This is a genomic window from Amycolatopsis sp. NPDC051903, assembly GCF_044452505.1.
In the GTDB taxonomy this organism is placed as follows: domain Bacteria; phylum Actinomycetota; class Actinomycetes; order Mycobacteriales; family Pseudonocardiaceae; genus Amycolatopsis.
In genome coordinates this window covers 1-55,139 of sequence record NZ_JBITBT010000034.1, presented here as the reverse complement: position 1 = coordinate 55,139, position 55,139 = coordinate 1, and the positions used below count along the sequence as shown (strand labels likewise).

Genomic DNA, 55,139 nt, shown 5'->3' with positions numbered 1-55,139 from the left:
CGGTGACCATCCCGATCACCGCGCCCACGAGCACCAGCGACAGCGCGACGACGATGATCCGCCGCTTGCCGTGCAGGTCGGCCAGCCGCGTCAGCACGGGGATGGCGACGGCCCCGCCCAGCAGCTCGGCCGTGAGCAGCCACGACACCTCGGCGGCGCCCAGGTGCAGCTGCTGCCCGAGGTGCGGCAGCAACGGCACGATGCCGACCTGGAGGAACAGCACGGTGAAGCTCAGGAACGTCAGCACCGCGACGGCGAGGCGGCCGTTGCCGGTGCGGGCGGGGGAAACCGGGGAGAGGGGAGTGGTCATCAGGCTCTCCCGGGGAGAGCGAGAGAGGAAGTGGCGACTGTAGACATTGTGCCTCCGCGGTTCTCACGAGGTGGCCTCGAGACGGACGGACAGCCGGGCGAGCGCTGCGGCTCGACGTGTGTTGCAGAGGTGTATACACCTCGTCGGCGCGTTCGCCAAGCCCGGTGGACAGCGGTAACCGACCGGCTTTCTTCCGTGACCCCAACGCTCGGCCGCGGATTTCGCGACAGTGCGACCCTCGACCCGGGCAAGCGGTCACCGCGTGAAAGGTGCTGCCGTCGCGCGCGCGGTGTTGCCGTACTTCGCCGGCATAGTGTAGACAGTTGCCAGTTAAGGAGGTTCCATGACGCGTGTCCTTACGCAGGACCGGGTTCGAGCCCGGTTGCGCGACACCGTGGATCCCGAGCGCGGCCGGATCCCGATGTTCGTCTACTCCGATCCCGATGTCTACGAGCTCGAACTGCAGACGGTGTTCCGCGACGCGTGGCTGTTCGTCGCGCACGTCTCCGAACTGCCCGAGGCGGGCTCGTTCGTGGTGCGGGACATGGGGGAGGAGTCGGTGATCGTCGCGCGCGGCGACGACGAGACCGTGCGGGTGTTCCTCAACTCGTGCCGGCACCGGGGCATGCGCCTGGCGTGCGAGGACTTCGGGACCACGAACAGGTGGCGCTGCCCGTACCACGGCTTCACCTACGGCAGCAAAGGCGAGTTCCTCGGCACCCTGATCGGCGCGCCCTACGAGCGCATCGCCTACCCGGGCGGGCTCGACCGCGACGCGCTGCACCTGATCGAAGCGAAGGTCGGCGTCCACCAGGGCCTGGTGTTCGCCACGTGGGCGAAGGAACCCGAAGACCTGCGCGGCTACCTGGGCGACCTCGCCTGGTACCTCGACCTCGTCGTCGGGCGGGCCGAGCTGGAGGTGGTCGGCGTCCCGCAGAAGTGGATGGTCCCGACCGGCTGGAAGCTCCCGTCGGAGAACTTCACCGCCGACGCCTACCACACCGCCACCGCGCACTCCTTCACCGCGCGGCTCGGCCTGACCAAGGGGGTGGACTTCGGCCGCGACGGCTACCACGTCGATCCCGGCGGCGGGCACGGCCTGGGCATCGGCGTCCACGACGAGGCCGAGGGCTCGTACTTCCCGCCGGAACTGGCCGACGAGTACGCGGCGCGTCTCGACCCGGACCAGCTCGCCTTGCTCAAGCGGATCAAGAACACCCACGGGAACGTCTTCCCGAACCTCTCCTTCCTGATCCCGAACTTCATCGAGATCGACGGCCGCCGCGTGACCGGCATGATGCTGCGGCTGTGGCAGCCCTGCGGTCCCGACAAGGTCCAGGTGTGGTCCTGGCACCTGGTCGAGAAGAACGCGCCGCGGTGGTGGAAGGACCTCGGCCGCAAGATGTACACGCAGACGTTCGGCGCCTCGGGCATGTTCGACCAGGACGACACCGAGAACTGGGAAGCCCAGACGCGCAACGCCAACGCCGCGCTCACCCGCAGCGAAGAGGTGTACCTGCACTACGAGATGGGCCTCGACATCGAACCGCTGAAGGACTTCCCCGGCCCGGGCGCGGTCTACGACGGCAAGTTCAGCGAGGCCGCCGGGCGCAGCTTCTACCGCACCTGGCTCGACCACCTGAGCGGAGCTGAGCGGGCATGACCGGACTCGCCCCGCGCGTGGCGCTGGAGGTGCGGCTGGCCGTCCACGACTTCCTCGTCGACGAAGCCGCGCTGCTGGATCACGGCCGCTTCGAGGAGTGGCTCGCGCTGTTCACCGACGACGTCGAGTACACGGCCCCGATCCGCGTCACCCGCAAGACCGGAAACCCCGGCGTCGTCGAGGACATCGGCTGGTTCGATGACAACCGCGCGTCGCTCGGGCTGCGCGTGCGGCGCCTGGCCACCGACGTGGCCTGGGCCGAGGACCCGCCGTCGATGACCCGCCGGTTCGTCACCAACATCCGCATCGTGCCCGCCGAAGACGGCTACGTGGTGACCAGCAACCTGATGCTGTTCCGCAGCCGCGGTGACGGTGGGACGTACGACCTCGTCGTGGGCGAGCGGACCGACGTGCTGCGTGAAGTGGACGGAGACCTCAAGATCAGCCGGCGCCGGATCCTGCTGGACCAGGCGTCGCTCGGCACGAAGAACCTGGGTGTGTTCCTATGAGCGAGATTTCGACCGACCAGACCCGCTGCCAGGGTTACGGCAACTGCGCCGCCGCGGCGCCCGAGGTGTTCGACCTCGGCGACACCGGCGTCGTCGAGGTGCTGAAGCAGAACCCGGACGGCCCGGAACTGGAGCGGGCGCGGGAAGCGGCCACGTTGTGCCCGGTGCAGGCGATCACCGTCGGCTGACGCCCGACGACGAAGGGCCCGGGACGCGCGTCCCGGGCCCCCTTCGCGTTCACAGGTCGACGGCGAGGTACTGCGGCTCCAGGAACTCGTGGATGCCGTGGAACCCGCCTTCGCGCCCCAGGCCCGACTGCTTCGTGCCGCCGAACGCCGCGGCCGGATCCGAAGCGACGCCGCGGTTCACGGCCACCATGCCGGAGTCCATTCGCCGTCCGACGCGCAGGGCTTCGGTGACCGTGCCGCCGACGACGTAGGAGATGAGGCCGTACTCGGTGTCGTTGGCCATCCGCACGGCGTCGGCTTCGTCCTCGAAGGTGATGATCGGCGCGATGGGACCGAAGATCTCCTCGCGGGTGATCGTGGTGCCGTGCTCCACCCCGGTGAGCACGGCCGGGGCGACGAACGCGCCGCCCACCGGCGCGGTGCCGGCGGCGTACACGCTGGCCCCGTCGCCCTCGGCGGCCGCGACGAGGCCGGTGATCTTGTCCCGTTCGGCCGTGCTGACCATCGCGCCGAGGTCGTTGCCGCGGTCGGTGCCGGGGCCGACGGCCAGCTTGCCCAGCGCCTGGCCGAGCGTGGCGGCGAACGCGTCGGCCAGCGAAGCGTGGACGTAGAAGCGGTTGGCCGCGGTGCAGGCGGCGCCGCCGTTGCGCATCTTGGCGATCATCGCGACCTCGACCGCGGTGTCCACATCGGAGCCTTCGAGGACCAGGAACGGCGCGTTGCCCCCGAGTTCCATCGACGGCGACACGATGCGGTCCGCGGCCTCGTGCAGCAGGATCCGGCCCACCGCCGTCGACCCGGTGAACGACAGCTTCCGCACGCGCTCGTCCGCCAGCATCGCCTTGACGACTTCGCCGGCGTTCGTCGTGGTGACCACGTTGACCACCCCGGCGGGCACTCCCGCGCGGCGCAGGACGTCGGCCACCAGCAGGGCGGTGAGCGGCGTTTCGGCGGCGGGCTTGAGCACGACGGTGCAGCCGGCCGCGAGCGCGGGCGCGATCTTGCGCGTGGCCATGGCGGCGGGGAAGTTCCACGGTGTGACCAGCACCGAGACCCCGATCGGCCGGTGGTCCAGCACGATGGTCTTGTCGGCCGCGGGGGAGCGGCGGAAGTCGCCGGGGACGCGGGCCGCCTCCTCGGAGAACCAGCGGAAGAACTCGGCCGCGTAGGCGGTTTCGCCGGCCGCGTCGGCCCACGCCTTGCCGTTCTCGAGCACGATGGCCCGCGTGATCGTCTCGGCTTCGGCGGTCATGATCTCCCACGCGCGACGCAGGATTTCCGCGCGCTGCCGCGGCGCCGTGGCCGACCACGACGGCAGGGCGTCGTGGGCCGCGGTGACGGCGGCGAGGCCGGCCGCGACGCCGGCGTCCGCGACCTTCGCGAGCACCTCGCCGGTCGCGGGGTCGACCACGGGGAAGCGGTCGGGCGCCGGCTCCCAGGCGCCGTTGACGAACAGGTCGGACGGATGCGGTGAGGTCACCGGGGGCTCCTTACGGGGTGGGTCAGCCGGCGACGAGCGAACGCCCGCCGTCGAGCCGGAGGATCTCGCCGGTCAGCGCGCCGGCGGCGGGATCGGCCAGCAGCCGCACGTAGTGCGCGACCTGGCCGGGGGTGAGCAGGACACCGAGCGGGTTGCCGCCGCGGATGCGGTCTTCGCGGGTGGCGGCGGAATCGTCGTCCCACAGCGCCTGGCCGTGCTCGACGCGCAGGCCCGTGCGCACGCCACCGGGTGCGACGCCGTTGACGCGGACGTCGGGCGCGAGGGCGCGGGCCGCCCACTTCAGCACGCCGAGGTCAGCGTGTTTCGAGGCGGTGTAAGCGATTCCGGCGCCGTTGCCGCCGGAGAGGAAGCTCGCGTCGGACAGCACGAAGACCACGCAGCCCGCGGCGGCGCGCAGGGCCGGGGCGGCGGCCGCGAGGGTGAGGACGTAGCCCTTGACGTTGATCGAGGTCACCGCGTCCAGGAGTTGCGCGAGGTCGGCGAGTTCCGTGTCCAGGCCCGCGCCGCCGTCGTGCACGCCGGCGGCGAGCACGAGCACGTCGAGCCGGCCCTGGGGTGCGGCGGTGGCGACCGCGCGCCGGACCGCGTCCGGCTCGCGCACGTCGCCGGTCACGGACGTGATCCGCTGGTCCGGTCCGCGTTCCCGGTCGAGACCGGTGACCGCGGCACCGGCCGTGGCGAAGGATTCCGCGATGGCGGCGCCGATCCCGCCGGCCGCGCCGGTGACCAGCACCCGGGTGCCGGCCTCACCCACGGCGGCCTGCTCGCACGCTCGGCCTGTTCGACGTTCGGGACATGCACCACTCCTCATGACCTTGACGGGTGATGCAGCCACCATAGTATAAAGGTGGCAACTGTCTACAGTTGCAACTTTGGAGGGCCGGTGCCGGTTCCGCCGACGAGCTCCGTTCCCCACCGAGCCGGGGCGCACCCCGCACACCGTGCTCGGTTCACCTGCCCCGACAACCGAGAGGTCTGCCATGCCTGACTACACCCGTGCCGACGTCAAGGCGCGAGCGCGCGAGCAGTGGAGGGGCGCCTGCAACGTCACGCTGCCCTCGTTCACCGCCGACTTCTCTTCGCTCAACGAAGAGGGGATCCGCCACGACGTCCGCCGCGCCGCGGAGCTCGGGTTCTGGGGCACGCTCGTCGCCAGTGAGTGCGGCACGACCGATGAGGAGTACCTGCGGTTCCTCGAAGTCGCGCTCGAGGCCGCGCCGGCCGGGTTTCGGATCGTGTCGCACCTGAGCTTCGACACCACCGAGCAGATCGTCCGCGTCGCGCGGCGCTCGTACGAAATGGGCGCGGAGGCCGCGCTGCTGTCGTACCCGCCGTCGTTCGTGCCGGCCACTCCGCAGGAGATCGCCGACTGGACCGCCGACGTGGCGCAGGCCTCCGACGTCGCGCTGATCATGTTCGCCGTGATGACGTGGGGGTTCAAGCGGCTGGACCCGAGCGGGTTCCCTAAGTCGGCGCTCGAGCGGATCGTCGGCCTCGACACGGCCGCGGCGCTGAAGTTCGAGATCGGCGGCCCGGCCACGATGACCGCGTTCTCCGACGCCCTGCACTCCTACGGCGACCGCATCCTGGTCGAGAACCCGATGGAGCAGTACCTCCCGGTGCAGTTCCGCGACTTCGGCGTCCGCTGGATCGGCACCAGCGCGTACGAGAGCTTCGGCGGCCGGGTGCCGGAGATCTTCCGGCTGCTCGAAGCGGGCGAGAACGACAAGGCGCTGGAGGTGTTCTGGAGCTACCAGGCCGGCCGGGAGGCCAAGGGCGCGTTCCACGCGAGCTTCGCGGGCGCCGGGCTGATCCACCGCGTGGGCTGGAAGTACCTGGGCTGGCTCAACGGGTTCAACGGCGGCCTGCTGCGCATGCCGCAGATGCGGCTCAACCCCGGCCAGATGAAGAGCCTGCGCGCGGGCCTCGCCGGCAGCGGGTTCGACCTGCCGGCCGACGACGCCGCGTTCTACGCCGGCCGGGTCGGCTGAGTCCATGACACTGCACTTCACGGCCGGCGACGTGCGCGCGCTCGTCACCGGCGACGTGGCGCTCGCCGCGGCCCGCGACGCCGTGCAGGCCGAGGCGGACGGCGAGACGTTGGCGGTCGCGCGCACCGACATGCCCACGCCCCGCGGGTTCCTGCGCGTGATGCCCGGCCGGTTCCGCGGGATCGGCGGGATGAAAACGATGTCGATGACCCGCGGCGTCGGCAACCGCTACCTGCTCACCGTTTACGACCTCACCGACGGCGACGTGCTGGCGATCCTCGACGCCGACGAGATCACACGCCTGCGCACCTCCGCCACCACCACGATCGCGGCCGAGCTGTTGCTCGACGGCGCCGAACCGGTGCGGCTCGGCCTGCTGGGCACGGGGTTCGAGGCGACCGGGCACCTGCAGAGCCTCGCGAAGCGCTTCCCGCTGGCCGAGGTGTCCGTCTACAGCCGCGACGCCGGCCGGCGCGCGAAGTTCGCGGCCACCACGAGCGAGTCCCTGGGCATCGAGGTGGTCCCGGCCGACAGCCCGGAAGCGGCGGTGGCCGGCGCGGAACTGGTGTGCCTGGCCACCAAGGACAGCCGGCCGGTCGTCGACGGGGCCGCGTTCGCGCCGGGCGCGGTCGTGCTGTCGATCGGCTCTACGCGACCGGATCTGCGCGAGCTGGACGAGCGCGCGTTCGCCCGCGCCTCGCGCGTGCTGGCCGACTCAGTGCCGGGGGTGCTCGCCGAATCCGGCGACGTGCGGGCGGCGCTCGACGCCGGGGTGCTGGCGGAAGAACAGATCGTGCCCATGGCGGCGGCGACCGGCGTCCTGGCCGACGCCACCGGGTTGCGGGTGTTCAAGTCCGTGGGCACCGCGCTGCAGGACCTCGCGCTCGCCGCCGCGGTGATCGACGCCGCCTCCGCCGGCGGCCGTGGCCGCGAGCTGGGCGAACTCGCCGCGCTCAAGCCCAGTGAAGCACCCCCTCGGCCCGCGCGCGCCGAGGCGTGAAGAACGGAGAAACCATGACCCGACACGTCATCCGGTTCGCGCACGCGCTCGTCGAGGTGCCCGATCCCGGCGCGTCCACCGAATTCCTCACCACCGGGCTGCGGTTCGCGCACGAGCGGCGCGACGACGTCGACTGGTTCGTGCCGCGCGGCGAGTACAACGCGCCGGGCCGCCCGGGGCTCGGGCTCGTCGAAGGCAGCGCGACGAAGCTGCGGCAGATCACCGCCGACGTCGAGCCCGGTTCGCTCGACGCCGTCGCGGCGAACCTCGACGGCCTCGAGCACCCGTGGACCCGCGACGACACCGGTCTGCGCACGGCCGACCCGGCGGGCACCCCGCTCCTGCTGCGCGTGCCCGAGCCGGAGAAGTGGCCGCAGCCCGCGGCGCAGAACACGCCGCGCCGCCTCGGGCACATCAACTTCAAGCTGCCCGGGGTCCTCACCGTCGACGAGTTCTGGCAACGGGCCTTCGGCGCCAAGAAGTCCGAGCAGATCGGCAAGGAGTTCGCGTTCCTGCGCTTCGGGTCCGAGCACCACAACCTGGGCCTGCGTGAAGGCGAGGGGCCGGCGATCCACCACCTGGGCTTCCAGTTGCCCGGCTGGGACGCCTACCGCGAGATCTGCGACCACCTCGCCGAGACCGGTTACTCGGTCGAGTACGGTCCCGGCCGGCACGGGCCCGGCAACAACATCTTCATCTACGTCGTGGACCCGACGTCCGGGCTGCGGTTCGAGCTGTTCACGGACATGGAGCACATCCACGACGAGAACCACTACGAACCGCCGCGGTGGCAGCTGAGCGACCGGCCCCGCACCATGAACAAGTGGGGCCCGGCGCCCCCGGACTCGTTCCTGTTCGGCTAGTCCACCGTGGACTGTGAGAAGGGAGAGCCATGACCGCACCGTGGTGGTCGCAGCTGTTCGACGGCGAGGAAGCCCGCGCCTACCACCGTCAGCACGGCGGTGACCGGCGCCCGCTCGGGCAGCGCCCCGTCGTCCTGGTCGTCGACGTGACCCGCGCGTTCACGGGCGAGGAAGGCGAAACGCTCGACGAGTCCACCGCGCGGTGGCCTACGAGCTGCGGCCCGAACGCCTGGACGGCCATGCCGTACCTGCGCCACGTCGTCGACCTGGCGACCACCCGGGGGTGGCCGCTGGTCTACACGACGGCCCAGGTCGGCGCGGCCGCGCGGTTCGGCGGCACGGTGAAGGGCGAGCTGTCGGCCATGGGCTCACCCATGGACCGGCCGGGCGCCCAGGAGATCCCGGACGAGATCGCGCCGCCCGACGGCGCGCTGGTGCTCGCCAAACCCAAGGCCAGCGCGTTCTTCGACACCTCGCTGGCGGCCCACCTCATCCGGCTCGGGGCCGATTCCCTCGTCGTCGCCGGCGCCACCACGTCCGGCTGCGTCCGCGCCACCGTCGTCGACGGCCACTCCCACGGCTGGCCGGTGTTCGTCGTCGAGGACGCCTGCTTCGACCGCGCGCGCCTGAGCCACGGCGTGAACCTGTTCGAGATGAACGCCAAGTACGCGGACGTGCTGACCACCGCGGAACTCACCACGCTCGCCGGCTGAACACGGCGCCCGTTCGGAACGGGGAAGGCCTCCGCCCGGCGGCAACCGGACGGGCGCCTTCCGATCAGCGTTCGCCCGGCCCGGAAGGGGGAGAAGGTGAGCGCCGGCAAGAAGAGGGTTCACTCGCCCTTACCCGGCAGGGGTTTCGCCGGAGAAGTCCACAAAGGACTCAGTGATCGGGCGCGGTTCGCAGCGTCGAGGCCCGCACCACCAGTTCCGGGAGGTAGGTGACCTGCTGGTGCACGTGCCCGGGATCCGACGTCTCCTGGATCAGCAGCTCCGCCGCCGTGCGGCCGAGGCGGTGGCGGGGCTGGCGGACCGACGTGAGGGGCACCGTGGCGGCCGCGGCGAACTCGATGTCGTCGTAGCCGACGATGGCGAGGTCGTCGGGCACGCGGATGTGCAGGGCCGCGCAGCTGCGCAGCAGGCCGAGCGCCACGAGGTCGTTGACGCAGAACGCGGCGGTCGGGCGCGTGGCCGACGGGAGGCCCGCCAGGCGCTGGCCCGCGTTGCTCCCGTCCTCCACGGTCAGCTGGGGCGTGGCGAGGTCCACCAGGTGGTCCGGGCCGAGCCCGGCGCCGGCCAGGGCGCGTAGCGCGCCCTCGCGGCGGTCGCGGACCTGGCCGAGCGTCACCCGGCCACCGACGAACGCGATGCGCTCGTGGCCTTGCTCGATGAGGTGGCGCACGGCGATCTCGCCGCCGCGGACGTCGTCGACGGCGACGGAGCAGTGGCTGTCGTCGTGGCGCCGGCGGTCGACGATGACCAGGGGCGTGCCGCGGCGGGTGAACTCCTCGAGTGCGGGGGAGTCGGGGTCGACGGGGGTGATCAACACCCCTTGCACGCGTTGCTGTTCGAGCCGGCTGAGGTAGGCGCTCTCGCGCTCGGCGAGGTTCGCGCTGTTGCACACGAACAGGGCCAGGTCGTCCTCGGCGGCGACGTCTTCCATGCCCGCGGCGACGTCGGTGAAGAACGGGTTGCGGCCGTCCAGCACCACGTACGCGAGCACGCGGCTGCTGCCGGCGCGCAACTGCCGCGCGGACTCGTTGCGCACGAAGTTGAGCTTGATCATCGCGGCTTCGACCTTCGCCCGCGTCTTCGGGCTCACGCGGTGCGGGCGGTTGAGCACGTTGGACACCGTGCCCAGCGATACGCCCGCGGCCGCGGCGACGTCCTTGATCCCCGCCGCCCGGGTCGCGGGCCCCGCCACCTGGTTCGCGTCTTCCACCCGGCACCCATCCTTGGTTGAAACGTGACAATCACGCAACGTCGCCTGAAAAACGGCCCCTTCATCGTTGCTCGCTGCGTCATTGACTTTTCGTTCTAGCGCATAGTAGCGTCGCCGCGCCAGGTTTGTGAAACCTTTCAATCCCGGAGGTCGCGATGACGCGGCAAGAGCGCGACCGAGTGCCACTGCTCGAGGTCCGCGGGGTCTCGAAGTCGTTCGGCGCGGTCGCGGCGGTCGCGGGCGTTTCGTTCCCGCTCTACGCCGGCGAGGCCCACGCTTTGGTCGGCGAGAACGGTGCGGGCAAGTCCACGATCGTCAAGATGCTGGCCGGTGTGCACCGCCCCGACACGGGGACGCTGCTGCTGGAGGGCCGGGAGGTCGAGTTCTCCTCGCCGGCCGACGCGAAGGCCGCGGGGATCGCCGTGATCTACCAGGAACCCACGCTCTTCCCCGACCTGACCGTCGCCGAGAACATCGTGATGGGCCGCCACCCGCGCGGCCGGCTGGGGATGATCGACCGGTCGGCGATCCGGGAGGAGGCCGAGCGCCTCTTCGCCCGGCTCGGCGTGCGCATCGATCCGAACCGCCCGGCGCGCGGGCTGTCGATCGCCGACCAGCAGATCGTCGAGATCGCCAAGGCGCTCAGCTCCGACGCGCGGGTGCTCGTGATGGACGAGCCGACCGCGGCGCTGAGCCTGGTGGAGGTCGAGCGGCTCTTCTCCGTGGCGCGGGCGCTGCGCGACGAGGGCGCGGCGATCATGTTCATCTCCCACCGCTTCGAGGAGATCACCGACCTGTGCCAGCGCGTGACGATCATGCGCGACGGCAAGCACGTCTCCACCGACGCGATCGAGGACGTCACGGTCGACGAGATGGTGCGCCGGATGGTCGGGCGCGACCTGGAGGCGCTGTTCCCCAAGCAGGACGTGGAACCGGGCGCAGTGGTGCTCGAAGTGGACGGTCTGGCGCGCGAAGGCGTCTTCCGGGACATCTCCTTCGAGGTGCGGGCCGGGGAGATCGTCGCGTTCGCCGGGCTCGTCGGCTCGGGCCGGTCCGAAGTGGTCCAGGCGGTGTTCGGAGTGGACGAACGCGACGCGGGTGTCGTGCGGGTCAACGGGAAGAAGCTCAAGCCGCACTCGCCGCGCGCGGCGATGTCGGCCGGGATGGCGCTCGTGCCGGAGGACCGGCGCCAGCAGGGCCTGGTGATGGAGCTGTCGATCGAGCGCAACGTGACGCTGCCGCGGGCGCGCGCGTTGTCGAAGCTCGGCCTGCTGCTCGGGCCGGGCGAACGCCGGGAGGCGCTGCGCTGGACGGAGCGGCTGCGCACGAAGTACGGGCGCCTCGGCGACGCGGTCGGCACGCTCTCGGGCGGCAACCAGCAGAAGGTCGTGCTCGCCAAGTGGCTCGCGATGGCGCCGAAGGTGCTGATCGTGGACGAGCCGACGCGCGGCATCGACGTCGGCACGAAAGCGGAGGTGCACCGGCTCATGTCGGCGCTCGCGGCCGAAGGGGTCGCGGTGGTGATGGTGTCCTCGGAGCTGCCGGAGGTGCTCGGCATGGCCGATCGCGTGCTGGTGATGCGTGAGGGCCGGATCGTGGCGGAGATCCCGCGGGCCGAGGCCGACGAGAACTCGGTGATGTTCGCGGCGATGGGACAGGGAGCGGCGGCATGAGGACTGCTTGCAGGTCCGAATCATCGAGCACCACGCTCGCCGACGCGATGCTGCTGCCGCGCCTCGGCGCGTCCGAAAAGGAGGCGGCGTGAACGCGACGAAGGTGGCGGCCCCGCCGCCCCGGCAGGTCAACGCGCGGGAGGGGCGGTCGGTGTTCGGGACCGTGTTCAAGGCGCGCGAGTCGGGCATCGTGCTCGCGCTCGTGGTGCTGGTGGTGTTCACCGCGACGCAGAACTCGCGGTTCCTGTCGGGCCAGAGCATCCGCGACATCCTGCTCGGCACGGCGATCCTCGCGGTGCTGGCCGTGGGGCAGGCGGTCGTGATGATCACGCGCAACATCGACCTGTCCGTGGGCTCGGTGCTGGGGCTGTGCGCGTTCGCGGTGGGGACGCTGTTGCGCGACAACCCCGGGCTGCCGGTGATCGTGGCGCTGCTCGCGGGACTGGCGCTCGGCGCGGTGTGCGGGCTGGTCAACGGCGCGGTGGTCCGGTTCGGCCGCGTGCCGGCGCTGGTCGTCACGCTGGGCACGCTCTACGCGTTCCGCGGCGCGACCTACTTCTGGGCCGGCGGACAGCAGATCAACGCGGACAAGCTGCCGCCCTCGTTCCTCGACTTCGGCGATTCGTCGGTGCTGGGCGTGCCGTGGCTGGTGCTCATCGCGGTGCTGGTGATCGTGGTCGCCGGGGTGGTGCTGCGCAACTACCGCGGCGGCCGGGAGCTGTACGCGATGGGCTCGAGCCCGCAGGCCGCGCAGCTCGCCGGCATCAAGGTCGGGCGCAACACCACCATCGCGTTCCTCGTGAGCGGTGCGCTGGCGGGCCTGGCGGGCGTGCTGTTCGCCGCGCGGTTCGGCACGGTCGACGCCGCGGCCGGCACGGGTTACGAGCTCAACGTGGTCGCCGCCGCGGTCGTGGGCGGGGTCGCGGTGTTCGGCGGCAGCGGCACGGTGTGGGGCGCGAGCCTCGGCGCGCTCCTGCTGACGGTGATCGGCAGCGCGCTGGCCGTGCTGGACATCAACCAGTTCTGGCAGCAGGCGATCGTCGGCGCCTTGATCCTGCTCGCCATCGGCGCCGATCGGCTGGTCGCGGTCCGCGTCGCGAAGGCACTGAAGAAGAGGGATTCCCATGTCTGACACCCCCGTGCCCCGGGCGCACCGCCGGCCGGCGTGGCTCGACCGGCTCGCGAGCTGGGACGTCGCCGTCATCGTGATCGCGGTGGTGGTCCTGCTCGTCTCCTCCGGCGCCGTCGAGAACTTCGGCACGAGCCGCAACTACACGTTCCTGCTCCTGGACCTGCTGCCGATCGCACTGATGGCGCTGCCGATGACGTTCATCATCGTCACCGGCGAGATCGACCTGTCGGTGGCGAGCACGCTCGGGCTGACCTCGGCGGTGATGGGCTCGCTGTGGAACTCGGGGCTCACCATCGAGTCGATCATCCCGCTGTGCATCGTGCTCGGCGCGGTGCTGGGCGCCGTCAACGGCTTCTTCGTCACGGTACTGAAGCTGCCGTCGCTGGCCGTCACGATCGGCACGATGGCGCTCTACCGCGGGCTCGCCTTCGTGGTCCTCGGCGACAGCGCGGTGGCCGACTTCCCGGGCTCCTACACCACGTGGGTCACCGGGACGCTCGGCGGCGGCCCGATCCCGAACGTCCTGCTCCCCCTGATCGTGCTGGCGATCGTGTTCGGGGTCGTGCTGCACGCGACGCCGATCGGGCGCGGGGTGTTCGCGGCCGGTGCCAGCGACCAGGCCGCGCGCTTCGCCGGCGTCCGCACGGGCCGGCTGAAGTTCTGGCTCTACGTCGTCAGCGGCGCGGTCGCGGGCCTCGCCGGGGTCCTGTGGACGCTGCGCTACTCCAGCGCCCGCGCGGACAACGGCTTCGGCCTCGAGCTCGCCGTGGTCGCCGCGGTGCTGCTCGGCGGCGTCTCGATCTTCGGCGGCAAGGGCACGCTGCCCGGTGTGCTCGGCGGCGTCGTCCTGCTCGCCACGCTGCAGAACGCGCTGCGGCTGCAGGACGTGTCCAACGAAGCGCTCAACATCGTGACCGGCGTGCTGCTGATCATCTCGGTCCTGCTGCCCAACGTCATCTCCTCCGCCCGCGCCGCGCTGCAGCGGCGAAGGCGCCGATCCCCGTCCCCCGAACCCGGAGCTCTCGCCGGTGCCGGGCAGTAACCCCAGAAAGGTGACGAAGATGTCCCGACGAACCCTCACCGGTCTCGTGTCGGTCGTGAGCGCGGCCGGGCTCGTCCTGAGCCTGACCGCGTGCGGCGGCACCACGAAGAACGACAGCGCGGGCTCCGGCCCGGCTGCGTCCACCGCGTCGGCGAACCCGGACGCCCCCAGCAAGACGGGCGTCAAGATGGCGTTCCTGCCCAAGCAGCTCAACAACCCCTACAGCGACATCGAGGTCGGCGGCGGCAAGACCGCGCTGGACGAGCTCAAGGGCGAGTACAAACTGGTCGGCCCGAACGACGCCAGCGCGTCCTCGCAGGTCAGCTACATCAACACGCTGATCCAGCAGCAGCAGGACGTGATCGGCATCGCCGCCAACGACCCGAACGCGGTGTGCCCGTCGCTCAACCAGGCGCGCAGCGCCGGCATCAAGGTCGTCGCGTTCGACTCGGACGCGGCCAAGAACTGCCGCGACGTGTTCATCAACCAGGCCACCACGCAGGGCATCGGCGAGCAGCTGGTCAAGATGGCCAGCGAGCTGGCCGGTGGCTCCGGTGAGATCGCGATCCTGTCCGCGACGCCCAACGCCACCAACCAGAACGCGTGGATCGCCGTGATGCAGGAGGAGCTCAAGAAGCCGGAGTACTCGAAGCTCAAGGTCGACAAGATCGCCTACGGCAACGACGACGACCAGAAGTCGTTCCAGGAGGCCCAGGGCCTGCTGCAGTCGTTCCCGAACCTCAAGGTGATCGTGTCGCCGACCACGGTCGGCATCGCGGCCGCGGCGCGCTACGTGAGCACCTCCAGCTACAAGGGCAAGGTCGCCATCACCGGCCTGGGTACGCCCAACCAGATGCGCGCGTTCGTCAAGGACGGCACGGTGAAGGAGTTCGCGCTCTGGAACCCGGCCGACATCGGTTACCTCGCCGCGTACGCGGGCGTGGCGCTGAGCTCCGGCCAGATCACCGGCGCGCAGGGCCAGAAGTTCAAGGCGGGCAAGCTCGGTGAGTACACGATCGGCGCCGACGGCGAGATCGTGCTCGGCCCGCCGACCGTGTTCAATGCCGGCAACATCGACAAGTACAACTTCTGAGCGGGGCGGCCGGCCGGGCCCCGTGCCCGGCCGGCTCCCGCCGAGTCCATCGAGTCCACTGAGGACGGAGATCGTGGCGCGTTACTGCTTCCAGCTCCAGGTCCGGCCCGAGAAGATCGCGGAGTACGCCGAACGCCACCGCGCGGTGTGGCCGGAGATGCGGGCGGCCCTGCGCGAGACCGGCTGGCGCAACTATTCGCTGTTCCTGCGCGGGGACGGCCTGCTGATCGGGTACGTCGAGGCCGACGACCTGGCCGCCGCGCAGGCGGCGATGGCCGAAACCGAGGTGAACGCGCGCTGGCAGGCGGAGATGGCGCCGTTCTTCACCGGTCTCGGCGGTGGCGCGCCCGATGAGGGGTTTGCCTTGCTCACCGAGGTTTTTCATCTGGACGACGAGCGCGCGAGCGCCTGAGGGGAAAGACGTGATCGAGTTGCCCGACCTCACTTCCGTGAAATCCGCGCTGCGGGCGCAGCGGATCGAGACGCCCTCGTGGGCCTTCGCGAACTCCGGCACCCGCTTCAAGGTCTTCCCGCAGAAGGGGGTGCCCCGCACCGCCGAGGAGAAGATCGCCGACGCGGCGACGGTGCACCACTTCACCGGTGTCGCGCCGAGCGTGGCCCTGCACATCCCGTGGGACCGCGTCGACGACTTCCGCGCCCTGCGTGCCTACGCCGAAGACCTCGGCGTGACGATCGGCGCCATCAACACCAACGTGTTCCAGGACGAGGACTACAAGCTCGGCTCGGTGACCAACCCGGATCCGGCGATCCGGCGCAAGGCGACCGATCACCTGCTCGAGGCGATCTCCATCATGGACGTCACGGGTTCGCGCGATCTGAAGCTGTGGTTCTCCGACGGGCTCAACTACCCGGGTCAGGACGACCTGCGCGATCGCCAGGACCGGCTGGCCGCGGCGTTGCGCGAGGCGTACGACCGGCTGGGCGAGGACCAGCGGATGCTGCTGGAGTACAAGTTCTTCGAGCCCGCGTTCTACGCCACGGATGTGCCGGACTGGGGCACCTCCTACGCGCACTGTGTGGAGCTGGGGGAGAAGGCCACGGTGTGCATCGACACCGGGCACCACGCGCCGGGCACGAACATCGAGTTCATCGTGGCGTTCCTGCTGCGGGCCGGCAAGCTGGGCGCGTTCGACTTCAACTCGCGCTTCTACGCCGACGATGATCTGATGGCCGGGGCGGCGGATCCGTTCCAGCTGTTCCGGATCATGAACGAGATCGTCCGCGGTGGCGCGCTCGACCCGGCGTACGGCATCAACTTCATGCTCGACCAGTGCCACAACATCGAGGCGAAGATCCCGGCGATCATCCGGTCGGTGATGAACGTGCAGGAGGCCACGGCGAAGGCGCTGCTCGTGGACCGGGACGCGTTGCGCGCCGCCCAGCAGGCCGGTGACGTGCTCGGCGCGAACGCCGCGCTGATGGACGCGTACAACACCGACGTGCGGCCGATCCTGGCCGAGGTCCGCGAAGACGCGGGCCTCGACCCCGACCCGGTCGCCGCCTACCACCGCAGCGGGTACCAGCAGAAGATCGAGGCCGAGCGCGCCGACGGGCAGCAGGCCGGATGGGGAGCATGAGCATGACCGTGCCCGAGGAGCTGATCGCCCGCAGCAACGCGCTGGGCGCCGATCCGCGGAACACGAACTACGCCGGCGGCAACACCTCCGCCAAGGGGGAGGTGACCGACCCCGTCACGGCCAAACCGGTGGAACTGCTGTGGGTCAAGGGCTCCGGCGGCGACCTCGGCACGCTGACCGAGGCCGGGCTGGCCGTGCTGCGGCTGGACCGGCTGCGCGCGCTCGTCGACGTCTACCCCGGTGTCGAGCGCGAAGACGAGATGGTCGCGGCGTTCGACTACTGCCTGCACGGCCGCGGGGGCGCGGCGCCGTCGATCGACACGGCCATGCACGGCTTGGTCGAAGCGGCGCACGTGGACCACCTGCACCCGGATTCGGGCATCGCGCTCGCGACCGCGGCCGACGGCGCGGCGCTGACGAAGGAGTGCTTCGGCGACCGCGTGGCGTGGGTCGACTGGCGGCGGCCGGGGTTCCAGCTGGGCCTGGACATCGCGGCGGTGAAGGCGGCCAACCCGCAGGCGATCGGCGTGATCCTCGGCGGCCACGGCATCACCGCATGGGGCGCCACCTCCGAGGAGTGCCGGACGAACTCGCTGGACATCATCCGCACCGCGGAGAAGTTCCTGGCCGAGCGCGGCAAGGCCGAGCCGTTCGGTGCCGCCGTCCGGGGCTTCGAGCCGTTGCCCGAGCCCGAGCGGCACGTGCGCGCCGCCGCGCTGGCACCGGTGATCCGCGGGCTCGCGTCCACGGACCAGCGGCAGGTCGGGCACTTCACCGACTCCGACGTGGTGCTGGAGTTCCTGTCCCGCGAGAAGCTCGCGCCGCTGGCCGCGCTGGGCACGTCGTGCCCCGACCACTTCCTGCGGACCAAGGTGCGCCCGCTCGTCGTGGACCTGCCCGCGACGGCGCCGCTGGCGGACGTCGTCGGGCGGCTGCGGGAACTGCACGCGGAGTACCGCGAGTCCTACCGCGCCTACTACGAGCGCTACGCCACGCCGGACTCGCCGGCGATGCGCGGGGCCGACCCGGCGATCGTGCTGGTCCCGGGCGTCGGGATGTTCTCCTTCGGCAAGGACAAGCAGACCGCGCGGGTGGCGGGCGAGTTCTACGTCAACGCGATCAACGTGATGCGCGGCGCGGAGGCCGTCTCCACCTACGCCCCGATCCCCGAGAGCGAGAAGTTCCGGATCGAGTACTGGGCGCTGGAGGAGGCCAAGCTCAAGCGGATGCCCAAGCCGAAGCCGCTGGCCGGGCGCATCGCGCTGGTCACCGGAGCCGCCTCCGGCATCGGCCGTGCCATCGCCGAACGACTGGCGGCTGAGGGCGCCTGCGTCGCGATCGCGGACCTCGACGCCGAAGCGGCCGAGGAGGTCGCGAAGGGCATCGGCGGCCCGGACAAGGCCGTCGCGGTCACCGCGAACGTCACCGACCCCGCGGCCGTCGCGGCGGCTGTCGACGCCACCGCGCTGGCGTTCGGCGGTATCGACCTGGTGGTGAACAACGCCGGGCTGTCGATCTCGAAGCCGTTGCTGGAGACCAGTGAACGCGACTGGGACCTGCAGCACGACGTGATGGCCAAGGGTTCGTTCCTGGTGTCGCAGGCCGCGGCGAAGGCGATGATCGCCCAGGGCCTCGGCGGCGACGTCGTCTACATCTCGTCGAAGAACTCGGTGTTCGCCGGCCCGAACAACGTCGCCTACGGTGCGGCCAAGGCCGACCAGGCCCACCAGGTCCGGCTGCTCGCGGCCGAACTCGGCGAGCACGGCATCCGCGTCAACGGCATCAACCCCGACGGCGTCGTCCGCGGCTCCGGCATCTTCGCCGGCGGCTGGGGCGCGCAGCGGGCCGCGGTCTACGGCGTGCCCGAGGAGAAGCTCGGCGAGTTCTACGCCCAGCGCACCATCCTCAAGCGCGAGGTGCTGCCCGAGCACGTCGCCGCTGCGGTGTTCGCCCTCACCGGCGGCGACCTCACCCACACCACGGGCCTGCACGTCCCCGTCGACGCCGGGGTCGCGGCGGCGTTCCTCCGCTGAGTGCATTCCGCAAGGCAGAAGAGGAGATCATGACCGACACGCTCGCGCGGCCCGCCTCCCCGGGCCTGGACCGCATCACCCCGCGCCGCACCCGCGTCGGCCTCGTCGCCGGCGGGCTCGGCGCGTACTGGCCGCAGTTCCCCGAGCTGCTGCCGCAGCTGCAGGCCTCGGCCCGGCGGGTCGCCGAGCGGCTGTCGGGCATGGACTGCGAGGTCGTCGACGTCGGCTTCATCTCCGACGCGCAGGAAGGCGCGGTCGCGGCGGAGACGCTGCGGCAAGCCGACTGCGACCTCATCATCGGGTTCCTCACGACCTACCTGACCTCCAGCATGCTGGCGCCGATCGCGCAGCGCAGCGGCTCGCCGGTGCTGCTGATCAACCTGCAGCCCACCGAGGCGATGGACCACGCCACGTTCGACACCGGCGCGTGGCTGGCCTACTGCGGTGCCTGCCCGCTGCCGGAGATGGCCAACGCGTTCCGCCGCGTCGGCGTCGAGTTCCGCTCGGTGTCCGGTTACTTGGAGGACGAGCGGGCCTGGACGAAGATCTCGCGCTGGATCAAGGCGGCCGGGGTGCGCGCGGCGTTCCGGCACGGGCGCCACGGCCTGCTCGGCCACCTGTACCCGGGCATGATGGACGTCTCCACCGACCCGACGCTGGTGTCGGCGCAGCTCGGCGGGCACGTCGAGATCCTGGAGATCGACGACCTGCGCGTGCGCGTCGAACAGGTCACCGACGCCCAGACGAGCGCCCGGATGGCGCTGGCCCGGGAAGTGTTCACTGTGGACAGTTCGGTCGTCGAGGAGGACTTCGCCTGGGGCGCGAAGGTTTCGGTCGCCCTCGACCGGCTCGTCGAGGACTTCGAGCTCGACTCCCTGGCGTACTACCACCGCGGGCTCGACGGGGAAACGCACGAACGGGTCGGCGCCGGGTTCATCCTCGGCGCTTCGCTGCTGACGGCTCGAGGGGTGCCGGCAGTCGGCGAGTACGAGCTGCGGGCGTCGCTGGCGATGCTGCTGCTGGACCGCCTCGGCGCCGGCGGCTCGTTCACCGAACTGCAAGCGCTGAACTTCCGCGACAACGTCGTGGAGATGGGCCACGACGGCCCGGCGCACCTCGCGATCAGCGCGCGCAAACCGCTGCTGCGCGGGCTCGGTGTCTACCACGGCAAGCGCGGCTGGGGCGTGTCCGTCGAATTCGACGTGCAGCACGGCCCGGTGACGCTGTGCGGGCTCGGCCAGCAGCGCGACGGCACGTTCGTGCTCGTCGCGTCGGAGGGTGAGGTCGTGCCCGGGCCGTTGCTGCGGATCGGGAACACGACGTCGCGGGTGGACTTCGGCTGCGACCCGGGCGAGTGGACCGACGCGTGGTCGGCCACGGGCGTGAACCACCACTGGGCGCTGGGCACCGGGCACCGCGTCGCCGAGCTGCGGGCGGTCGCCGACCTGCTCGGGCTCGGGCTGACCGTGGTGGACGTGTGATGCGGCTGGCCGCCGTCGACCTCGGGGCCACCAGCGGCCGTGTGATGGCCGGGACCGTCGGGACCACGGGGCGCCGGCGGCTCGACCTCGAAGAGGTGCGCCGCTTCCCCAACGGCGGCGTGCGCGTCGCCGCCGGTGCCGGCTCGACCTTGCACTGGGACGTGCTCGGGCTCTACCGCGAGGTGCTCCGCGGGATCCAGGAAGCCGGGGACCTCGCGGGGATCGGCATCGACTCGTGGGCCGTCGACTACGGGCTGCTCGACGCGCGCGGCGCGCTGCTCGGCAACCCCGTGCACTACCGCGACGCCCGCACCGACGGGGTGGCCGAACGCGTGCACCGGACGATCCCGGCGCGGGAGCTGTTCTCCGTCACCGGTTTGCAGGAGCTGCCGTTCAACACGCTCTACCAGCTCGTGTCCGAAGGGGACCGGCTCGCGGCGGCCGAGACGATGCTGCTGATCCCGGACCTGCTGAGCTACTGGCTCACCGGGTCCGTCGGGGCCGAGCGCACCAACGCGTCGACCACGCAGCTCTACGACGTGCGCTCGCGGACCTGGGCGGCCGGTCTCGCCGAGCGAGCGGGCATTCCCGCGCGGCTGCTGCCGCCGCTGCGCGAGCCGGGGGACCGCGTCGGGGTGCTGCGGCCGGAGCTGGCCGACGAGCTCGGTGCGGGGGCGGTACCGGTCGTCGCCGTCGGGTCGCACGACACCGCGTCGGCCGTCGTGGCGGTGCCCGCCGCAAGCGGCGAGAACTTCGCGTACATCTCGTCGGGCACGTGGTCGCTCGTCGGGCTGGAGCTGCCCGAGCCGGAGCTGGGAGACGCGGCGCTGGCCGCGAACTTCACCAACGAGTCCGGAGTGGACGGCACGATCCGGTTCCTGCGCAACGTGATGGGCCTGTGGGTGCTCACGGAGACGGTGCGCACGTGGGCCGCGCACGGTCAGCACGTGGACCTCGCCGAGGTGCTCGCCGAGGCGGCCGCGGCACCCGCGCTGTCGGCGGTGGTGGACATCGACGCGCCCGAGTTCCTGCCGCCGGGGGACATGCCGGCGCGGCTCGCGGCGGCGTGCCGGCGCACGGGCCAGCGGCCGCCGGAGACCCGCGGCGGACTGGTCCGGTGCATTGTGGACAGTCTCGCCCTCGCGTACCGCCGGGCCGTGCGGCAGGCCGCCGAGCTGACCGGGCGGACGGTCGACGTCGTGCACGTCGTCGGCGGCGGGACGCGCAACGAGCTGCTGTGCCAGCTGACCGCGGACGCGTGCGGCGTCCCCGTGCTGGCCGGGCCCGTCGAGGCGGCCGCGCTGGGCAACGTCCTCGTGCAGGCGCGGGCGCTGGGCGCCGACCTGCCCGATCTCGCGGCCATGCGTAGGCTGGTCCGCGAGACGCAGCCGCTGAAGCGCTACGAACCGTCGGGCGGCGACTGGGCGGCGGCCGAGGCGCGGCTGACCCGGTTTCGAGACGAGCCAGCGGAGGTGCGCGCGTGAAGGTCGCGGTGCTGGTGACCTGCATCAACGACTCGATGTTCCCCGACACCGGCAAAGCTGTGTTCCGCCTGCTGCGGCGCTTGGGCGTCGACGCGGACTTCCCCGAGGCGCAGACGTGCTGCGGGCAGCCGATGGTCAACACCGGCTACCTCGACGAGGCGGTGCCGGTGGTGCGGGCGTTCGCGGACGCGTTCGCCGGGTACGACGCGGTGGTCACGCCGTCGGGATCGTGCGCGGGGTCGGCGCGCCACCAGCACGGGCTCGTCGCGCGGCGCGCGGGGGAGCCGCGGCTGGCGCAGGGGCCGAAGGTGTACGAGCTGAGCGAGTTCCTCGTGGACGTGCTCGGGGTGACCGACGTGAACGCCTACTTCCCGCACCGCGTCACCTACCACCCGACGTGCCACTCGCTGCGCATGCTCGGCGTCGGCGACAAGCCGTTGCAGCTGCTGCGTGCCGTACGGGGCATCGACCTGGTGGAGCTGCCCGCGGCCGACGAGTGCTGCGGGTTCGGCGGGACGTTCGCGGTGAAGAACGCCGAGACGTCCACCGCCATGGGGGCGGACAAGGCCCGCCACGTGCGCGACACCGGCGCGGAAGTGCTGGTGGCGGGGGACAATTCGTGTCTGCTGCACATCGGCGGCGTGCTGTCGCGGCAGCGGTCGGGTGTGCGCGTGCTGCACCTGGCCGACGTGCTGGCTTCGACCGAGGAGGACGCGTGAGCGCCACGTTCGTCGGCATGCCGGCGTTTCCCGCCGCGGCCCGGGAGGCGCTCGCGGACACCCAGCTGCGGCGCAACCTCGCCCACGCCACCGGCACGATCCGCGCCAAGCGCGCGACCGTCGTCGGCGAGGTCGAGGAGTGGGAAGAGCTGCGCCTGGCCGGTGCGGCGATCAAGGACAACACCCTGCGCCGCCTCGACGAGCACCTGCTCACGCTGGAAGCGGCGCTGCAGGCGCACGGCGCGACCGTGCACTGGGCGCGCGACGCGGCCGAGGCGTGCGACATCGTCGCCGGCATCGCGCAGGGCCACGGCGTCGACGAGGTCGTGAAGGTCAAATCGATGGCCACGCAGGAGATCGAGCTCAACGAGGCGCTCGCCGAGCGGGGCATCACCGCGTGGGAGACCGACCTCGCGGAGCTGATCGTGCAGCTCGGCGACGACCTGCCCAGCCACATCCTCGTGCCCGCGATCCACCGCAACCGCGCGGAGATCCGGGAGATCTTCCGCCGTGAGATGGCCGCGGCCGGCCGTCCCGCGCCCGAGGGACTCACCGACGATCCGGCCGAACTCGCCGGCGCCGCGCGGCTGCACCTGCGGGAGAAGTTCCTGCGGGCCAAGATGGCCGTTTCGGGCGCGAACTTCGCGGTGGCCGAGAGCGGCACCCTGGTGGTCGTCGAGTCCGAGGGCAACGGGCGGATGTGCCTGACGCTGCCCGAGGTGCTGGTGTCGGTGGTGGGCATCGAGAAGATCGTGCCCACGTGGGCCGATCTCGACGTGTTCCTGCAGCTGCTCCCGCGCTCCAGCACGGGCGAGCGCATGAACCCCTACACCTCGACGTGGTCCGGCCTCACCCCCGGCGACGGGCCGCAGGAGATGCACGTGGTGCTGCTGGACAACGGGCGCACCCGGGCGCTGGCCGACGAGATCGGGCGCCAGGCCTTGCGCTGCATCCGCTGTTCGGCCTGCCTCAACGTCTGCCCCGTCTACGAACGCACCGGCGGCCACGCCTACGGCTCGGTGTACCCGGGGCCCATCGGCGCCATCCTGAACCCCTTGCTGAAGGGCGTGGGCGTCGACGAACAGACCGACTCCCTGCCGTACGCCTCGAGCCTGTGCGGCGCGTGTTTCGAAGCCTGCCCCGTGCGCATCGACATCCCCGAAGTCCTGGTCCACCTGCGTTCGAAGGTCGTCGACGCCCACCGCACCGGCACCCCGAAAGCCGAGGCGCTGGCCATGAAATCCGCTTCGTGGGTCCTCGCCGACGCGCGCCGCCTGGGCCTCGCGGAACGCGGTCTCGGCTGGGTCGGGCGCGTCACCACCCGCCTCGGCCGCAGCGTGCTGCCGGGTGGCCGCCGATCGCTGGGCCGGCTGCCGTGGCCGGCGTCGCTGTGGACCAGTGCCCGGGACCTGCCCGCACCACCGCCGGAGTCGTTCCGCACGTGGTGGCGCCGGGAGGGCCGCCGATGACCACCACCCCGGGAGCCGATCTCCGATGACCGCCCGTGACGACATCCTCGGAGCCGTCCGCTCCGCCCTCGCCTCCGCCGACCGCGCCGACACCGCGGTCCCGCGCGGCTACCGCGCGGTACCCGCCCCGGCCGGCGTCGTCGACCTCTTCGCCGCCCGCGTCGTGGACTACCGCGCCACCCTCACGCGTTGCGCGCCGGCCGACGTCCCGGCCGTCGTCCGGACGACCCTCGGCCCCGCCCGCTCCGTTCTCGTCCCGGACGGCTTCCCGTACCCCGTCGACGGCGTGCCCGACGCCGACGACCTGGACACGGTCGACGCCGTCGTCACCACCGCGGCCGTCGGCATCGCGCGCACGGGCACCCTCGTCCTGGACCACGGCCCCGGCCAGGGCCGCCGCGCCCTGACGCTCGTGCCCGACACCCACGTCTGCGTCCTGCCCACCACGCGCATCGTCCCCGGCGTCCCCGACGCGATCGAGCTCCTGGACCCGGCCCGCCCCCAGACGTGGATCAGCGGACCCAGCGCCACGAGCGACATCGAACTCAACCGGGTCGAGGGCGTGCACGGGCCCCGCAACCTCCACGTGGTCCTCGTCGAACCCTGAGCACCGGACCCGGCGCGGGGGGGGGGGGGGGCGCGCCCCCGCGGCCCCCCCCCCCCCCCCCCCGCCCGCCGCCCCCCGGCCGCACGCACCAACCCCGCGCCCCCCCCCCGCCCCCCCCCCCGGCCGAGAACCGTCAGGCCCGGGCGGCGCCGTTCACTTCCACCGGTGCCGCCCCGCCGTTGCGCACCTCCGGCAGCAGTTCCTGCGGATGCGTCGCAAGAGCCTCGACTTCGACCGTGAGGTAGGGGAACAACGGCAGCGACGTCAGCACCTCGTGCAGGTGCGTGGCGTCGCGCGTGTCGTAGAGGCCGAGCGTGCCGGGTTTGCCCGGCAGGCGCCAGAGCTTCTTCAGCACGCCCTCGGCGCGCAGGCGCATCGCCAGGGCGCGCTCCTGCGCCCGCAGGTCGGCCAGGTGCTCCGCCGTCAGGTGTGGTGGGAAGCCGGTGGTCGTTCGGACCAGGAATTCCATGGGGTTCTCCCTGTTCTGTCGGGTTCGGTATCTGAAGTGGACGGACGGGGAACCTCAGACGCGCCGCAACGCGTCCGCGAGGTCGGCCGGCGCCGTGACCATCGCCTCGTGGCCGGTGGCGAGCTCGTGGACGGGGTAGCCGCGGTCGCGGGCCCGCTGGGCGTAGGGCGCGAACACGGCCATCCAGTCCGTGCAGTCGAGGTAGGTCGCGGGCAGGTCGCCGGGCAGCGCGGCGCTGACCGGGTCCAGGTAGGTCTTCCACGGGTGCGGTGACAGGCGCGGCGTGAGCCAGTCCAGGTCGGCCTGCTCGGTCACGCCCAGTACCTGCAGGGAACGCGGCGGGATGAGCCAGCCGAAGCCGGGGCCGTCGACCGATTCGCGGTAGTGCCCGGCGACGTGCTCGGGCAGCAGGTCGATCGCGCGCTCGCCGGCGTCGGCCACGAACGCGTCGAGGTACACCGCGTGCCCGACCCGGGCGCGGCTGCGCGCCGCGACCTCGGTGACGACCTGCCCCGCGTAGCTGTGCCCCACCAGCACCACGTCGGTCAGGTCCCACGCCTCGAGCAGCCCGGCGACGTCCTCGGCGTGGGTGTCGAGCCCGACGTCCGGGGAGATCAGGTGCCGCCGGTCGCTGATCCCCGTGAGGGTCGGTGCGAAGACCCGGTGCCCGTGGCGCTCGAGTTCCGCGGTCACGCGCTGCCAGCACCAGCCGCCGTGCCAGGCCCCGTGAATCAGTACGTAGGTGCTCATCCCGCCCCTTCGTTATCCGAACTACATCTCAGCGCTGATTGCGCGACAGGATTGTTAACAATAAAGTACAACCAGATCAGCGATGAGGGAAGGACACCTTCAGTGCCGAAAGAGCGTCTGACCCGGGCCGCGGTGACGACCGGCCGCCGCCGCGTGGAGTTTCGCGAGCTGCCGGTCCCGGACCTGTCCGACGGCGACGGCCTGCTCGCCGTCGAGGCGGTGGGGATCTGCGGGTCCGACGCGGTCTCCTTCGACCGCGCCGACGAGCCGGCCCGCGTGATGGGGCACGAGACCGTGGGGGTGATCGCGGAGGCGACGGCGTCCGCGGTGGCCAGGTGGGGTGTGGCGCCGGGGGACCGCGTGCTGCTGGAGGAGTACCTCCCTTGTGGACACTGCCGGTTCTGCCGGTCCTCGGAGTACCGGTGGTGCCTGGAATCCGACCCGGACGCGACGCCCGGCGCGCTGCGGTACGGCACCACGCCGCTGACCGTGGCCCCGGGTCTGTGGGGTGGTTTCAGCGAACTGCAGTACCTGCACCCGCGCACGGTCCTGCACCGCGTGCCGGACGGGCTGCCCCCGGACGTCGCGACGATGGCGCTGCCGGTGGCCAACGGGTACGAGTGGGCCTACCGCCACGGCGGCGTCGGTCCGGGGTCGGCGATCGTCGTGATCGGCCCCGGCCAGCAGGGTCTCGGCTGCGTGCTGGCTTCGCGCGTGGCCGGCGCGTCGGTGATCGTCGCGGTCGGCCTCGAACGCGACGGCGCGCGTCTCGACGCGGCCCGGTCGCTCGGCGCTACGCACACCCTCGTCAGCGGTCCCGACCTGGTGTCGCAAGTGCTCGCGGCCACCGGAGGAGAAGGGGCCGACATCGTCGTGAACACCGCGGCCGGCACCGCCGCGGTCTTCAACGACGCCGTGGCGATGCTGCGGAAGTCGGGCCGCCTGGTGCTGCCCGTGCGCGAGCGGAAGCCGCAGGACGGGGTCGACCTCGGTGTGCTCTCCCGCAAGTGCGTGACGGCGGTCGGCATGCGCGGCCACAGTTTCGACGCGGTCGAGTCCGCCCTCGGCATCCTGCAGGACGAACTCGCTCTCGTCCGTCCACTCGCGACGATGACCGTGCCCTACGACCGGGTCGCCGACGCCATCCTCTCCACCGGTGGTGCGGGGCCCGTCGCCGACGTCATCCACGCGACCGTCACGGTCGCGCCCCAGCATTGAAACGCGCAGCACACAAGCCCGCAGTCTGACCAGTTCGGAGGCAAGATGCGCATCACGCGTGAACAGAACGAACGGCTCACCCGCGTGGAGGGTGACGCACCCATGGGGCAGGTCTTCCGCCGGTACTGGATCCCGGCGGTGCTGTCCGAAGAGGTCCCGCAACCCGACTGCCCACCCGTGCGCGTGCGGCTGCTCGGCGAGGACCTGGTGGCGTTCCGCGACTCCAACGGTGAAGTCGGCCTGCTCGACGCGTACTGCTCGCACCGGCGCGCGCCGTTGTTCTTCGGCCGCAACGAAGAGTGCGGCCTGCGCTGCGTGTACCACGGCTGGAAGTTCGACGTGAACGGCAACTGCCTCGACACGCCGTCGGAGGAACCCGGTGCGCGGCTGCGGTTCCGCGCGGGCATCAAGGCCTACCCGGTGTACGAAGCGGGCGGGATCGTCTGGACGTATCTGGGTCCCGTCGACACGATGCCGGAGCCGCCGGACTACGAATGGCTGCGCGCGCCCGAAACGCACCGCGGGGTCTCCAAGACCAACGAGGCGTGCAACTTCCTGCAGGCCATCGAGGGCGGCATCGACACCGCGCACTCGTCGTTCGCGCACAACAACGACCTGTCCAACACCAAGTCGCTGCGAGCGCTGGACCGGCACCCGAAGCTCGAAGTGGACCTGCAGCCGCACGGCTTCACCTACGCGAGCCTGCGCCGGATCGGCGGGGGCCGCCGCTACCTGCGCGTCTACCAGTTCGCCATGCCGTTCATGCAGATCCGCAGCGTGCTGCTCAGCTGGCACGGGCGCGGTGAAGACGCGGAGTACCCGGCGCTGCACGGCCACATCTGGGTGCCGATCGACGACCACACCACCGCGATCTACAACTTCGCGTACTCCGCGCGTCCCGAGCAGCCGATGCCGGACAACTGGTTCGCCGACCACGAGGAGGAGATGGGCCGCGGTCCCGCGGACTTCAAGCCGGGCACGTACTGGCTGATCCGGGAGCCGGAGAACGACTTCATGATCGACCGCGAGGTGCAGCGCACGCGGACCTTCACCGGCATCGAGGGCGTCAACACCCAGGACTTCGCGATCCAGACCGGCATGGGCCCGATCGTCGACCGCAGCAAGGAAGCGCTCGGCAGCACCGACCTGGCGATCTCCACGGCGCGCAAGCTGCTGCTCGACGCGACCCACCGCGCCGAGCGCGGGGAACCGATGGTGGGCGCCGACCCCGAAGACCACCGCGGCACCCGCGCGGCCGACCTGCTCGTGACCGAAGGAGACCCCTGGCGCGAGGTCGCCAAGGACCTGCAGACCGCCTGGTACTGATCCGCCGCCGACCCAGGAAAGCGACCGATGACCTACAAGATCGTGACCATCCGCGCCACCGGCCTCACGCCCGAAGCCGTGTCCGAGGAACTCGAGCGCGAGCTCAACGCAGCCGTGGCGGACGGGTGGACCTTCGACCGGATCCAGCCGATCATCTACAACTCCTCGACCACGGGCTACCTGCTGCTCATCCTCAACCGGCAGGGGGAGAGCGCATGACGCGCCGGCTCACCGTCGCCCTCACCGGCAACACCTTCACGCGCCCGGTGCTCGACGGGCGCGTGGGCATCGCCGGCGTCGAGCCGACGCTGCTGTCCTACCACCCGTCGGAGTTGTTCTGGCGCCAGCTGCACTTCGCCGAGTTCGACGTGTTCGAGGCGTCGCTGTCGACGTGCTTCCGGCTCGCCTCGCTGGGCGACCGGCGGTTCGTGGCGCTGCCCGTGTTCACCACCCGCACGCTGTGCCACCTGGGGATCGTGGTCGGCGAGCGCTCGGGCGTCGAAACCCCGGCGGATCTGCGGGGCCGCAAGATCGGCGTGCCGGAGTACCAGCAGACGTCCGCGGTGTGGAGCCGCGGCGTGCTGCAGCACGACTTCGGTGTCGACCCCGCCGAGGTCCACTGGTACATGGAGCGCGGCGCGGCCCACAGCCACGGCGCGGCGACGGATTTCCGGCCGCCCGAGGGTGTGCGGGTGGATGTGCTGGCGCCGGAGGAGAACATCGGGCTGCTGCTGGCCGAGGACTTCCTGGCCGGTTCGCTCCTCTACCTCTCGGAGAAGAACCTCGTCGACCGTTCGCCGGACCGCAGCGAGGCCGAGCTGCGGGTGCGCCGGCTGTTCGACCCCGAAGCCGAACGCGCGCGGTACCTCGCCGGTGGCACCGGGCTGCACGCCACGCACTGCGTCGCGGTGCGCCGGGAGCTCGCCGAGGAGCTGCCGTGGCTCGTGCTCAACCTGTACTCGGCCTTCGCCGAAGCCAAGGCGGCCGTGCTCGCCGACGTCCGCACCGCGCTCGAACCCTGGCGGTTGCTCGATCCCGCCACCACCGCGGCGGGCGAAGCGCTCGCCGCGACCGACCCGGCGCCGTACGGCATCGAGGCCAACCGCCCGATGCTCGAGCGGCTCGCCCAGTACGTCGCGGAGCAGGGCATCGCCGTGCGCAAGGTGTCCCTCGACGAGGTCTTCGCGCCCCAGACCCTGGACCTGTAGGTCTCCCACCACCCACCGACCCCGAAGGAGGAGCCCATGGCTGAGATCGTCGCCGCGGCTGCTGCCGTCCACGCGCCGCAGCTGCTGAGCCGGCCCGCGCACGAGGAACTCGACAAGCTCGACAAGAGCACCGACGCGCTGGTGGCGTTCGGCGCCGCCATCGAAGCGGCCCAGCCGGACGCCGTGCTGGTCATCGGTCTCGACCACCTGGAGACCTTCTGGCTGGAAGCCGTGCCGACGTTCACGATGGTGGTCTCGCAGGAGTGCGAGGCGCACTACATGGAACAGCGGATGCGCAAGCAGGTGCACACCGAGGTCGCCGTCGACCTGCTGAAGAAGGTGATCGCCGACGGCTTCGACGTCACCTACTCCCAGGAAGCCGTGCTGGGCCACGCGTTCCTCACGCCGTTCAAGTACATCCTCGGCCAGACCGACGCACCGGTGGTGCCGCTGCTCGTGAACACCTACCTGCCGCCGATCCCCAGCCCGCGCCGCTGCTACGAGCTGGGCCGGGCCATCGGCCGCGCCCTGGACACCCGCGACGAGCGGATCGCGATCATCGCGAGCGGCGGGATGTCGCACTTCCCGGGCACGTCGAGGTACCTGGCGCCGAACTACGAGTTCGACCGGTGGGTCGTGCAGGAGGCCGCGGCCGGGCGCTACCAGGAGCTGCTCGACCTCACGCCGGTGAACCTCGACGAGGTCGGCGAGAGCGAGCTGCTCACGTGGTTCGTGCTGCTCGGCATCATCGGCGAGCTGCCCGGGCACCTGCTCTCCTACCAGGAGCTGGCCCACCACGGCCAGGGCGTCGTGCAGTTCCTGCCCGAGCCCGCCGAGGGCACCGTCCACGAGGCGAGCCGGGAGACGTCCGTGCCGAAGTACGGTGGGTACGAGTTCACCAGCGAGGACTACATCTACTACAAGTTCCCCGAGCCGGAATCGTTGCCGCTCAACCGGTTCCTGCACCGCTTGATCGTCGAAGAGGACCTGCGTGATGACTACGCGCGCGACGCCGAAGCGGTGATCACGGCCAGCGGGCTGGCCGCGCGCTTCCAGGAAGCGTTGCGGCAGCCGGGTTTCGACGCGCTCGTCGAGGCCGGCGCGCACCCGCTGCTGGCCCTCTCGTCGCGCCAGGTCGTGCGGCTGGCCACCGACAGCCTGGCCGCCGGGACGGCCTCGTGACCGCGCCCGAAGGCACGGTCGAGGTCGAGGTCGCCGCGCGGCGGGTCGTCGCGAACGGGGTGCTGGAGATCGAGCTGCGACCGGTCGACGGCACGCCGTGGCCCGGCCACGGGCCCGGTGCGCACGTCGACGTGCACCTGCCCAACGGCCTGATCCGGCAGTACTCGCTGCTGTCCGCTTCGGACGGAGCTCAGCCGGCGAAAATCGCCGTGCTCAAGACCGACGACTCGCGCGGCGGGTCCCGGTTCGTGCACGAGCGGCTGCGGCCCGGGCACCGGATCCTCGTCAGCGAACCGAAGAACACCTTCGAGCTGGGGGAGAAGGACGCGCACGCGGTGCTGATCGCCGGCGGGATCGGCGTGACGCCGCTGCTGGCGATGGCGCGCCGGCTCGCCGCGCGGGGCGCGTCCTTCGAGTTCCACTACCGCGTGCGCACGCCCGACCGGGCGGCGTACGCCACCGAGCTGGCGGCGCTCGTCCCGGCCGGAGCTCTGCACGTGGCCGCGGACTCCGACGGGAGCACCTTCACTCCCGAGGACGTGCTGCGCGCCGCGGGTCCGAACGCGACGGTCTACGTGTGCGGGCCGGAGGCGTTCATGGAGTACGTGCGCAAGGGCGCGCTCGCCGCGGGGATCGCGGCGGACGCGTTCCGCGTCGAGCACTTCAAGCACGAGGCCGACACCGAAGGCCGCCCGTTCACCCTCACCGCCGCTCGCAGCAAGGTGACCGTGCGGGTCGGCGCCACCGAAACGCCGGCCCAGGTCCTCGACCGCGCGGGCGTGTTCGTGCCGACGGCGTGCGAACAGGGCGTCTGCGGGACCTGCGTCGCGCGTGTCGTTTCGGGGACCCCGGACCACCGCGACGTCGTCCTCACAGCGGCGGAGAAGGCTTCGGGCTCCGTGGTGACGCTGTGCTGCAGCCGTGCTGCTACTCCGGAGCTCGTCGTCGACCTCTGATTGTCGAACAATCTCGTCAACGAAATCTCTGGCTATCTTGTCCGACGTCACGTAACCTCCTGTACGCGGGTGGCGCGGCCCCGACGCCCGGCACCCCCTCCGGCGCACCGCGAATCGCGGTCGCCACCGGAAAGAGGAGCAACGATGCTCAAGAGATCCGGGCAGCGCCTCGCCTGCCTGCTCTTCGCCGCCGGCCTCGGTGCACTGACGGCGGCGTGCGGGTTTCCCCCGGTGAACACCGAAGCCGCCGCGGTCTACTCGAAGTTCGCGGCGCTGCACGGGAAATCTCGCCACGACCAGCTGGTCGCCGCCGCGAAAGCCGAAGGCCAGCTGGTCATCTACGTCACCAACACCGCGATCGAGAAGAAGATCGTCCCCGCGTTCGAAAAGGAGTACGGGATCGACGTCGCCGTCTACCGGGCGACGACCGAACAGGTCCGCGGCCGCATCCTGCAGGAGGCCGGCGCGCACCGGGTGCTCAACGACGTGGTCGAGACCAAGGACTCCGAGATGGCCATCCTCGGCGGGCAGGGGCTCATCGCGCCGTACACGAGCGACATCGCGAAGACGATCCCCAGCGAGGCGAAGACCGACGACATGGTCGGCGCGTACTACATCGCCACGCTGCCGATCCACAACGTCCGGCTCGCGCAGCCGAACGAGCTCCCGCGCGACCTGGCCGGGTACGCCGACCCGAAGTGGCAGGGCAAGGTCGCCGTCGACCAGGGCGACTTCAACTGGTACGAGGACCTCTACACCTATTACACCAAGCAGAAAGGCATGTCCGACGACGACTTCGTCGCTCTGATGAAGAGCGTCGCGAAGAACTTCCGCGTCGTCGACGGGCACGTCTCCAACACCACGCTGCTGCAGGCGGGCGACTTCCCGGTGTTCCTGTCGGACTTCCTGCAATACGTGCCCAGCCGCGCGAAGGACCTGTCGTTCCAGCCGGCGCTGCAGCCCGTGACGCTGCAGATCCTCGGCGCCGACCCGATGAAGGGCGCCGCCCACCCCGCGGCCGCGCTGCTGTTCTGCGACTTCTACCTCACCGAAGCGCAGAAGTACCTGCACGACGCCGGTTACATCCCCACCAACCCCGCGGCGATCCGGGGCTACCGGCCGCGCCTGCCGGAAGGAACCCACTTCGTGTACGACGACTGGCGGACCCTGGCTTCCGACCGGGGCAACGCGTGGCAAGAGGCCTGGAGCAACCTGCTCAAGGGCAAGGACCCGGTGCTTCCGCGATGACCCAGACCCTGCTCGACCGGCCCCCGGCCGGTCCCGGACCCGGACCGGATTCCGGTGTGGTGCGGCGGGTGCTGGGCCGCCTCGAGGCCAAGCACGTCGTGGTGGGCGTGGTCGTGCTGCTGCTCGGCTACCTCGTGCTGGTGCCGCTGGGTTTCCTGCTCTGGCGCACGTTCGTCGCCGACGACGGAACGGCCGGCTTCGACGGCTTCGCCCGCGCGTTCCCCAACGACGCCGACACGTGGTCGATGATCGGGAACACGCTGGCGTTCGCGTTCGGCTCGATGGTCGTGTCGATGGTGATCGGCGGCGGGTTCGCCTACCTGGCCGAGCGCACCGACGTTCCGTTCCGGCGGCTGCTGTCCCTGTCGGCGCTGGTGCCCCTGATCATCCCGGCGATCCTCTACGCCCCGGCGTGGATCTTCCTCGGCAGCTCGAACATCGGCCTGCTCAACAACGTCACGCAGTTCCTGTTCCACTTCAGGCCGTTCGACGTCTACTCCGTGCCGGGCATGATCTGGGTGCAGAGCCTGCACTCCGCGCCGATCGTCTTCCTGCTGCTGTCGGCGGCGTTCCGCGCCGCGGACCCGTCGATGGAGGAAGCCGCTCGCGTCGCCGGGCTCGGCCGCTGGCGCGTCCTGACGCGGATCACCTTGCCGATGGTCAAACCGGCGCTGGCCGGCGCGGCGCTGATCGTCTTCGTGCAGTCGCTGGAGGTCTTCGAGATCCCGACGTTCCTGGGCCTGTCGGGCGGGCACTACGTGCTCACCAGCAAGCTGTACTACCTCTACCAGGAATACCCGACGGACTACCAGGCGATCGGCGCGATCGGGATCGGGCTGCTGGTGATCGCCTGCGTCGGCGTCTGGCTTGCGGGCCGCGTCGGCGGGTCGCTGCGGGAGACCGGGACGATCAGCGGCAAGGCGTTCCGGCCCCGGCGGGAGAAGCTGGGCAAAGGGCGGTGGGTCGCCGGGGTGCTGGTGCTCGGCTACTTCGCGCTCGCCGTCGCGCTGCCGTTGCTGGTCCTGCTCTACTCGTCGCTGCTGCACACCTACGAGCAACCGAGCCTGCAGGCCCTGGGCGACCTGACGTTCGAGAACTACCGCACCCTGTTCAGCGACAACGGGCTCATCCACTCCTTCGAGCACACGGTGATCGTGGCCGTGTGCGCCGCGACCGCGGCGATGGTCATCTCGGCCGTGGCGTCGTGGGTCGTGGTCCGCACCAAGGCGTCCGGCCGTCGCCTGCTCGACGCGCTGGCGTTCTCGCCGCTGGTGATCCCCGGCCTGGTCTTCGGCGTGGCGCTGGCCGTGGTCTACCTGCGCACGTCGCTGCCGATCTACGGGACGCTGATCATCCTTTTCATCGCGTACACGACCCGGTTCATCCCCTACGGCATGCGCTACGCCGGCGCCGCGCTGTCCACTGTGTCCGGTGAGCTCGAGGAATCGGCGCACGTCTCCGGCGCCCGGTGGTTCGCGACGATGCGGCGCGTGCTGCTCCCGCTGGCCGCGCCCGGCCTGATCGGCGGGTGGGTCTACATCCTCATCGTCAGCTTCCGGGAGCTGCAGAGCAGCATCCTGCTCTACACGCCGGGCAAGGAAGTCCTCTCCGTCTCGATCTTCCAGGAGTACCAGGACGGCAACACCACGCTCGTGTCGGCGATCGGCGTCGTCCTCGTCGTCGTGCTGACGGTCCTGGTCGTCATCTCGCAGCTGATCGCGGCGCGCCGCGGCGTGCGCACCGAATAGCCCGAACCCAAGGCGGTCGAAGTGATGCTCAAGATCAACGACGTGGTCAAGAAGTACGATCCCGCCGCCGCCGGCCGGCTGCGGCGGCGCGGGGTGGACCCCGGCCGGCACCGCCCGGCGCTCGGCGGCGTGAGCCTGAGAGTGGAGGAGGGCCAGTTCCACACCCTGCTGGGTCCTTCCGGGTGCGGCAAGACGACCCTGCTGCGCTCGGTGGCGGGGCTGGAGCACCCCGACTCGGGCGAGATCGAGCTGGGCGGCGACACGCTCTTCTCGGCGACGCGGTCGATCGACCTGTCGCCGGATCGGCGCAAGCTCGGCATGGTCTTCCAGTCCTACGCGATCTGGCCGCACATGTCCGTGCGGCAGAATGTCGCGTTCCCGATGCGGGTCGGGAAAGCGAAGCGGCCCAAGGCGGAGGTCGACAAGCTCGTGGCCGAAGCGCTGGAGTCCGTCGGGCTCGCCGAGGCCATCGACCGCTCGGCCACCAAGCTCTCCGGCGGCCAGCAGCAACGGCTCGCGTTCGCCCGCGCGATGGTCGGGCGGCCGCGCCTGCTGCTGCTCGACGAACCGCTGTCCAACCTCGACGCGCAGCTGCGCGCGTCGATGCGCCTGGAGCTCAAGCGGCTGCAGAGCGAACTCGGGCTGACTACGCTCTACGTCACCCACGACCAGGCCGAGGCGCTGGCGATCTCCGACGTGATCACGATCATGAACGGCGGCCGCATCATGCAGCAGGGCACGCCGCGCGAGATCTACGACGACCCGGAAAACCTGTTCGTGGCGCGGTTCATCGGGTCGCCGAACCTGTTGTCCGCGAAGGTCGACGAGGGTTCCGGCCGGCGGACCGTGCTCACCGGGGTCGGGCCGCTCGTGCTCGACGAACCGGTGCGCGCCGGGCTCAGCGACGTCGTGCTCGTCATGCGCCCGGAGGACCTCGTGCCACGCCGCCGTGGCGATGAGGAGCCGGGCGCCGGAGAGCTGTCGGGGACCGTCGTGGCCCAGTCGTTCGAGGGCGAGTGCCTCCGCCACGTCGTCGCGGTGGGGGACGAGCGGATCGAATGCCGGTCCGCGCGGCACTCGGAGGTGCGGCCGGGTGACGAGGTCGTCGTACCGGTGCCGGGGCGGGCGTTGTCGGTGGTCGACGCGCGGGACGAACGGGCGTGAACCGGTGGTGAAACACCCGATCGTCCGGTCGGATTGCCAACGATCCTGTTAGGGTAAAATGGCAACGATCCGGCTGAAGGGCCGGCCTGGGGAGGGAGGGGCGGGCGCGCATGGAGCACCGCGAAACGCTCGTCGACCGGCTGCGGACCGCCATCGTCCACGGCGAGCTCTTCCCCGGGCAGCGGCTCGTCGAGCTCGAGCTCGCCGCGGCGTTCGGTTCGTCCCGCGGCAGCGTGCGCGAAGCACTGGTGATGCTCGAGAACGAGGGGCTCGTCGTCCGCGAGCGCAACCGCGGCGCGTCCGTGCGGCCGATTTCGCTGCGCGAGGCGATCGAGATCACCGAGGTCCGCGCCGTGGTCGAGGGGCTGTGCGCGCGCAAGGCCGCCGAGGTGGTGGGCGCCGAAGACCGGCGGCACCTGCAGAAGCTCGCCAAGGCGATGCGCGCGGCGGTGAAAGCCGGTGACATCGCGGCCTACAACGACATCAGCCAGGAATCGCACCACGTGATCCGGGAGCTGGGCGCTCAGCAGACGGCCAACGACGTGCTGGAGCGCCTGCGCTACCCGAGCGTGCGGTACCAGTTCCAGGTGTCGTTGCTGCCCGGGCGGATCGAGGAGGGGCTCGCCGAGCACGTCGCCGTCATCGAGGCGGTCGCCTCGGGCGACGGCGACGCGGCCGAGGCCGCGATGCGCGGGCACCTCCTGAGCCTGGTCGTTTCGCTGCGCAAACTCAGCGAGCTCGGTGGCCTGCCGAAGACGACGCTCGGGCGCACTTCCGCTTCCTGACGGCGTTTCCCGGGGCGGCGGCTTCCTGTTCCGCTGCCGGGCGACCGTGGTGTCGCCCCTTCGTTCGACGGGGTGATCGCTTGGACTTCGACGCGCCATCGCCGCTCGGCCCCGCCGCGGCTCACGAGATCTCCGCGGCCATCCGCGACACCATCATCCGCGGCGACTTCGTCCCGAACCAGCGCCTGGTCGAAACCGACCTCGCCGACCGCTTCGGCGCCAGCCGCGGCGCGATCCGGCTCGCACTGCTGGACCTCGTCAACGAGGGTCTGGTCGAGCGCGTGCCCAACCGGGGCGCCCGCGTTCGCGCCGTGTCGCTTTCGGAAGCCCTCGAAATCTGTGACGTGCGCCTGGCGCTCGAACCGCTGTGCGCCTCCCTCGCCGCCACCCGCGCCGGCTCCGCCGACCGCCGTGACCTGGAAGCGCTGGGGGAGTCCATGACGGCTGCCGTCGCCGCCGCGGACGTGGTCGGGCAGTCCGAACTGAACCACCTCCTGCACCACCGCATCCGCACCCTCAGCGCCCACCACACGGCGACGCAGATCCTCGAACGCCTGCGCGCTCAGGCCGCCCTGCACCGCTTCCGCCTGACCCGCCGCCCGGGCCGCGCCCGCGAATCCCTCGCCGAACACCTGGCCCTCATCACGGCCCTCTGCGCCGGCGACCCGGACCGCGCGGCGGAAGCGACGCGCCGCCACCTGCACGGCGTGCTCGCCGCACTGCGCGAATCAGGGTGACACCTCGCCCGGCGTGCGGGCGGTGCGTCCAGGCTCGTCGTCACCGTCACCGTTGCGGGAGATCTTGGTGAGGACTCGTTCGGCGCGCAGCTGTCCATTCGGGTCGTGGATCGCGATCGCCGCACGGGTTCCCCAGTGCGGCAGCGTCATCACATCGAACCTGCAGGCTCCTCGACCGATGCCGTTGTGCCGCAGGACCTACAGCTCCGCGTCGGTTGTGCGGGTGGGGTTTCGCGGAGTCGTCCACGGGGCCCGTTCGGCCGCCCCCGGTTCGGTGAACGCCAATACGGAGTCGTCGAGCGGGTGCAGCAGCAGGCCGCCCTCGGGAGTCTCGTCGAACTCGCCCGCGATCAGGAGCAGGGGCTGTCCCTCGATCTGCAGCCTGATCTCCGCGAGGACGCCTTCGTCGCGGAAGGTCGCGACGTCGTCGACCCGCCCGGTCGGCAGTTCGGTCAGCGCTCGCCACCGGTAGCTCCCCCGGTGCGATCCGTCGTCCGAGACGTCGTAGTCCGGGTTCGGCCGCAGGCCGAACAGCAGGTCGTCCGGCGAATCGTACTGGTAGGTGGTGATGGTGAGGACCCTGCCGCTGTCCATTTGGGCCCGGAGGCCGAGCAGTTGAAGGCAGTGCACGCCGGGGTCGGTGAACCGAGGAGGGTCCTCCCGGAACGCCATCTCCACGCCGGTCCACGACTCGACGCGCCGGCCGCGCAGGGAAGTGAAGGCGCGGGCCGTGTCGAGGAGCCAGGTGGGGGTCACGCGGGTCCGCGGGCGGCGAAGACGCGGGTGAACGTGTCGAGCAGCTTGCGGCGGCCGGAGACCTTGACGAGGCCGCACTTGATGGCCTGCACGAGTTCCAAGTAGGACGGCACCGTGTCGGGCTCGAAGGTGAGCGCGAGGTCCGGCCGGCCGGGGGCCGGGCCGGTGCCGGCGTCGAGTTTGCCGTCGGTGACCGTCGCGTGGACGGTGAAGCCCGGGGTGTGGATCTCCCACGAGGCGTCGACGCCGGTGGCCGCGGCGGGGTCGAAGGCGGCGCGCAGCGACATGGTGAGGGCTTCCGGCGTGACGATCTCGCCGGGGCGCGGTTCGCCGAGTTGCGTGGCGCCCCAGCGGCCGAGCGCGTGGATCGCGGGTTCGAGTTCCCGGCCCAGCGGTGTCAGGGCGTAGACGACGCCGCGGCTCGGCGCCGGTGCGATGCGGCGCTCGGCGAGGCCGGCCTGTTCGAGCTCTTTCAGGCGGGTGGACAGCACGTTCGACGGGATCCCGGGCAGGCCGTCGACCAGATCGGTGTAGCGGCGCGGGTGGATCGCCAGATCCCGGACGATCAGCAGAGCCCACCGTTCGCCCACGAGCTCCAAGGCTCGTGCGAGCCCGCAGTACTGGCCGAAGGCACGCCGCTTCATCTTCTCACGATAGCACTGCCTCGGATGCGAATCGTAATTTCTAAAGAGAAGTCTACTTGCAAAGATGAAGTATCAGGGTTAGCGTCGTTCCCGTGACCACGGTTCCGGTCACTCCCCAGTGGACGCCGACCCCGGAAGGGTGCGGCACAACCAGTGAAAGCGAGCGATGATGACTTCGGTGAAGGATGCGACCGTGCTGGTCACGGGCGCGAACGGCGGGCTCGGCAGCGCGTTCGTCGACGCGCTGCTGGAGCGCGGGGCGCGCCGGGTGTACGCGGGCGCGCGCACCACCAGGAAGTGGAGCGACGAGCGGGTCGTGCCGCTGCGGCTCGACCTGACCGACCGCGACTCGATCGCGCGGGCCGCGGAGACGGCGGGCGACACCACGATCCTGGTCAACAACGCCGCGATCTTCCCGCGCGGCGACCTGCTCACCGCGCCGATCGAGGACGTCGAGGCGACCATCAAGACGAACCTGACCGGGCCGCTCGTGCTGACCCGCGCGCTGGCGCCGGCTCTGCGTTCCGCGAAGGGGGCGCTGCTCAACGTGGGCTCCGTGCTGAGCTGGCTCGCGATCGGCAAGGCGCACAGCGTCTCCAAGGCCGGGCTGTGGATGGCCACCAACGCGTTCCGGCTCGAGTTCGCGCCCGACGGAGTGCAGGTCCTCGGCGCCTACCTCGGTCCGACCGACACGCCGATGCAGGCCGGCAACGACACCGCGGGCATGAACAAGCCCGCCGACGTCGTCGCGGCCGTTCTCGACGCTCTGGAAGCGGGCGAGCACGAGGTGCTGGTGGACGAGCTGACCCGGCAGGTCCACGCCGGACTCGCCCAGCCGGTGACCGCCCTCTACCCGGCTCTCGCGGGAAAGTAACCCGGCTCGGTTCACTGTGGACGGTACGGTCCACAGTGAACCGCCCGGGATCCGGTTCGTCGGCAAGCCCCCGAGCTCGCTGCGGATCGCGCTCGAGGTGACGGCAGCCGGACGCCGGGACGTCGTCCCGGACCAGGTTCCGCGCGGCGCCGCGACGGGAACGGCCCCAGCCGGCCCGGCCCAGTGGCGTGCCACGCCCGGCCGATCAGTCACGAACGTTTATCATCTACCTCCACGCGGCCGGTACCTCCCGGCCGCGCGGAGCGAAGGAGTCGGTGAGTGGTTACCCGGGCCGAGCGGAACGCGACGAACCCCGATCTCGGCGTGCTGTCCGCCCGGTTGCTGTTCGCCGCGCAGCGGGAGTTGTTCCTGAAGCTCGCGGAGCAGGGGTTCGACGACCTGCACCCCCGCCACGGGGTGGTACTGGCCTACCTCGACCCGGGCGGCCTGCGCGCCACCGAGATCGCCCGGTTGTCCGGGCAGGCCAAGCAGGCGATCGGGGTCCTGGTGGACGAGCTGGAGGCCCTCGGCTACGTCGAGCGGCAGCCCGACCCGGGCGACCGCCGGGCGAAGCTCGTGTGCCCGACGGAGCGCGGGCTCGCCCAGATGCGCACGGCCGACCGCATCATGGCGGGCATGCAGGACCGCCACGCCCGCAGGGTCGGGCGTGAGGCCTACGCCGAGTTCAAGCGCATCTTCATGGACGTCACCGAACACCAGCGGCGCAGCGTCAGCGGCGCACGAGCGTCCGGTTGAGGTCCTCGCGCAGGTACACCTCGTTGAACACCCGCAGGTACGGATCGCGACCCAGGTCCTCGAAGTACGCGCGCATCGCCGGATCCGGCTGCTCGGTGAGGTGCGCGATCCGCCACAGGTTCAGCGGCTCCTCCTCCGGCCCGGCCACCGAGTGCTCGACGTGGAAGACCGGCTGGCCCGTGCCGGCCTCGAACACCCGGCCGTCCTGGGCCCGGTAGCGCTCGGCGCCGACGAAGTACGCGCGCTTGTCGCAGTGGTCGAGCCGCACGTGCTCGATCACGACCCCGAACCTGTCCTGGTTCAGCCAGCGGCCCTGCTCGGACACGCGCGTGAAATCCTCGAACCGGCCGCGCCGCTCGCCGGGGAACACCTCGAGGCTGCCGGGCTTGACGAGCGCCCGCAGGTACTTGTCCGGCGCCTTCGCCTTGCGCACCTCCATGTCCCACAGCGACGTGGCCGTGAAGGCGGCCGGCGGCGTGACGTCGTAGCGTTCGCGCAGTACCCGGTTCACGTCCACCGGCGGCAGCACGATCCCGGTCGTGCCCGCGGCCGCGAACGCCCGGTCGATCAGCTCCTCGTGGTCGGTGCTCTCCGACATCGTCCTTCTCCTTCGACGCTCCCTCAGGGCAACACCGTCAATGTAGTAAATTAATTTTACTACTTCAACTCGGTGCGAGCCGGAATCCGCGGCACCGGAGGTACGTTGGTCAAGGAACCGGACGGTCATCGTTCCGGACCACCGAAGAGGAGAGCCGATGCGCGCCGCCTACTACGAACAGCAGGGTCCCTCCCACGAGGTCATCCGGATCGGCGAGGTGCCCGACCCGGAGCCGGGGCCGGGGGAGGTGCGGGTGCGCGTCGCGGTGTCCGGGGTGCACGTCGGCGACGTCGGCAAACGCCGCGGTTACTGGGGCTCGACCATGACCTACCCGCGGGTGATCCCGCACGGCGACGGCGCGGGCACGATCGACGCGGCCGGCCCGGGTGCCGACGCGGGGCGCGTCGGCGAACGGGTCTGGGTGTACCTCGCGCAGTCGTACCGGCCGTTCGGCACCGCGGCGGAGTACGTGGTCGTGCCCGCCGAGCACGCCGTGCCGCTGCCGCCGCGGGTCGGGTTCGACCAGGGCGCCGTCGTCGGCATTCCCGGGATCACCGGGCACCGGGCGGTGTTCGCCTCCGGTCCGGTCGACGGCAAGACCGTGCTCGTCACCGGACCGCTCGGCGGGGTCGGCCGGGCCGCACTCGCGGTTGCCGGCCGGGGTGGGGCGGAAGTCATCGCCACCGTGCGGCACGGGGCCCAGGCCGACGAGGTGCTCGCCGCGGGCGCGCACCACGTCGTGGTGCTGGGCGATGGTGCGGCAGAGCGGATCAAGGCGGTGGCACCCGGAGGTGTCGACCGCGTCGCCGAGATCGACCTCGCGGGCAACGTCGGCCTCGACCTCGAAGTCCTCAAGATCGGCGGCACGATCGCCACCTACGCGACGGGCGACCCGGACGCGTCGCTGCCGTACTGGCAGCTCGCGTTCCAGAACATCACCGTCCAGTACCTCAGCAACGACGACTTCCCGCGTCAAGCCAACGAAAACGCCGCTCGCGACCTCACCGCCGCCCTCGCGGCAGGCGACCTGCGGTACCCGATCGCCGCGCGCTTCCCCCTCGACGAGACCGCCGCCGCGCAGGACGCGGCCGAGCGGACCGGCGCGGCCGGGCGGGTCGTGGTGGAACTCTGAGGCTCAGCGCCCCGCAGCGGTCACCCCGACCAGGAGCGACGTGAGGATCCGCTTCAGCGTCGGCTCGACGTCGACCACCGCGTGGGAGAGCTCGGGGTGCGACTGGTAGAGCGTCCGCAGCTGGGTGCCGGGCGCGGCCATCTGCCACAGCGCGCCGGCGAGGCTGCTGGCGGTGGTGGTGATCTGGGAGGCGGCCGGCCGGTCGATGCCGAGGAGTGCGATCAGGGTGTCCTGAACCGCCGCGACCTCGGCGAGCACGATCGTCTTGAAGTCGTAGACGGCGTCGAGCGAAACGTTGCGCTCCAGGTTCAGCGGTGCCTGCGCGAGCAGGTCGCAGAACAGCGACCGTGCGACGAGCGAGTGCGCCAGGACTGCCGCGACCTCTTCCGGCTCGGCGGTCGCCAGCGCGCCGAGTTCGGCGCGCACCGCCGCCGACCACTCCTGCCAGGCTTCGGCCGTGATCCGCAGGAAGATCTGCTCCCGCGTTTCGAAGTAGCGCAGCATCGCGGACTTGTGCATCCCGACCTCGGCCGCGATGTCCGTGAGGGTCACTTCGCGCACGCTGCGCGTGGCGCCGAGCGAGCGCGCGGCGTCGAGGATCGCGCGCTCGCGTTCCTTCTTCGCTTCGGCGCTGCGGGCGCGCTGGGGAGGGGCAGCGCTCATGACCTGAATCATAACACAACTTGGTTGCACTATTAACGCAACCGTGTTTTGCTAAGAGCATGACAACGCAGACGTGGTTCATCACCGGTTCCTCCCGCGGCTTCGGCCGCGCCCTCACCGTCGCCGCCCTGGAGGCCGGCGACCGGGTCGTCGCGACGGCCCGCAAGCCCGAACAGCTCGACGACCTCGTGCGCCACTACGGCGACCGCGTGCTGGCCCTGCCGCTCGATGTCACCGACCGCGCCGCGGCCGTGGCCGCCGTCGAGGTGGCGGTGGCCCGGTTCGGCCGCCTCGACGTGGTGGTCAACAACGCCGGCTACGCCAACGCCGCGCCCATCGAGACGACGCCCGAGGACGACTTCCGCCGCCAGTTCGACACGAACTTCTGGGGCGTCTACACGGTTTCGCTCGCGGCCCTGCCGGTGCTCAAGGCGCAGGGCTCCGGCACCGTCGTCCAGTTCTCCTCGATCGGCGGGCGCGTCGGCGGTACCCCGGGGCTGGGCTCCTACCAGGCGGCCAAGTTCGCGGTCGACGGCTTCACCCGCGTCCTCGCGGCCGAGACCGCGCCGTTCGGGATCCGCTACGTGGTGGTCGAGCCGAGCGGGTTCGCCACGGACTGGGCCGGTTCGTCGATGCAGGTCCAGGAGCTCGCGCCGGAGTACGCCGGCACGGTCGGCGCGATGCAGTGGGGCGTCGTGCGCCCCGAACTCGCCGCCGGCGACCCGAAGCGCGCCGGGGAGCTCCTGGTGCGCGTGGTCAAGCGGGAGACCGTGCCGTCGCACCTGCTGCTCGGTGTCAACGCCGTCGACATGGCGCAGGCCTACTCGCGCGAGCAGCAGGCCGAGGCGGCGGAGTGGGACGCGGTCAGCCGCTCCGTGGACACCGGGCTGCCCTACCCGGCCGAGCTGCCGGCGGCGGCTGAGTGATGACGGCGGACTTCACGGACAAGGTCGCGCTGGTGACCGGCGCCGGCAGCCGCATGGGCCGCACTACGGCACTGCTGCTCGCCGAACGCGGCGCGGCCGTGACCGTCGTCGGCCGGCGCGCGGGCAAGCTCGACGAGGTCGTGGCCGAGATCCGGCAGCCCGGCGGCGAGGCGCACGGTATCCGCATCAACGAACTGCAGCCCGGCGTCATCGACTCCGAGCTGACGCAGGCCAACCGCTCCGTGGCCGAACGCGGGATCCCGCTGGGCCGCATCGGCGCGAGCCGGGAGATCGCCACCGCCATCGCGTTCCTGCTCGCCGAGGACGCGTCCTACGTCACCGGCGCGCACCTGGCCGTGGACGGCGGTTTCCTGGCCTGACGGGGCACCGCTCCTCCGACGACCCCGGCCGTCGCGGACCATTCTGTCCACAAAGGACTTACCGAGCTTGCCGCGACGGTGCCGGGGCGGCGGATCTCGGACAGCGGCGCGGCGGTGAGGAGGCGACGCACCAGAAGGGATTCAGCAGCCATCGATCGGGGACAGCGCGTGAACCCAGCGTGGGTCAGGGCGGTCCGGTCCGACGTGCGAAGCAGCGCCGACGGGCCGCGCGCCGCTTCGTGGAAGATCGTCCGGGGGTCGTCGCAGGGTTCGTCGAGCGGCAGCCAGGATTGGTAGAAGCTCAGCCCGTCGCCGACCGCGGCCCAGCCGAAGCGGTTCGGCGGGACGAATTCCCCGACGATCCCGTCCAGCGTGTGCGGCGGGGCCACGACGACGAACCGGCCGCCGACGGCGATCTCGTCGACGACCTCGATGCGGTCCACGCCCCGCTGCCACCGCGGGCACGCGGCGCGCGGCGGGGGAGACGACGGGCGGGGTGGTTCGGGGAGAGGCGGTTCACGAAGAACCTTCCGTACGCGGAGTGGGCTTCATCGCGACTGCGATTGATTGCAGGAAGGTAGGCCGTGAACCGCCCAGGTCACCGGCGATCGTTGCGGAAGGTCACAGAAGAGTCGGGTAAACGCGCGGCGCCGCAGTCGTTCATCGCAGTAAACGATCGCAGTACCGCGTGCGGTCCCCGCCGGCCGCCGCAGGTTTTCACCGGAGCCGGGTCAGGCCTTCCGGAAGTGGTGAGGCGTCGACGAGCCCGCCGGCGAGCGCTTCCTCCGCGGTGATGGGTGCACCGGCGCGGGCGTGCCGGTTCCGCACGAACACCACGGTGTCGAGCTCGGCGCGGATGAACCGGGCGTTGGGCGTCAGGCCCTGGGCCGGATCGGTCAGGATCGCCGGGTGCCGTTCGGTGCCGGTGCCCCTGCGGCCGAGGCGTTCGCCGATCGCCGCGACGGCCACCTCGGGGTGCCGCCCGGTCGCCAGCTCTCACACCACGGTGTACCGCCGGCAGGGCGGCGAGCGCGTCCCGGTGTGCCGCCAGTCCGTCGGCGGTGGCCGTGAGAACCGTGCCCGCGTACGGGTCGATCGCCGTGACTGACGCGACCCGCCGTTCTTCAGTCAGCAGGTCGTTGTCCGCGTTGAGCGCCGTGGTGTCCACCGCACGTGCCGAGCCTGTTCGAGTGCACGGGTGGTCCGCCTCTCGTAGCCGGTCTGCTGCGAGCGTTCGCATAGTGCACATTTTGCCCCTGGGCTTGACGAAAGGGTACCCGAACTTGCACTATGACTGCAAACGATTGCAGCACGGAGGTGCATGAAATGGTGTCCCCGACGCCCGGAACGACCACGATCGGCTGGATCGGCGCCGGCCGCATGGGCGCGGCCCTCGTCCGCCGGTTGCTCGCCGCCGGGTACGACGTCGCCGTCTACAACCGCACCCGCGCCAAGGCCGAGGAGCTGGCCGAGGCCGGCGCGACCGTGGCCGACCGGCCCGTCGACCTCGCCGGGCGCGACGTGGTGTTCACGATGGTCTCGGCCTCGGCGGACCTCGCGCAGGTGACGTCCGGCGAAGACGGCCTGTTCACCGATCCGGCGCGGGCGCCGAAGGTGCTCGTGGACTCGTCCACCGTCTCGGCCGAGGCTTCGGCCGCGGTGCGCGTGGCCGCGGCCAAGCGCGGCACCGAACTGCTCGCCGCGCCCGTCAGCGGCAACCCGAAGGTCGTCACCAGCGGCAAGCTGACGCTCGCGGTGTCCGGCCCGCGCTCGGTGTTCGACGAGGTCGAGCCGATGCTGACGGTGCTCGGCCGCGGCGTGACCTACGTCGGTGAGGACGAGGTGGCGCGCCTGGTGAAGATCTGCCACAACGTCTTCCTCGGCGTCGTGACGCAATCGCTGGCCGAGATCACCGTGCTCGCGGAGAAGGGCGGGGTGACCCGCGAGGCGTTCCTGGCCTTCCTCAACGATTCGGTCATGGGTTCGGTGTTCAGCCGCTACAAGACGCCGGCCATGGTGAACCTGGACTTCACCCCGACGTTCACGATGCCGTTGCTGCGCAAGGACTTCGACCTCGGGCTGGCCGCCGCGCGTGAGCTGGAGGCGCCGATGCCGGTCGCGGCCGCGGCCGCGCAGCTCGTGGCGGCGGCGTGCGGCGCCGGGCTCGTGGACCAGGACTTCGCCGTGCTCATCGAGGAGCAGGCGCGCCGCTCCGGCCTGACCCTGCAGCCGGAGAACGCCGCCGTGTCCGACGGACTGGAGCCCGTCGATGCCTGACGGACGCCCGATCCCGGCCCCCGGCCACGGCGCGGTCGACTTCGAGGAGCGCGTGAACTTCGCCCGGCTGCGCGACTACCGCCTCGCGCGGGCCCGCGCGGCGCTGGAGTCCAGCGAGTGCGGCGCGTTCCTGCTGTTCGACTTCTACAACATCCGCTACACCACGCAGACGTGGATCGGCGGCGCGCTCGGCGACAAGATGACCCGCTACGCGCTGCTCACCCGCGACGGCGAGCCGATGCTGTGGGACTTCGGCTCGGCGGCCAAGCACCACCAGCTCTACTCACCGTGGCTGGAACCGGAGAACTGCCGCGCCGGCATGCTCGGCCTGCGCGGTGCGATCTCACCCGAGGCCGGGCTCATGCGCGAAGCGGTCACGCAGCTCAAGGACCTGCTCACCCAGGCCGGCGTGGTGGATTCGCCGGTGGGCGTGGACATCGTGGAGCCGCCGTTCCTGTTCGAGATGCAGCGGCAGGGGCTGCGGGTCGTCGACGCGCAGCAGCTGATGCTCGACGCGCGCGAGATCAAATCGGCCGACGAGATCACGCTGCTCTCGCAGGCCGCGGCGATGGTCGACGGGGTCTACCAGGACATCGTCGAGGCGCTCAAACCCGGCGTGCGGGAGAACGAAATCGTCGCGCTGGCCACCAAGCGGCTCTACGAAATGGGGTCCGACCAGGTCGAGGCGATCAACGCCGTGTCGGGGGAGCGGTGCAACCCGCACCCGCACAACTTCTCCGACCGCCTCATCCGTCCCGGCGACCAGGCGTTCTTCGACATCATCCAGTCCTACAACGGGTATCGCACCTGCTACTACCGCACGTTCAGCGTCGGCAGCGCGACCGACGTGCAGCGCGGTGCATACCGGCAGGCGCGCGAGTGGATGGACGCCGCGATCGAAGCGGTGAAACCCGGGATCGGCACGGACGACGTGGCGCGCGTGTGGCCCGCCGCGACCGACTTCGGCTTCGCCAACGAGATGGCGGCGTTCGGCCTGCAGTTCGGGCACGGCCTCGGGCTGGGGCTGCACGAGCGGCCGATCATCAGCCGGCTCAACAGCCTCGAACACCCGGTGGAGATCAAGCCCGGCATGGTGTTCGCGCTCGAGACCTACTGCCCGGCGTCGGACGGGTTCTCCGCGGCGCGCATCGAGGAGGAGGTCGTCGTGACGGAGTCCGGGGTCGAGGTGCTCACGAAGTTCCCCGCGCAAGACCTGTTCGTCGCCAACCCCTACTGAGGAGCCCGACTGTGAAGATCCCGGAAGAGCTGTTCATCGGCGGCGCGTGGCGGCCCTCGGCGGATGGGTCCCGCATCACCGTGACCGATCCGGCCACGGCCGAGCCCATCACCACCGTCGCGAACGGCACGCTGCAGGACGGGCTGTCGGCCGTCGACGCCGCCGCCGAAGCGCTGCCGGCGTGGGCGGCGACGGCTCCGCGCGAGCGGGCCGACGTGCTCCAGCGCGCCTTCACCCTCATGCACGAGCGGTCCGGCGAGCTCGCCGAGCTGATCGTGCGCGAGAACGGCAAGGCGCTGGCCGACGCCCGCGGTGAGGTGACCTACGCGGCCGAGTTCTTCCGCTGGTACGCGGAGGAAACCGTGCGCCTGGCGGGTACGGTCCAGACCGCGCCGGGCGGGGCCAACCGCATCCTGGTGCTGCGGCAGCCGATCGGCGTGAGCGTGCTGGTGACGCCGTGGAACTTCCCGGCGGCGATGGCCACGCGCAAGATCGGTCCCGCGCTGGGCGCCGGCTGCACCGTGATCCTCAAGCCCGCCTCGGAGACGCCGCTGACCGCACTCGCGATCGCCGCGATCCTCGAGGAGGCCGGCGCGCCCGCGGGCACCGTGAACGTCGTGCCGTCCACCCGGTCCGGCCGGGTCGTGGCGGCGATGCTCGGCGACCCGCGCGTGCGGAAGCTGTCGTTCACCGGGTCCACGGAGGTCGGCCGCAAGCTGCTGGGCGCGGCGGCCGAGAGCGTGGTGAGCACGTCGATGGAGCTCGGCGGCAACGCCCCGTTCCTCGTGTTCGACGACGCCGACCTCGACGCCGCGGTCGACGGCGCCCTGATCGCCAAGATGCGCAACGGCGGTCAGGCCTGCACGGCGGCCAACCGGTTCTTCGCGCAGCGCGGCGTGGCCGCGGAGTTCGCGCGCCGGCTCGCCGACCGCATGGGCGCCTTGCGGGTCGGCCCGGGCACCGAGGCGGGCGTCGAACTGGGCCCGCTGGTCAACGCGGCCGCGGTGGCCAAGGTCAGCGAACTGGTCGACACCACCGTCGGCGCCGGCGCGAAGGTGCTCACCGGCGGGGAACGCCCGGACCGCACGGGGTTCTACTACCCGGCCACGGTACTGGCGGACGTTCCGCCGGAGGCCCCGGTGCTCGCGGAGGAGATCTTCGGCCCCGTGGCGCCGATCGTCACCTTCGACACCGAGGAGGAGGTCGTGCGCCTGGCCAACGACACCGAGCACGGGCTGGTTTCCTACGTCTACACGGGAGACCTCGCGCGCGGCCTGCGCCTCGCCGAGGCACTGGAGTCCGGGATGGTCGGCCTCAACCGGGGGCTCGTGTCCGAACCCGCGGCGCCGTTCGGCGGCGTCAAGCAGAGCGGGCTCGGCCGGGAAGGCGGGCACGAAGGGCTGCTGGAGTACACCGAGTCCAAGTACGTCGCGCTCACCTGGTGACGCGCGCCCTCTCTCTGTGCTGGTCCGATGGACAGGGCTCCGACGATCAAGGACGTCGCCGAGCGCGCGGGGGTGCACGCCGCCACGGCGAGCCGGGCGCTGAACCCGGCCACCCGGGGGATGGTCAACGTGCGCACGGCCAACCGGGTGGCCGAAGCCGCGCGGGCGCTGGGCTACGCGCCCAACTCCGCCGCGCGGAGCCTGCGCACCCGCACCTCGTCCGTGGCCGGGATCATCGTCCCGGACCTGCGCAATCCGGTGTTCCCGCCGATCGTCCGCGGCATCGAGGACGGTCTGCGGGAAGCCGGGTACCTGGCGCTGGTCGGCAACACCGACGGCGACCCCGAGCGCGAACGTGAGCTGCTCACCGCGATGCGCGGCCGCCAGACCGCCGGGTTCATCCTCGCGACCAGCCGCCGCGGCGACTCCTTCGCCGGCGGCCCGGCAGTGCCGACCGTGCTCGTCAACCGGCGCACCGACGACGGTGACACGCCGTCGGTCACCGCGGACAACGCCGCGGGCGTCCACCTGCTCGTGCGCCACCTCGTGGACCTCGGGCACACCCGCATCGGCCACGTCGCCGGGCCTCGGGACCTCTCGACCGGGTGGGAGCGCTACCGCGCGTTCCTCGACGCCACCACCTCGCTCGGCCTCGAACCCGCGGCGGCGCCGGTGGAGTTCGCGGACGCGTTCACCGAACCGGCGGGCCACGCGGCGACCCTGCGGCTGTTCGCCGAACACCCCGGCCTGACGGCCGTGCTCGCGGGCAACGACCTGATCGCGCTCGCCTGCTACTCCGCGCTGGCCGAACTCGGCCGGTCGGTGCCGGGTGACGTGTCGGTGACGGGGTTCAACGACATGCCGTTCGTCGACCGGCAGCGGCCCGCGCTGACCACCGTCCGCCTCCCGCACTACGAGATCGGCCGGGAAGCCGCGCGGCTGCTGCTGGAACGCATCGCCTCACCGACGGCCCCGGCGAAACGTGTGGTGCTGCCGGTCGAACTGGTGCGCCGCGATTCGACCGGTCCCGCGAAGGTCTAGTACGCACGGCATGCCCGACGACCCAGGCCGAGACGATCAACGCCGAGGTGCTCGAGTTCTTCCGGCCCTGACCGATTGTCCACAACGGACGTCCGAACCGGACGCCGGATCGAGACAGCTCAGTCTTGCGGCAGCAACCCGGCGCGGCGGCCGAGCGCTGTGGCCCGGTCGCCGGCGCGGCGCAACAGGTCCGTGATGGGCAGCTCGTCGACGCGGGTGAAGCGGCCGTTGTCCAGCAGCCGTTCGCCGTTGATGAACGCGTGCTGAGCGTCGGTGCGGCGGGGCGGCGTGGACGAACGTGGTCAGCGGCCGGTCACCGGGCCGGCCCGGCCGCGGCGAGCAGCACGGCGGCGGATTCCTTGGCCCTGCGCGCCGGGTCCGGGGTTCGCTCGCGCAGCGCGGTGACCACCGCGCCGTCGATCAGCAGGTGCAACGCCTGCGCCATCGGCCGCGGCGCCGGGTGACCGGCCGCCTCCAGCAGCCCGGCCAGGTAGTCGATCACGGCTTCCTTGTGCTCGTGGGCGACGTGGTGGGCCAGGCTGCTGGGGTCGGCGGTCTCGACGATGGTGTTGATGAACGCGCAGCCCCGGAAATCCTGCCGGCCGAACCGCTCTTCGAGCGCGTCGAACACGGCGAGGGGTTTGTCCCCGGCGGTGTCCGTCAGCGTGTCGACGCGCGTGGCCAGCCAGTCGCGCCAGGCGGTGTCGGTGCGCCGGAGCACCTCGATCACCAGCTCGTCCTTGCTCGCGAAGTGCCGGTAGAACGACGCGCGGCCGACTCCGGACTCCGCCAGGATGCGTTCGACGCCGACCGCGCGGATCCCTTCCGCGTAGAAGAGCTCCGCCGCTGTGTCCAGCAGGCGCTGGCGAGCTTGAGTGGCCACGGCGAAATGGTACCAGTCGGTACCGTCTTGACAAGGTGGTACCGACTGGTACCGTCTGCGACGGCAAAACGGCACCGGTCAGTACCGTCTGGTCCGGAGCACCTCGGCACCCCGCCTGAACTCTTCGGGAGAACCCATGCACGAACCGGACTGGAAATCGGTCCTCGACGCCGCCCACACCGCTTCGCTCGAGTACCTCGATTCCCTGCCGGAGCGCCCGGTGGTCCCGTCCACAGTGGACTACACGGCGATGCGCGCCGCGCTGGACCGCCCGCCGGCCGCCGAGGGGATGGACCCCGCCGAGGTCGTGACGGAGCTCGCGCGGGATCTCGAGCCCTACCTGTCCGCGCAAGCCAGCGGCCGGTACTTCGCCTTTGTGGTCGGGGGCCTGCACCCCGCGTCGCTCGGGGCCGAGGTCTTGCTGGCCGCCTGGGACCAGAACGCGTCGCTGTTCCCGACCACGCCCGGCGTCGCGGTCGCCGAGGAACTCGCGGCGCAGTGGCTCGTCGGTCTGCTCGGCCTTCCGGCGGAGAGCTCGGCCGGCTTCGTCACGGGCGGGCAGATGGCGACGTTCACGTGCCTGGCGGCGGCTCGCCACGAAGTGTTGCGCCAAGTCGGGTGGGACGTCGAAGCCGACGGGCTGGTGGGGGCGCCGCCGATCACGGTGGTCGTGAAGTCCGGCGCGCACTCCACGGTGCTGCGGGCGCTGCGGTTCCTCGGGCTGGGCGAACGCGCGCTGGTGTCCGTGGCCTGCGACGACCAGGACGCCATGAAGCCGGACGCGCTCGCCGAAGCACTGCGCGACGTCCACGGGCCGACGATCGTCACGCTGGAGTGCGGCAACGTCAACACGGGCAGTTTCGACGATTTCGTCGCCGTCGCCGACGTCGTCGACGCCCACCGCGCGGCCGGCAACCCGACGTGGGTGCACGTGGACGGCGCCGTGATGCTCCTGGCCGCCGCGGCGCCGGCGATGGCCCGCCACGTCGCCGGGCTCGACCGGCTGGACTCGTGGTCGACCGACGGGCACAAGCTCCTCAACGTGGCTTACGACTGCGGGATCGCGATCTGCCGCAACGCCGCGGCGCACCGGGCGGCGATGAGCGTGCAGGCCGCCTACCTCGACCAGGGCGCGGAGGGCCGCGATCCGATGGACTGGAACCCGGAGTTCTCCCGCCGGGCCCGCGGGGTCGGTGTCTACGCGACGCTGCGGGCACTCGGCACGCACGGCGTCGCCGAGCTGGTCGAGCGGACGGTGCGGCTCGCGCGGCGGTTCGCCGGCGCGCTCACCGAGAGCGGGCAGGCCGTCGTCGTCAACGACGTGGTGTCCAACCAGGTGCTGGTGCGCTGGCTCGCCCCCGACGGCGACCACGGCCGGCTGGCCGATGCCGTGATGGCCGGCGTCCGCGCCGAAGGCACGGCCTACTTCAGTGGCACCACCTACCGCGGTGAGCGCCTGATGCGGATCTCGGTCTCCGACTGGGCGACCGACGACGAGGACGTCGACCGTGCGGTCGGGGCCCTCCTGCGCCACGCTCGCCTCGCCGTGGCAGCGAGCTGATCCGCACTGCGCGGAGACGCTGTCCGTCCACTTCGGATAGTGGTGCGCGCCGGCTCGATCCTCAGCTGCGCGAAGGCGTGGTCGTGATCGGGTCGAGCAGGCGGCGCGGCGTGTTGATCGCGGCGGACACCGGGTCGAGTTCCTTCCCGGTCGGCTCGTACCCCGGGCCGGGTTCCATGCGGATGTCCGGGACGGCCACGATCGTGCCGCACTCGGTGCAGCGTCCGTCGGGGTCGAGCGGGGCGCCGTCCGCGTCGTGGCGCATGGCTCGCCGGACACCGGCCGGTGAGTAGAACTCGTCGCCCCAGGTGATGAGCGAGCGGACGATCGGCCACAGCGCGACACCCTTGTCGGTGAGCACGTACTCGACGGCACCCGCGCTCTCGTCGCGGGTCAGGACACCCTCGCGGACGAGGAGCTTGAGCCGGGAGGTCAGGACGGCGCGGGGGATCCCGAGCTGGGTGGCGAAGTCGCCGAAGCGGCGGACGCCGTAGAACGCGTCGCGCACGATCAGCAGCGTCCAGCGTTCGCCGACGACCTCCAGTGCTCGCGCCAGGGAGCAATTGCTGTCCGCGTAGGTGCTGGGGAGAGCCATGCCCCCATCCTACGCGGTTGGTTCGCTCACTGAACTGGGCTGTGCTACAGTCGCGCTAGTTCAGTCAATGAACTGAGCTTCCCGACTTCAGGAGACCGTCCGATGTACCAGTTCCTCGTGTCCTTCACCGTCCGGCCGGAACACCGGGACGACTTCGTCCGCGCGGCTCGCAAGACCGCGCGGGACTCGCTGGCGAACGAGCCGGGGTCGCACCGGTTCGAGGTCATCGCGGACGAGGAGAACCCGGACGTCTACTACCTCAACGAGGTCTACGCCGACGTCGAAGCCTTCACCGCGCACGCGCAAGGGCCCTACTTCGGGGCGTTCTTCGCCGAGGCCGGTGCCTACGCCGAGGGCCCGACGTGGCTGATGAAGGGCCACCTGGTCGACGACAAGGCCGCCGTCTAGCGCGGAAGGCACCGCTGTGAACGAAGCAACAGGGTTGCTGGAGCAGGTGCTGCAAGCGCACGGTGGCGTCGACCGGTGGCGCCGGGCCGGGACGATCCGGGCCCGGCTGTACATGGCCGGCCCCACATTGACCGCACTGGGGCAGGAGAAGATCCTCGCCGGTGTGGGCGTCGCGGTCGACGTGCAGCGCCCGCGCACCGTGCTCACCGACTTCACCGGGCCCGGTCTGCGCGGGGTGTACACGCCGCACCACGTCCGCCTCGAGGACGCGAACGGCACCGTGCTGGCGGAGCGTACCGCTCCCCGGGAATCCTTCCCGCCCCGGCTCGGCGGCGTCCGCTGGGATGCGCTGCACGTCCTCTACTTCGCCGGGTACGGCTTGTGGAACTACCTCACCAACCCCTACCTGCTGACCTGGCCCTGCGTGCGGACCGAAGAGCTCGGGCCGGGGGAGACCGACGGTCCCGGGTGGCGGCGGCTGCGGGTGACGTTCCCGGAGGACATCGCGACCCACAGCGCCGAACAGGTTTTCCACTACGACGAGCGGGGTTTGCAGCGGCGAGTGGACTACGCGCCGTACGTGCTCGGCAGCCGACCGGCGGCCCACCACACGGAAGCCCACCGCGAGGTTTCCGGCCTGGTGCTCCCGACGCACCGCTACGTGCTGCCCGTCAAGGACGGTGTCCCGCAGCCCGAGCCGATCTTCGTCCTCGACTTCACGGACGTCACCGTCGACGAAGCCGACCAGCCGCAGTCCGTCCGAGGAGGACGCCGATGAACGCCGAACCCTACGCGGAGAAGAAGTTCGCCGAGATCAACGGGGTGCGGATGGCCTACCTCGACGAGGGCGAAGGCGCTCCGATTGTGTTCCAGCACGGGAACCCGACCTCGTCCTACTTGTGGCGCAACGTGATGCCGCACCTGGCAGGGCTCGGCCGGCTGATCGCGTGCGACCTCGTCGGGATGGGGGACTCCGGCAAGCTCACACCGTCGGGACCCGACCGCTACGGCTACCACGAGCAGCGGGAGTACCTGTTCGCGCTGTGGGAGCACCTCGGGCTCGGTGACGACGTCGTGTTCGTCCTGCACGACTGGGGTTCGGCCCTCGGGTTCGACTGGGCCTTCCAGCACCAGGACCGCGTGGCCGGGATCGCGTACATGGAAGCGATCGTGGCTCCGATGAGCTGGCCCGAACGGCGGGAGTCGTTCCGCCGGACGTTCCGGGGTTTCCGTTCTCCCGCGGGGGAAACCATGGTGCTCGACGACAACGTGTTCGTGGAGCAGGTGCTGCCGCGGTCGATCATCCGGGACCTGAGCGAGCAGGAGATGGCGGTGTACCGCGCCCCGTTCGCCAGTCCGGGTGAGAGCCGGCGGCCCACGCTGAGCTGGCCGCGGCAGCTGCCGATCGAGGGGCAGCCCGCCGACGTCGTGCGGATCGTGCAGGACTACGGCCGGTGGCTGGCGTCGTCGCCGGTGCCGAAGCTGTTCGTCAACGCCGAACCCGGCGCGATCCTCACCGCCTCGCAGCGCGAGTTCTGCCGGACCTGGCCCCGCCAAACGGAGGTGACGGTGCCCGGCATCCACTTCGTCCAGGAAGACAGCCCGGATCTCATCGGCAGCGCGGTGGCGGACTTCGTCCGCGATCTGCGCGCGGTGTGACTCCCGGATCTCCCAGAAAGGCGTTTCCATGTCCGACGACAGGCTGTTCCTGATCACCGGTGCGACCGGTAAGACCGGGGGTGGTGCGATCAGGCTGCTCCTCGAACGCGGATACCGTGCCCGTGCGCTGGTGCATCGTGAGGACGAGCGTTCGCGTGCGCTGGCCGAGGCCGGTGCCGAGGTCGTGGTGGCCGATTTGCACGACCTCGACGGGGT

Annotated in this window: 59 protein-coding genes (1 of these 59 running past the window's edge); 44 read left to right on the top strand and 15 right to left on the bottom strand. The window is 71.3% G+C overall.

Annotation, left to right across the window (positions count from 1 at the left end):
• Positions 1–310, bottom strand: the 5' end (the start) of a protein-coding gene (locus ACIA77_RS41090; RefSeq protein ID WP_395891558.1) for an MFS transporter. It extends 1,142 nt beyond the left edge of the window; the window shows 310 of its 1,452 coding nt (coding positions 1–310); its start codon is at positions 308–310; the stop codon falls past the left edge of the window.
• 343 nt (positions 311–653) lie between these two features.
• Between ACIA77_RS41090 and ACIA77_RS41085 the strand changes: the two genes are divergently transcribed.
• The 3 genes from ACIA77_RS41085 to ACIA77_RS41075 are packed head-to-tail and all read left to right on the top strand — an operon-like array spanning position 654 to position 2,670.
• Positions 654–1,973 (top strand): Rieske 2Fe-2S domain-containing protein, encoded by a 1,320-nt coding sequence (locus tag ACIA77_RS41085; RefSeq protein ID WP_395891557.1) that lies wholly within the window; start codon positions 654–656, stop codon positions 1,971–1,973.
• On the top strand, positions 1,970–2,482 hold the full coding sequence (locus ACIA77_RS41080; protein ID WP_395891556.1) for an aromatic-ring-hydroxylating dioxygenase subunit beta: 513 nt from the start codon (positions 1,970–1,972) through the stop codon (positions 2,480–2,482). Before ACIA77_RS41085 ends, ACIA77_RS41080 begins: the two co-directional genes overlap by 4 nt.
• Positions 2,479–2,670 carry a ferredoxin gene (locus tag ACIA77_RS41075; RefSeq protein ID WP_395891555.1) on the top strand — a complete coding sequence of 64 codons (192 nt, stop codon included), beginning with the start codon at positions 2,479–2,481 and terminating at the stop codon, positions 2,668–2,670. The genes ACIA77_RS41080 and ACIA77_RS41075 overlap by 4 nt, the downstream gene beginning before the upstream one ends.
• Before the next feature lie 49 nt (positions 2,671–2,719).
• Here the strand turns inward: ACIA77_RS41075 and ACIA77_RS41070 are convergent, their stop codons facing one another.
• Positions 2,720–4,150, bottom strand: coding sequence for an NAD-dependent succinate-semialdehyde dehydrogenase (locus tag ACIA77_RS41070; protein WP_395891554.1), 1,431 nt, complete (start codon positions 4,148–4,150; stop codon positions 2,720–2,722).
• Positions 4,151–4,172: 22 nt separating this feature from the next.
• Positions 4,173–4,925 carry an SDR family oxidoreductase gene (locus ACIA77_RS41065; protein ID WP_395891553.1) on the bottom strand — a complete coding sequence of 251 codons (753 nt, stop codon included), beginning with the start codon at positions 4,923–4,925 and terminating at the stop codon, positions 4,173–4,175.
• 226 nt (positions 4,926–5,151) lie between these two features.
• Between ACIA77_RS41065 and ACIA77_RS41060 the strand changes: the two genes are divergently transcribed.
• Genes ACIA77_RS41060 through ACIA77_RS41045 form a run of 4 tightly spaced genes read left to right on the top strand, consistent with a single transcriptional unit; the run spans position 5,152 to position 8,738 of the window.
• The gene (locus tag ACIA77_RS41060) at positions 5,152–6,162 is read left to right on the top strand and encodes a dihydrodipicolinate synthase family protein (RefSeq protein WP_395891552.1); all 1,011 of its coding nucleotides are present in this window, start codon (positions 5,152–5,154) and stop codon (positions 6,160–6,162) included.
• 4 nt (positions 6,163–6,166) lie between these two features.
• Entirely contained in the window at positions 6,167–7,162 is a 996-nt protein-coding gene (locus ACIA77_RS41055; RefSeq protein WP_395891551.1) for an ornithine cyclodeaminase family protein, read from the top strand.
• A gap of 14 nt (positions 7,163–7,176) precedes the next feature.
• Positions 7,177–8,025, top strand: a complete 849-nt coding sequence (locus ACIA77_RS41050) for a VOC family protein (RefSeq protein WP_395891550.1) — start codon at positions 7,177–7,179, stop codon at positions 8,023–8,025.
• A gap of 29 nt (positions 8,026–8,054) precedes the next feature.
• Entirely contained in the window at positions 8,055–8,738 is a 684-nt protein-coding gene (locus ACIA77_RS41045; protein WP_395891549.1) for an isochorismatase family protein, read from the top strand.
• A gap of 169 nt (positions 8,739–8,907) precedes the next feature.
• Here the strand turns inward: ACIA77_RS41045 and ACIA77_RS41040 are convergent, their stop codons facing one another.
• Positions 8,908–9,918 (bottom strand): LacI family DNA-binding transcriptional regulator, encoded by a 1,011-nt coding sequence (locus ACIA77_RS41040; RefSeq protein ID WP_395891597.1) that lies wholly within the window; start codon positions 9,916–9,918, stop codon positions 8,908–8,910.
• Between the two features lie 203 nt (positions 9,919–10,121).
• Between ACIA77_RS41040 and ACIA77_RS41035 the strand changes: the two genes are divergently transcribed.
• From ACIA77_RS41035 to ACIA77_RS40980, 12 genes are all read left to right on the top strand, one after another.
• Positions 10,122–11,639, top strand: coding sequence for a sugar ABC transporter ATP-binding protein (locus tag ACIA77_RS41035; RefSeq protein WP_395891548.1), 1,518 nt, complete (start codon positions 10,122–10,124; stop codon positions 11,637–11,639).
• Positions 11,640–11,727: 88 nt separating this feature from the next.
• A complete protein-coding gene (locus tag ACIA77_RS41030) occupies positions 11,728–12,771 on the top strand; it encodes an ABC transporter permease (RefSeq protein ID WP_395891547.1) in 1,044 nt (347 codons plus the stop codon).
• Entirely contained in the window at positions 12,764–13,813 is a 1,050-nt protein-coding gene (locus ACIA77_RS41025) for an ABC transporter permease (protein WP_395891546.1), read from the top strand. Before ACIA77_RS41030 ends, ACIA77_RS41025 begins: the two co-directional genes overlap by 8 nt.
• A 19-nt stretch (positions 13,814–13,832) precedes the next feature.
• Positions 13,833–14,906, top strand: a complete 1,074-nt coding sequence (rhaS, locus tag ACIA77_RS41020) for a rhamnose ABC transporter substrate-binding protein (protein ID WP_395891545.1) — start codon at positions 13,833–13,835, stop codon at positions 14,904–14,906.
• A gap of 73 nt (positions 14,907–14,979) precedes the next feature.
• Entirely contained in the window at positions 14,980–15,318 is a 339-nt protein-coding gene (locus ACIA77_RS41015) for an L-rhamnose mutarotase (protein ID WP_395891544.1), read from the top strand.
• Between the two features lie 10 nt (positions 15,319–15,328).
• Complete coding sequence (gene rhaI / locus ACIA77_RS41010) at positions 15,329–16,504, top strand: L-rhamnose isomerase (protein WP_395891543.1); 1,176 nt, start codon at positions 15,329–15,331, stop codon at positions 16,502–16,504.
• Between the two features lie 2 nt (positions 16,505–16,506).
• Positions 16,507–18,537, top strand: coding sequence for a bifunctional aldolase/short-chain dehydrogenase (locus tag ACIA77_RS41005; RefSeq protein ID WP_395891542.1), 2,031 nt, complete (start codon positions 16,507–16,509; stop codon positions 18,535–18,537).
• Between the two features lie 29 nt (positions 18,538–18,566).
• A complete protein-coding gene (locus ACIA77_RS41000) occupies positions 18,567–20,018 on the top strand; it encodes an arabinose isomerase (protein ID WP_395891541.1) in 1,452 nt (483 codons plus the stop codon).
• Complete coding sequence (locus tag ACIA77_RS40995; RefSeq protein ID WP_395891540.1) at positions 20,018–21,502, top strand: rhamnulokinase family protein; 1,485 nt, start codon at positions 20,018–20,020, stop codon at positions 21,500–21,502. Before ACIA77_RS41000 ends, ACIA77_RS40995 begins: the two co-directional genes overlap by 1 nt.
• Positions 21,499–22,221, top strand: a complete 723-nt coding sequence (locus tag ACIA77_RS40990; protein ID WP_395891539.1) for a (Fe-S)-binding protein — start codon at positions 21,499–21,501, stop codon at positions 22,219–22,221. Before ACIA77_RS40995 ends, ACIA77_RS40990 begins: the two co-directional genes overlap by 4 nt.
• A gap of 17 nt (positions 22,222–22,238) precedes the next feature.
• Positions 22,239–23,690, top strand: a complete 1,452-nt coding sequence (locus tag ACIA77_RS40985; RefSeq protein ID WP_395891596.1) for a lactate utilization protein B — start codon at positions 22,239–22,241, stop codon at positions 23,688–23,690.
• A 25-nt stretch (positions 23,691–23,715) separates the two neighbouring features.
• Positions 23,716–24,297 carry a lactate utilization protein C gene (locus ACIA77_RS40980; RefSeq protein WP_395891538.1) on the top strand — a complete coding sequence of 194 codons (582 nt, stop codon included), beginning with the start codon at positions 23,716–23,718 and terminating at the stop codon, positions 24,295–24,297.
• A gap of 133 nt (positions 24,298–24,430) precedes the next feature.
• Here ACIA77_RS40980 and ACIA77_RS40975 read toward each other — a convergent pair whose 3' ends face one another.
• On the bottom strand, positions 24,431–24,766 hold the full coding sequence (locus ACIA77_RS40975; RefSeq protein WP_395891537.1) for a muconolactone Delta-isomerase: 336 nt from the start codon (positions 24,764–24,766) through the stop codon (positions 24,431–24,433).
• Positions 24,767–24,820: 54 nt separating this feature from the next.
• Positions 24,821–25,516, bottom strand: a complete 696-nt coding sequence (locus ACIA77_RS40970; RefSeq protein ID WP_395891536.1) for an alpha/beta fold hydrolase — start codon at positions 25,514–25,516, stop codon at positions 24,821–24,823.
• Between the two features lie 102 nt (positions 25,517–25,618).
• Here ACIA77_RS40970 and ACIA77_RS40965 point away from each other — a divergent pair, with 102 nt between their 5' ends.
• The 11 genes from ACIA77_RS40965 to ACIA77_RS40915 all read left to right on the top strand — a co-directional run bounded on the left by ACIA77_RS40965 (position 25,619) and on the right by ACIA77_RS40915 (position 37,088).
• Entirely contained in the window at positions 25,619–26,734 is a 1,116-nt protein-coding gene (locus ACIA77_RS40965) for a zinc-binding dehydrogenase (protein ID WP_395891535.1), read from the top strand.
• 45 nt (positions 26,735–26,779) lie between these two features.
• Positions 26,780–28,060, top strand: coding sequence for a Rieske 2Fe-2S domain-containing protein (locus ACIA77_RS40960; RefSeq protein WP_395891534.1), 1,281 nt, complete (start codon positions 26,780–26,782; stop codon positions 28,058–28,060).
• A gap of 27 nt (positions 28,061–28,087) precedes the next feature.
• Positions 28,088–28,279, top strand: coding sequence for a hypothetical protein (locus ACIA77_RS40955; protein ID WP_395891533.1), 192 nt, complete (start codon positions 28,088–28,090; stop codon positions 28,277–28,279).
• Positions 28,276–29,268: a hypothetical protein gene (locus tag ACIA77_RS40950; RefSeq protein WP_395891532.1), complete on the top strand. Its 993-nt coding sequence runs from the start codon at positions 28,276–28,278 to the stop codon at positions 29,266–29,268. The genes ACIA77_RS40955 and ACIA77_RS40950 overlap by 4 nt, the downstream gene beginning before the upstream one ends.
• A 36-nt stretch (positions 29,269–29,304) precedes the next feature.
• Complete coding sequence (locus tag ACIA77_RS40945; protein WP_395891531.1) at positions 29,305–30,450, top strand: hypothetical protein; 1,146 nt, start codon at positions 29,305–29,307, stop codon at positions 30,448–30,450.
• Positions 30,447–31,406 (top strand): PDR/VanB family oxidoreductase, encoded by a 960-nt coding sequence (locus tag ACIA77_RS40940; RefSeq protein WP_395891530.1) that lies wholly within the window; start codon positions 30,447–30,449, stop codon positions 31,404–31,406. Before ACIA77_RS40945 ends, ACIA77_RS40940 begins: the two co-directional genes overlap by 4 nt.
• 144 nt (positions 31,407–31,550) lie before the next feature.
• Positions 31,551–32,654, top strand: a complete 1,104-nt coding sequence (locus tag ACIA77_RS40935) for an ABC transporter substrate-binding protein (RefSeq protein ID WP_395891529.1) — start codon at positions 31,551–31,553, stop codon at positions 32,652–32,654.
• Positions 32,651–34,402, top strand: coding sequence for an ABC transporter permease (locus ACIA77_RS40930; RefSeq protein WP_395891528.1), 1,752 nt, complete (start codon positions 32,651–32,653; stop codon positions 34,400–34,402). Before ACIA77_RS40935 ends, ACIA77_RS40930 begins: the two co-directional genes overlap by 4 nt.
• A 24-nt stretch (positions 34,403–34,426) precedes the next feature.
• On the top strand, positions 34,427–35,566 hold the full coding sequence (locus tag ACIA77_RS40925; RefSeq protein ID WP_395891595.1) for an ABC transporter ATP-binding protein: 1,140 nt from the start codon (positions 34,427–34,429) through the stop codon (positions 35,564–35,566).
• A 110-nt stretch (positions 35,567–35,676) separates the two neighbouring features.
• Positions 35,677–36,351 carry a GntR family transcriptional regulator gene (locus tag ACIA77_RS40920; RefSeq protein WP_395891527.1) on the top strand — a complete coding sequence of 225 codons (675 nt, stop codon included), beginning with the start codon at positions 35,677–35,679 and terminating at the stop codon, positions 36,349–36,351.
• Positions 36,352–36,431: 80 nt separating this feature from the next.
• Positions 36,432–37,088 carry a GntR family transcriptional regulator gene (locus tag ACIA77_RS40915; protein ID WP_395891526.1) on the top strand — a complete coding sequence of 219 codons (657 nt, stop codon included), beginning with the start codon at positions 36,432–36,434 and terminating at the stop codon, positions 37,086–37,088.
• Here the strand turns inward: ACIA77_RS40915 and ACIA77_RS40910 are convergent.
• From ACIA77_RS40910 to ACIA77_RS40900, 3 genes are read right to left on the bottom strand one after another with little or no spacing between them, the layout of a single operon-like run.
• Entirely contained in the window at positions 37,080–37,238 is a 159-nt protein-coding gene (locus ACIA77_RS40910; protein WP_395891525.1) for a hypothetical protein, read from the bottom strand. The genes ACIA77_RS40915 and ACIA77_RS40910 overlap by 9 nt on opposite strands.
• 48 nt (positions 37,239–37,286) lie before the next feature.
• Entirely contained in the window at positions 37,287–37,844 is a 558-nt protein-coding gene (locus ACIA77_RS40905; protein WP_395891524.1) for a hypothetical protein, read from the bottom strand.
• Positions 37,841–38,488, bottom strand: a complete 648-nt coding sequence (locus tag ACIA77_RS40900) for a winged helix-turn-helix transcriptional regulator (protein ID WP_395891523.1) — start codon at positions 38,486–38,488, stop codon at positions 37,841–37,843. The genes ACIA77_RS40905 and ACIA77_RS40900 overlap by 4 nt, the downstream gene beginning before the upstream one ends.
• Positions 38,489–38,666: 178 nt before the next feature.
• On the opposite strand from ACIA77_RS40900, the gene ACIA77_RS40895 reads away from it, so the two are divergent.
• Together ACIA77_RS40895 and ACIA77_RS40890 are read left to right on the top strand one after the other, a co-directional pair.
• On the top strand, positions 38,667–39,362 hold the full coding sequence (locus tag ACIA77_RS40895) for an SDR family oxidoreductase (protein ID WP_395891522.1): 696 nt from the start codon (positions 38,667–38,669) through the stop codon (positions 39,360–39,362).
• 279 nt (positions 39,363–39,641) lie between these two features.
• Positions 39,642–40,118 (top strand): MarR family winged helix-turn-helix transcriptional regulator, encoded by a 477-nt coding sequence (locus ACIA77_RS40890; protein ID WP_395891521.1) that lies wholly within the window; start codon positions 39,642–39,644, stop codon positions 40,116–40,118.
• Here the strand turns inward: ACIA77_RS40890 and ACIA77_RS40885 are convergent.
• The gene (locus tag ACIA77_RS40885) at positions 40,093–40,716 is read right to left on the bottom strand and encodes a hypothetical protein (RefSeq protein ID WP_395891520.1); all 624 of its coding nucleotides are present in this window, start codon (positions 40,714–40,716) and stop codon (positions 40,093–40,095) included. The genes ACIA77_RS40890 and ACIA77_RS40885 overlap by 26 nt on opposite strands.
• 157 nt (positions 40,717–40,873) lie before the next feature.
• Between ACIA77_RS40885 and ACIA77_RS40880 the strand changes: the two genes are divergently transcribed.
• Complete coding sequence (locus tag ACIA77_RS40880; RefSeq protein WP_395891519.1) at positions 40,874–41,848, top strand: NADPH:quinone reductase; 975 nt, start codon at positions 40,874–40,876, stop codon at positions 41,846–41,848.
• 3 nt (positions 41,849–41,851) lie between these two features.
• On the opposite strand, the gene ACIA77_RS40875 is transcribed toward ACIA77_RS40880, so the two are convergent.
• Entirely contained in the window at positions 41,852–42,511 is a 660-nt protein-coding gene (locus ACIA77_RS40875; protein WP_395891518.1) for a TetR family transcriptional regulator, read from the bottom strand.
• A 59-nt stretch (positions 42,512–42,570) separates the two neighbouring features.
• Here ACIA77_RS40875 and ACIA77_RS40870 point away from each other — a divergent pair, with 59 nt between their 5' ends.
• Both ACIA77_RS40870 and ACIA77_RS40865 read left to right on the top strand, forming a co-directional pair.
• A complete protein-coding gene (locus ACIA77_RS40870; RefSeq protein WP_395891517.1) occupies positions 42,571–43,437 on the top strand; it encodes an SDR family NAD(P)-dependent oxidoreductase in 867 nt (288 codons plus the stop codon).
• On the top strand, positions 43,437–43,817 hold the full coding sequence (locus ACIA77_RS40865) for an SDR family oxidoreductase (protein WP_395891516.1): 381 nt from the start codon (positions 43,437–43,439) through the stop codon (positions 43,815–43,817). The genes ACIA77_RS40870 and ACIA77_RS40865 overlap by 1 nt, the downstream gene beginning before the upstream one ends.
• Here ACIA77_RS40865 and ACIA77_RS40860 read toward each other — a convergent pair.
• On the bottom strand, positions 43,769–44,260 hold the full coding sequence (locus ACIA77_RS40860; RefSeq protein WP_395891515.1) for a hypothetical protein: 492 nt from the start codon (positions 44,258–44,260) through the stop codon (positions 43,769–43,771). The genes ACIA77_RS40865 and ACIA77_RS40860 overlap by 49 nt on opposite strands.
• A gap of 274 nt (positions 44,261–44,534) precedes the next feature.
• Positions 44,535–44,786, bottom strand: a complete 252-nt coding sequence (locus ACIA77_RS40855; protein WP_395891514.1) for a hypothetical protein — start codon at positions 44,784–44,786, stop codon at positions 44,535–44,537.
• Between the two features lie 357 nt (positions 44,787–45,143).
• Here ACIA77_RS40855 and ACIA77_RS40850 point away from each other — a divergent pair, with 357 nt between their 5' ends.
• The 4 genes from ACIA77_RS40850 to ACIA77_RS40835 are packed head-to-tail and all read left to right on the top strand — an operon-like array spanning position 45,144 to position 49,817.
• On the top strand, positions 45,144–46,094 hold the full coding sequence (locus ACIA77_RS40850) for an NAD(P)-dependent oxidoreductase (RefSeq protein WP_395891513.1): 951 nt from the start codon (positions 45,144–45,146) through the stop codon (positions 46,092–46,094).
• Positions 46,087–47,331: a M24 family metallopeptidase gene (locus ACIA77_RS40845; protein WP_395891512.1), complete on the top strand. Its 1,245-nt coding sequence runs from the start codon at positions 46,087–46,089 to the stop codon at positions 47,329–47,331. The genes ACIA77_RS40850 and ACIA77_RS40845 overlap by 8 nt, the downstream gene beginning before the upstream one ends.
• An 11-nt stretch (positions 47,332–47,342) precedes the next feature.
• Entirely contained in the window at positions 47,343–48,776 is a 1,434-nt protein-coding gene (locus ACIA77_RS40840) for an NAD-dependent succinate-semialdehyde dehydrogenase (RefSeq protein WP_395891511.1), read from the top strand.
• Positions 48,777–48,803: 27 nt separating this feature from the next.
• Positions 48,804–49,817 carry a LacI family DNA-binding transcriptional regulator gene (locus tag ACIA77_RS40835; protein ID WP_395891510.1) on the top strand — a complete coding sequence of 338 codons (1,014 nt, stop codon included), beginning with the start codon at positions 48,804–48,806 and terminating at the stop codon, positions 49,815–49,817.
• Between the two features lie 313 nt (positions 49,818–50,130).
• Here the strand turns inward: ACIA77_RS40835 and ACIA77_RS40830 are convergent, their stop codons facing one another.
• On the bottom strand, positions 50,131–50,700 hold the full coding sequence (locus ACIA77_RS40830; RefSeq protein ID WP_395891509.1) for a TetR/AcrR family transcriptional regulator: 570 nt from the start codon (positions 50,698–50,700) through the stop codon (positions 50,131–50,133).
• 136 nt (positions 50,701–50,836) lie between these two features.
• On the opposite strand from ACIA77_RS40830, the gene ACIA77_RS40825 reads away from it, so the two are divergent.
• Complete coding sequence (locus ACIA77_RS40825; RefSeq protein ID WP_395891508.1) at positions 50,837–52,261, top strand: pyridoxal phosphate-dependent decarboxylase family protein; 1,425 nt, start codon at positions 50,837–50,839, stop codon at positions 52,259–52,261.
• A 61-nt stretch (positions 52,262–52,322) separates the two neighbouring features.
• Here the strand turns inward: ACIA77_RS40825 and ACIA77_RS40820 are convergent, their stop codons facing one another.
• Positions 52,323–52,856, bottom strand: a complete 534-nt coding sequence (locus ACIA77_RS40820; RefSeq protein WP_395891507.1) for a winged helix-turn-helix transcriptional regulator — start codon at positions 52,854–52,856, stop codon at positions 52,323–52,325.
• A gap of 102 nt (positions 52,857–52,958) precedes the next feature.
• On the opposite strand from ACIA77_RS40820, the gene ACIA77_RS40815 reads away from it, so the two are divergent.
• From ACIA77_RS40815 to ACIA77_RS40800, 4 genes are all read left to right on the top strand, one after another.
• A complete protein-coding gene (locus ACIA77_RS40815; protein ID WP_395891506.1) occupies positions 52,959–53,264 on the top strand; it encodes a putative quinol monooxygenase in 306 nt (101 codons plus the stop codon).
• Positions 53,265–53,280: 16 nt separating this feature from the next.
• The gene (locus tag ACIA77_RS40810) at positions 53,281–54,042 is read left to right on the top strand and encodes a hypothetical protein (protein ID WP_395891505.1); all 762 of its coding nucleotides are present in this window, start codon (positions 53,281–53,283) and stop codon (positions 54,040–54,042) included.
• The gene (locus ACIA77_RS40805; protein WP_395891504.1) at positions 54,039–54,923 is read left to right on the top strand and encodes a haloalkane dehalogenase; all 885 of its coding nucleotides are present in this window, start codon (positions 54,039–54,041) and stop codon (positions 54,921–54,923) included. Before ACIA77_RS40810 ends, ACIA77_RS40805 begins: the two co-directional genes overlap by 4 nt.
• A 28-nt stretch (positions 54,924–54,951) precedes the next feature.
• Positions 54,952–55,139, top strand: a 188-nt coding sequence (locus tag ACIA77_RS40800) for an NmrA family NAD(P)-binding protein (protein WP_395891503.1), incomplete at its 3' end; no start/stop codon positions are given.

What these genes read in the sequence shown, in the direction of transcription:
- ACIA77_RS41085 (WP_395891557.1), top strand. Translation starts at nt 654, where the DNA reads ATGACGCGTGTCCTTACGCAGGACCGGGTTCGAGCCCGGTTGCGCGAC.
- ACIA77_RS41080 (WP_395891556.1), top strand. Translation starts at nt 1,970, where the DNA reads ATGACCGGACTCGCCCCGCGCGTGGCGCTGGAGGTGCGGCTGGCCGTC.
- ACIA77_RS41075 (WP_395891555.1), top strand. Translation starts at nt 2,479, where the DNA reads ATGAGCGAGATTTCGACCGACCAGACCCGCTGCCAGGGTTACGGCAAC.
- ACIA77_RS41060 (WP_395891552.1), top strand. Translation starts at nt 5,152, where the DNA reads ATGCCTGACTACACCCGTGCCGACGTCAAGGCGCGAGCGCGCGAGCAG.
- ACIA77_RS41055 (WP_395891551.1), top strand. Translation starts at nt 6,167, where the DNA reads ATGACACTGCACTTCACGGCCGGCGACGTGCGCGCGCTCGTCACCGGC.
- ACIA77_RS41050 (WP_395891550.1), top strand. Translation starts at nt 7,177, where the DNA reads ATGACCCGACACGTCATCCGGTTCGCGCACGCGCTCGTCGAGGTGCCC.
- ACIA77_RS41045 (WP_395891549.1), top strand. Translation starts at nt 8,055, where the DNA reads ATGACCGCACCGTGGTGGTCGCAGCTGTTCGACGGCGAGGAAGCCCGC.
- ACIA77_RS41035 (WP_395891548.1), top strand. Translation starts at nt 10,122, where the DNA reads ATGACGCGGCAAGAGCGCGACCGAGTGCCACTGCTCGAGGTCCGCGGG.
- ACIA77_RS41025 (WP_395891546.1), top strand. Translation starts at nt 12,764, where the DNA reads ATGTCTGACACCCCCGTGCCCCGGGCGCACCGCCGGCCGGCGTGGCTC.
- rhaS (WP_395891545.1), top strand. Translation starts at nt 13,833, where the DNA reads ATGTCCCGACGAACCCTCACCGGTCTCGTGTCGGTCGTGAGCGCGGCC.
- ACIA77_RS41005 (WP_395891542.1), top strand. Translation starts at nt 16,507, where the DNA reads ATGACCGTGCCCGAGGAGCTGATCGCCCGCAGCAACGCGCTGGGCGCC.
- ACIA77_RS41000 (WP_395891541.1), top strand. Translation starts at nt 18,567, where the DNA reads ATGACCGACACGCTCGCGCGGCCCGCCTCCCCGGGCCTGGACCGCATC.
- ACIA77_RS40995 (WP_395891540.1), top strand. Translation starts at nt 20,018, where the DNA reads ATGCGGCTGGCCGCCGTCGACCTCGGGGCCACCAGCGGCCGTGTGATG.
- ACIA77_RS40985 (WP_395891596.1), top strand. Translation starts at nt 22,239, where the DNA reads ATGCCGGCGTTTCCCGCCGCGGCCCGGGAGGCGCTCGCGGACACCCAG.
- ACIA77_RS40980 (WP_395891538.1), top strand. Translation starts at nt 23,716, where the DNA reads ATGACCGCCCGTGACGACATCCTCGGAGCCGTCCGCTCCGCCCTCGCC.
- ACIA77_RS40975 (WP_395891537.1), bottom strand. Translation starts at nt 24,766, where the DNA reads ATGGAATTCCTGGTCCGAACGACCACCGGCTTCCCACCACACCTGACG.
- ACIA77_RS40970 (WP_395891536.1), bottom strand. Translation starts at nt 25,516, where the DNA reads ATGAGCACCTACGTACTGATTCACGGGGCCTGGCACGGCGGCTGGTGC.
- ACIA77_RS40960 (WP_395891534.1), top strand. Translation starts at nt 26,780, where the DNA reads ATGCGCATCACGCGTGAACAGAACGAACGGCTCACCCGCGTGGAGGGT.
- ACIA77_RS40955 (WP_395891533.1), top strand. Translation starts at nt 28,088, where the DNA reads ATGACCTACAAGATCGTGACCATCCGCGCCACCGGCCTCACGCCCGAA.
- ACIA77_RS40950 (WP_395891532.1), top strand. Translation starts at nt 28,276, where the DNA reads ATGACGCGCCGGCTCACCGTCGCCCTCACCGGCAACACCTTCACGCGC.
- ACIA77_RS40945 (WP_395891531.1), top strand. Translation starts at nt 29,305, where the DNA reads ATGGCTGAGATCGTCGCCGCGGCTGCTGCCGTCCACGCGCCGCAGCTG.
- ACIA77_RS40935 (WP_395891529.1), top strand. Translation starts at nt 31,551, where the DNA reads ATGCTCAAGAGATCCGGGCAGCGCCTCGCCTGCCTGCTCTTCGCCGCC.
- ACIA77_RS40930 (WP_395891528.1), top strand. Translation starts at nt 32,651, where the DNA reads ATGACCCAGACCCTGCTCGACCGGCCCCCGGCCGGTCCCGGACCCGGA.
- ACIA77_RS40925 (WP_395891595.1), top strand. Translation starts at nt 34,427, where the DNA reads ATGCTCAAGATCAACGACGTGGTCAAGAAGTACGATCCCGCCGCCGCC.
- ACIA77_RS40920 (WP_395891527.1), top strand. Translation starts at nt 35,677, where the DNA reads ATGGAGCACCGCGAAACGCTCGTCGACCGGCTGCGGACCGCCATCGTC.
- ACIA77_RS40910 (WP_395891525.1), bottom strand. Translation starts at nt 37,238, where the DNA reads ATGACGCTGCCGCACTGGGGAACCCGTGCGGCGATCGCGATCCACGAC.
- ACIA77_RS40900 (WP_395891523.1), bottom strand. Translation starts at nt 38,488, where the DNA reads ATGAAGCGGCGTGCCTTCGGCCAGTACTGCGGGCTCGCACGAGCCTTG.
- ACIA77_RS40885 (WP_395891520.1), bottom strand. Translation starts at nt 40,716, where the DNA reads ATGTCGGAGAGCACCGACCACGAGGAGCTGATCGACCGGGCGTTCGCG.
- ACIA77_RS40880 (WP_395891519.1), top strand. Translation starts at nt 40,874, where the DNA reads ATGCGCGCCGCCTACTACGAACAGCAGGGTCCCTCCCACGAGGTCATC.
- ACIA77_RS40875 (WP_395891518.1), bottom strand. Translation starts at nt 42,511, where the DNA reads ATGAGCGCTGCCCCTCCCCAGCGCGCCCGCAGCGCCGAAGCGAAGAAG.
- ACIA77_RS40870 (WP_395891517.1), top strand. Translation starts at nt 42,571, where the DNA reads ATGACAACGCAGACGTGGTTCATCACCGGTTCCTCCCGCGGCTTCGGC.
- ACIA77_RS40865 (WP_395891516.1), top strand. Translation starts at nt 43,437, where the DNA reads ATGACGGCGGACTTCACGGACAAGGTCGCGCTGGTGACCGGCGCCGGC.
- ACIA77_RS40850 (WP_395891513.1), top strand. Translation starts at nt 45,144, where the DNA reads ATGGTGTCCCCGACGCCCGGAACGACCACGATCGGCTGGATCGGCGCC.
- ACIA77_RS40845 (WP_395891512.1), top strand. Translation starts at nt 46,087, where the DNA reads ATGCCTGACGGACGCCCGATCCCGGCCCCCGGCCACGGCGCGGTCGAC.
- ACIA77_RS40835 (WP_395891510.1), top strand. Translation starts at nt 48,804, where the DNA reads ATGGACAGGGCTCCGACGATCAAGGACGTCGCCGAGCGCGCGGGGGTG.
- ACIA77_RS40825 (WP_395891508.1), top strand. Translation starts at nt 50,837, where the DNA reads ATGCACGAACCGGACTGGAAATCGGTCCTCGACGCCGCCCACACCGCT.
- ACIA77_RS40820 (WP_395891507.1), bottom strand. Translation starts at nt 52,856, where the DNA reads ATGGCTCTCCCCAGCACCTACGCGGACAGCAATTGCTCCCTGGCGCGA.
- ACIA77_RS40815 (WP_395891506.1), top strand. Translation starts at nt 52,959, where the DNA reads ATGTACCAGTTCCTCGTGTCCTTCACCGTCCGGCCGGAACACCGGGAC.
- ACIA77_RS40805 (WP_395891504.1), top strand. Translation starts at nt 54,039, where the DNA reads ATGAACGCCGAACCCTACGCGGAGAAGAAGTTCGCCGAGATCAACGGG.